This is a genomic window from Curtobacterium sp. Csp2 (assembly GCF_013347165.1).
On record NZ_CP054593.1, the window covers coordinates 98,237 to 155,325 of the forward strand.

Annotated in this window: 56 protein-coding genes, 1 tRNA gene and 2 pseudogenes (1 of these 59 cut by a window edge); 42 read left to right on the forward strand and 17 right to left on the reverse strand. The window is 69.6% G+C overall.

Going from position 1 to position 57,089, the window contains the following annotated elements; all coding sequences use genetic code 11:
* On the reverse strand, window positions 1–807 hold an 807-nt coding region (locus HUN59_RS00455; RefSeq protein WP_174779309.1), incomplete at its 3' end, for an acetamidase/formamidase family protein.
* 151 nt (window positions 808–958) lie between these two features.
* Here HUN59_RS00455 and HUN59_RS00460 point away from each other — a divergent pair.
* The 3 genes and pseudogenes from HUN59_RS00460 (at window position 959) to HUN59_RS19575 (ending at window position 3,566) form a co-directional block, all read left to right on the forward strand.
* On the forward strand, window positions 959–2,152 hold the full coding sequence (locus tag HUN59_RS00460) for a D-alanyl-D-alanine carboxypeptidase family protein (protein WP_174777180.1): 1,194 nt from the start codon (window positions 959–961) through the stop codon (window positions 2,150–2,152).
* Window positions 2,153–2,356: 204 nt separating this feature from the next.
* A pseudogene (locus HUN59_RS20035) lies at window positions 2,357–2,722 on the forward strand (serine hydrolase domain-containing protein); the annotation flags it as partial.
* A gap of 139 nt (window positions 2,723–2,861) precedes the next feature.
* Window positions 2,862–3,566: a hypothetical protein gene (locus tag HUN59_RS19575; RefSeq protein WP_254629952.1), complete on the forward strand. Its 705-nt coding sequence runs from the start codon at window positions 2,862–2,864 to the stop codon at window positions 3,564–3,566.
* A gap of 16 nt (window positions 3,567–3,582) precedes the next feature.
* Here HUN59_RS19575 and HUN59_RS00470 read toward each other — a convergent pair whose 3' ends face one another.
* Window positions 3,583–4,377 (reverse strand): SGNH/GDSL hydrolase family protein, encoded by a 795-nt coding sequence (locus HUN59_RS00470; protein WP_058740883.1) that lies wholly within the window; start codon window positions 4,375–4,377, stop codon window positions 3,583–3,585.
* 23 nt (window positions 4,378–4,400) lie between these two features.
* Here HUN59_RS00470 and HUN59_RS00475 point away from each other — a divergent pair, with 23 nt between their 5' ends.
* The 6 genes and pseudogenes from HUN59_RS00475 to HUN59_RS00500 form a co-directional block, all read left to right on the forward strand.
* Entirely contained in the window at window positions 4,401–5,555 is a 1,155-nt protein-coding gene (locus HUN59_RS00475) for an acyl-CoA dehydrogenase family protein (RefSeq protein ID WP_174777181.1), read from the forward strand.
* 58 nt (window positions 5,556–5,613) lie between these two features.
* Window positions 5,614–6,864 carry a DNA polymerase IV gene (gene dinB / locus HUN59_RS00480; RefSeq protein WP_174777182.1) on the forward strand — a complete coding sequence of 417 codons (1,251 nt, stop codon included), beginning with the start codon at window positions 5,614–5,616 and terminating at the stop codon, window positions 6,862–6,864.
* Window positions 6,865–6,983: 119 nt separating this feature from the next.
* Window positions 6,984–8,783 (forward strand): DEAD/DEAH box helicase, encoded by a 1,800-nt coding sequence (locus tag HUN59_RS00485; protein ID WP_174779310.1) that lies wholly within the window; start codon window positions 6,984–6,986, stop codon window positions 8,781–8,783.
* Between the two features lie 7 nt (window positions 8,784–8,790).
* On the forward strand, window positions 8,791–9,000 hold the full coding sequence (locus HUN59_RS00490) for a hypothetical protein (RefSeq protein ID WP_114851209.1): 210 nt from the start codon (window positions 8,791–8,793) through the stop codon (window positions 8,998–9,000).
* 98 nt (window positions 9,001–9,098) lie between these two features.
* A complete protein-coding gene (locus HUN59_RS00495; protein WP_058740879.1) occupies window positions 9,099–10,427 on the forward strand; it encodes an NAD(P)/FAD-dependent oxidoreductase in 1,329 nt (442 codons plus the stop codon).
* Window positions 10,428–10,548: 121 nt separating this feature from the next.
* Window positions 10,549–10,993: pseudogene (locus HUN59_RS00500) on the forward strand (alcohol dehydrogenase catalytic domain-containing protein); the annotation flags it as partial.
* A gap of 418 nt (window positions 10,994–11,411) precedes the next feature.
* Here the strand turns inward: HUN59_RS00500 and HUN59_RS00505 are convergent.
* Window positions 11,412–11,497, reverse strand: a tRNA-Leu gene (locus HUN59_RS00505).
* A gap of 171 nt (window positions 11,498–11,668) precedes the next feature.
* Here HUN59_RS00505 and HUN59_RS00510 point away from each other — a divergent pair.
* From HUN59_RS00510 to mshC, 3 genes are all read left to right on the forward strand, one after another.
* The gene (locus HUN59_RS00510) at window positions 11,669–12,997 is read left to right on the forward strand and encodes a M20/M25/M40 family metallo-hydrolase (RefSeq protein ID WP_058740876.1); all 1,329 of its coding nucleotides are present in this window, start codon (window positions 11,669–11,671) and stop codon (window positions 12,995–12,997) included.
* A 61-nt stretch (window positions 12,998–13,058) separates the two neighbouring features.
* The gene (locus HUN59_RS00515; protein ID WP_174777183.1) at window positions 13,059–13,889 is read left to right on the forward strand and encodes an undecaprenyl-diphosphate phosphatase; all 831 of its coding nucleotides are present in this window, start codon (window positions 13,059–13,061) and stop codon (window positions 13,887–13,889) included.
* Complete coding sequence (gene mshC, locus HUN59_RS00520) at window positions 13,886–15,130, forward strand: cysteine--1-D-myo-inosityl 2-amino-2-deoxy-alpha-D-glucopyranoside ligase (protein ID WP_174777184.1); 1,245 nt, start codon at window positions 13,886–13,888, stop codon at window positions 15,128–15,130. Before HUN59_RS00515 ends, mshC begins: the two co-directional genes overlap by 4 nt.
* Before the next feature lie 229 nt (window positions 15,131–15,359).
* Here mshC and HUN59_RS00525 read toward each other — a convergent pair whose 3' ends face one another.
* A complete protein-coding gene (locus HUN59_RS00525; protein ID WP_058740873.1) occupies window positions 15,360–16,286 on the reverse strand; it encodes a proteasome assembly chaperone family protein in 927 nt (308 codons plus the stop codon).
* A 145-nt stretch (window positions 16,287–16,431) separates the two neighbouring features.
* Between HUN59_RS00525 and HUN59_RS00530 the strand changes: the two genes are divergently transcribed.
* The 9 genes from HUN59_RS00530 (at window position 16,432) to HUN59_RS00570 (ending at window position 26,855) form a co-directional block, all read left to right on the forward strand.
* Window positions 16,432–17,142 carry an HAD family hydrolase gene (locus tag HUN59_RS00530; protein ID WP_231048874.1) on the forward strand — a complete coding sequence of 237 codons (711 nt, stop codon included), beginning with the start codon at window positions 16,432–16,434 and terminating at the stop codon, window positions 17,140–17,142.
* Window positions 17,139–18,224, forward strand: coding sequence for a tRNA (adenine-N1)-methyltransferase (locus HUN59_RS00535; RefSeq protein ID WP_254629953.1), 1,086 nt, complete (start codon window positions 17,139–17,141; stop codon window positions 18,222–18,224). Before HUN59_RS00530 ends, HUN59_RS00535 begins: the two co-directional genes overlap by 4 nt.
* Before the next feature lie 43 nt (window positions 18,225–18,267).
* Entirely contained in the window at window positions 18,268–19,191 is a 924-nt protein-coding gene (locus HUN59_RS00540; RefSeq protein WP_174777185.1) for an FKBP-type peptidyl-prolyl cis-trans isomerase, read from the forward strand.
* A 102-nt stretch (window positions 19,192–19,293) separates the two neighbouring features.
* Window positions 19,294–20,349 carry a helix-turn-helix transcriptional regulator gene (locus HUN59_RS00545; protein ID WP_174777186.1) on the forward strand — a complete coding sequence of 352 codons (1,056 nt, stop codon included), beginning with the start codon at window positions 19,294–19,296 and terminating at the stop codon, window positions 20,347–20,349.
* Window positions 20,342–21,313, forward strand: a complete 972-nt coding sequence (locus tag HUN59_RS00550) for a helix-turn-helix transcriptional regulator (RefSeq protein ID WP_058740870.1) — start codon at window positions 20,342–20,344, stop codon at window positions 21,311–21,313. Before HUN59_RS00545 ends, HUN59_RS00550 begins: the two co-directional genes overlap by 8 nt.
* 250 nt (window positions 21,314–21,563) lie before the next feature.
* Window positions 21,564–22,316 carry a twin-arginine translocase subunit TatC gene (gene tatC, locus HUN59_RS00555; RefSeq protein WP_114851203.1) on the forward strand — a complete coding sequence of 251 codons (753 nt, stop codon included), beginning with the start codon at window positions 21,564–21,566 and terminating at the stop codon, window positions 22,314–22,316.
* Window positions 22,316–24,757 carry a DEAD/DEAH box helicase gene (locus HUN59_RS00560; RefSeq protein WP_174777187.1) on the forward strand — a complete coding sequence of 814 codons (2,442 nt, stop codon included), beginning with the start codon at window positions 22,316–22,318 and terminating at the stop codon, window positions 24,755–24,757. The genes tatC and HUN59_RS00560 overlap by 1 nt, the downstream gene beginning before the upstream one ends.
* Before the next feature lie 11 nt (window positions 24,758–24,768).
* Window positions 24,769–26,400, forward strand: coding sequence for an apolipoprotein N-acyltransferase (lnt, locus tag HUN59_RS00565; RefSeq protein ID WP_174777188.1), 1,632 nt, complete (start codon window positions 24,769–24,771; stop codon window positions 26,398–26,400).
* Between the two features lie 104 nt (window positions 26,401–26,504).
* Window positions 26,505–26,855 (forward strand): RNA polymerase-binding protein RbpA, encoded by a 351-nt coding sequence (locus tag HUN59_RS00570; RefSeq protein ID WP_058740868.1) that lies wholly within the window; start codon window positions 26,505–26,507, stop codon window positions 26,853–26,855.
* A 136-nt stretch (window positions 26,856–26,991) separates the two neighbouring features.
* Here the strand turns inward: HUN59_RS00570 and HUN59_RS00575 are convergent, their stop codons facing one another.
* Window positions 26,992–28,149, reverse strand: a complete 1,158-nt coding sequence (locus HUN59_RS00575) for an SPFH domain-containing protein (protein WP_141861588.1) — start codon at window positions 28,147–28,149, stop codon at window positions 26,992–26,994.
* The gene (locus tag HUN59_RS00580; protein WP_231048869.1) at window positions 28,146–28,616 is read right to left on the reverse strand and encodes an NfeD family protein; all 471 of its coding nucleotides are present in this window, start codon (window positions 28,614–28,616) and stop codon (window positions 28,146–28,148) included. Before HUN59_RS00580 ends, HUN59_RS00575 begins: the two co-directional genes overlap by 4 nt.
* A gap of 172 nt (window positions 28,617–28,788) precedes the next feature.
* Between HUN59_RS00580 and HUN59_RS00585 the strand changes: the two genes are divergently transcribed.
* From HUN59_RS00585 to HUN59_RS00620, 8 genes are all read left to right on the forward strand, one after another.
* Window positions 28,789–29,550, forward strand: coding sequence for an SDR family oxidoreductase (locus tag HUN59_RS00585; RefSeq protein WP_174777189.1), 762 nt, complete (start codon window positions 28,789–28,791; stop codon window positions 29,548–29,550).
* Between the two features lie 10 nt (window positions 29,551–29,560).
* Window positions 29,561–30,016: an NUDIX hydrolase gene (locus HUN59_RS00590; protein ID WP_174777190.1), complete on the forward strand. Its 456-nt coding sequence runs from the start codon at window positions 29,561–29,563 to the stop codon at window positions 30,014–30,016.
* A gap of 40 nt (window positions 30,017–30,056) precedes the next feature.
* Window positions 30,057–32,441, forward strand: a complete 2,385-nt coding sequence (locus HUN59_RS00595; protein WP_174777191.1) for an ATP-binding cassette domain-containing protein — start codon at window positions 30,057–30,059, stop codon at window positions 32,439–32,441.
* Window positions 32,442–32,555: 114 nt separating this feature from the next.
* On the forward strand, window positions 32,556–32,864 hold the full coding sequence (locus HUN59_RS00600) for a DUF4190 domain-containing protein (protein WP_174777192.1): 309 nt from the start codon (window positions 32,556–32,558) through the stop codon (window positions 32,862–32,864).
* A gap of 128 nt (window positions 32,865–32,992) precedes the next feature.
* Window positions 32,993–33,157, forward strand: a complete 165-nt coding sequence (locus HUN59_RS00605; RefSeq protein ID WP_174777193.1) for a hypothetical protein — start codon at window positions 32,993–32,995, stop codon at window positions 33,155–33,157.
* A 332-nt stretch (window positions 33,158–33,489) separates the two neighbouring features.
* On the forward strand, window positions 33,490–34,596 hold the full coding sequence (locus HUN59_RS00610; RefSeq protein ID WP_174777194.1) for a tyrosine-type recombinase/integrase: 1,107 nt from the start codon (window positions 33,490–33,492) through the stop codon (window positions 34,594–34,596).
* Entirely contained in the window at window positions 34,593–34,925 is a 333-nt protein-coding gene (locus HUN59_RS00615) for a helix-turn-helix domain-containing protein (protein WP_126890077.1), read from the forward strand. Before HUN59_RS00610 ends, HUN59_RS00615 begins: the two co-directional genes overlap by 4 nt.
* A gap of 310 nt (window positions 34,926–35,235) precedes the next feature.
* A complete protein-coding gene (locus HUN59_RS00620; RefSeq protein WP_174777195.1) occupies window positions 35,236–36,429 on the forward strand; it encodes a hypothetical protein in 1,194 nt (397 codons plus the stop codon).
* Between the two features lie 12 nt (window positions 36,430–36,441).
* On the opposite strand, the gene HUN59_RS00625 is transcribed toward HUN59_RS00620, so the two are convergent.
* The 5 genes from HUN59_RS00625 to HUN59_RS00645 all read right to left on the reverse strand — a co-directional run bounded on the left by HUN59_RS00625 (window position 36,442) and on the right by HUN59_RS00645 (window position 41,428).
* The gene (locus tag HUN59_RS00625) at window positions 36,442–38,709 is read right to left on the reverse strand and encodes an ATP-binding protein (protein ID WP_174777196.1); all 2,268 of its coding nucleotides are present in this window, start codon (window positions 38,707–38,709) and stop codon (window positions 36,442–36,444) included.
* 75 nt (window positions 38,710–38,784) lie between these two features.
* On the reverse strand, window positions 38,785–39,066 hold the full coding sequence (locus tag HUN59_RS00630; RefSeq protein WP_174777197.1) for a PHP domain-containing protein: 282 nt from the start codon (window positions 39,064–39,066) through the stop codon (window positions 38,785–38,787).
* Between the two features lie 645 nt (window positions 39,067–39,711).
* The gene (locus HUN59_RS00635) at window positions 39,712–40,293 is read right to left on the reverse strand and encodes a hypothetical protein (protein ID WP_174777198.1); all 582 of its coding nucleotides are present in this window, start codon (window positions 40,291–40,293) and stop codon (window positions 39,712–39,714) included.
* Window positions 40,294–40,617: 324 nt separating this feature from the next.
* Window positions 40,618–41,022, reverse strand: coding sequence for a hypothetical protein (locus HUN59_RS00640; protein ID WP_174777199.1), 405 nt, complete (start codon window positions 41,020–41,022; stop codon window positions 40,618–40,620).
* 49 nt (window positions 41,023–41,071) lie between these two features.
* Window positions 41,072–41,428, reverse strand: a complete 357-nt coding sequence (locus HUN59_RS00645) for an ArsR/SmtB family transcription factor (RefSeq protein ID WP_058724395.1) — start codon at window positions 41,426–41,428, stop codon at window positions 41,072–41,074.
* Between the two features lie 110 nt (window positions 41,429–41,538).
* Here HUN59_RS00645 and HUN59_RS00650 point away from each other — a divergent pair, with 110 nt between their 5' ends.
* The 9 genes from HUN59_RS00650 (at window position 41,539) to HUN59_RS00690 (ending at window position 49,248) form a co-directional block, all read left to right on the forward strand.
* Window positions 41,539–42,927: an FAD-dependent oxidoreductase gene (locus tag HUN59_RS00650; protein WP_174777200.1), complete on the forward strand. Its 1,389-nt coding sequence runs from the start codon at window positions 41,539–41,541 to the stop codon at window positions 42,925–42,927.
* Entirely contained in the window at window positions 42,927–44,330 is a 1,404-nt protein-coding gene (locus HUN59_RS00655) for an arsenic transporter (RefSeq protein ID WP_174777201.1), read from the forward strand. The genes HUN59_RS00650 and HUN59_RS00655 overlap by 1 nt, the downstream gene beginning before the upstream one ends.
* A 29-nt stretch (window positions 44,331–44,359) precedes the next feature.
* A complete protein-coding gene (locus HUN59_RS00660) occupies window positions 44,360–44,776 on the forward strand; it encodes an arsenate reductase ArsC (protein WP_174777202.1) in 417 nt (138 codons plus the stop codon).
* Window positions 44,777–44,797: 21 nt separating this feature from the next.
* Complete coding sequence (locus HUN59_RS00665; RefSeq protein ID WP_174777203.1) at window positions 44,798–46,195, forward strand: FAD-dependent oxidoreductase; 1,398 nt, start codon at window positions 44,798–44,800, stop codon at window positions 46,193–46,195.
* Between the two features lie 11 nt (window positions 46,196–46,206).
* Entirely contained in the window at window positions 46,207–46,602 is a 396-nt protein-coding gene (locus HUN59_RS00670) for an arsenate-mycothiol transferase ArsC (protein WP_174777204.1), read from the forward strand.
* Window positions 46,599–47,120, forward strand: a complete 522-nt coding sequence (locus HUN59_RS00675) for a GNAT family N-acetyltransferase (protein WP_174777205.1) — start codon at window positions 46,599–46,601, stop codon at window positions 47,118–47,120. Before HUN59_RS00670 ends, HUN59_RS00675 begins: the two co-directional genes overlap by 4 nt.
* 371 nt (window positions 47,121–47,491) lie before the next feature.
* Window positions 47,492–47,719, forward strand: coding sequence for a hypothetical protein (locus HUN59_RS00680; RefSeq protein ID WP_174777206.1), 228 nt, complete (start codon window positions 47,492–47,494; stop codon window positions 47,717–47,719).
* A 560-nt stretch (window positions 47,720–48,279) separates the two neighbouring features.
* Window positions 48,280–48,492: a hypothetical protein gene (locus HUN59_RS00685; RefSeq protein ID WP_174777207.1), complete on the forward strand. Its 213-nt coding sequence runs from the start codon at window positions 48,280–48,282 to the stop codon at window positions 48,490–48,492.
* 51 nt (window positions 48,493–48,543) lie between these two features.
* Entirely contained in the window at window positions 48,544–49,248 is a 705-nt protein-coding gene (locus tag HUN59_RS00690; RefSeq protein ID WP_174777208.1) for a hypothetical protein, read from the forward strand.
* A 70-nt stretch (window positions 49,249–49,318) separates the two neighbouring features.
* Here HUN59_RS00690 and HUN59_RS19280 read toward each other — a convergent pair whose 3' ends face one another.
* From HUN59_RS19280 to HUN59_RS00700, 3 genes are all read right to left on the reverse strand, one after another.
* Entirely contained in the window at window positions 49,319–49,642 is a 324-nt protein-coding gene (locus tag HUN59_RS19280; protein WP_217483596.1) for a hypothetical protein, read from the reverse strand.
* Window positions 49,643–49,768: 126 nt separating this feature from the next.
* Window positions 49,769–49,975, reverse strand: a complete 207-nt coding sequence (locus HUN59_RS19285; RefSeq protein ID WP_217483597.1) for an MBL fold metallo-hydrolase — start codon at window positions 49,973–49,975, stop codon at window positions 49,769–49,771.
* 35 nt (window positions 49,976–50,010) lie between these two features.
* Window positions 50,011–50,952: an aromatic alcohol reductase gene (locus HUN59_RS00700; RefSeq protein ID WP_174777209.1), complete on the reverse strand. Its 942-nt coding sequence runs from the start codon at window positions 50,950–50,952 to the stop codon at window positions 50,011–50,013.
* 109 nt (window positions 50,953–51,061) lie between these two features.
* On the opposite strand from HUN59_RS00700, the gene HUN59_RS00705 reads away from it, so the two are divergent.
* Window positions 51,062–51,445, forward strand: coding sequence for a MerR family transcriptional regulator (locus tag HUN59_RS00705; protein WP_174777210.1), 384 nt, complete (start codon window positions 51,062–51,064; stop codon window positions 51,443–51,445).
* 348 nt (window positions 51,446–51,793) lie between these two features.
* Window positions 51,794–52,330: a flavin reductase family protein gene (locus HUN59_RS00710; RefSeq protein ID WP_217483598.1), complete on the forward strand. Its 537-nt coding sequence runs from the start codon at window positions 51,794–51,796 to the stop codon at window positions 52,328–52,330.
* Window positions 52,331–52,474: 144 nt separating this feature from the next.
* On the opposite strand, the gene HUN59_RS00715 is transcribed toward HUN59_RS00710, so the two are convergent.
* The gene (locus tag HUN59_RS00715; protein WP_174777211.1) at window positions 52,475–53,581 is read right to left on the reverse strand and encodes a phosphate ABC transporter substrate-binding protein PstS; all 1,107 of its coding nucleotides are present in this window, start codon (window positions 53,579–53,581) and stop codon (window positions 52,475–52,477) included.
* 266 nt (window positions 53,582–53,847) lie between these two features.
* Here HUN59_RS00715 and HUN59_RS00720 point away from each other — a divergent pair, with 266 nt between their 5' ends.
* Both HUN59_RS00720 and HUN59_RS00725 read left to right on the forward strand, forming a co-directional pair.
* Entirely contained in the window at window positions 53,848–54,156 is a 309-nt protein-coding gene (locus HUN59_RS00720) for a transposase (protein WP_174777212.1), read from the forward strand.
* 367 nt (window positions 54,157–54,523) lie between these two features.
* Window positions 54,524–55,300 carry a GNAT family N-acetyltransferase gene (locus HUN59_RS00725; RefSeq protein WP_174777213.1) on the forward strand — a complete coding sequence of 259 codons (777 nt, stop codon included), beginning with the start codon at window positions 54,524–54,526 and terminating at the stop codon, window positions 55,298–55,300.
* A gap of 340 nt (window positions 55,301–55,640) precedes the next feature.
* On the opposite strand, the gene HUN59_RS00730 is transcribed toward HUN59_RS00725, so the two are convergent.
* Both HUN59_RS00730 and HUN59_RS00735 read right to left on the reverse strand, forming a co-directional pair.
* Complete coding sequence (locus HUN59_RS00730) at window positions 55,641–56,279, reverse strand: NADPH-dependent F420 reductase (protein ID WP_058724531.1); 639 nt, start codon at window positions 56,277–56,279, stop codon at window positions 55,641–55,643.
* Between the two features lie 53 nt (window positions 56,280–56,332).
* Window positions 56,333–57,089 carry the 3' portion of an inositol monophosphatase family protein gene (locus tag HUN59_RS00735; protein ID WP_058729312.1) on the reverse strand. The gene runs 56 nt beyond the window's last position, so the window shows 757 of its 813 coding nt (coding positions 57–813); the start codon falls outside the window, past its right edge — the gene reads right to left on this strand; the stop codon is at window positions 56,333–56,335.

The window sequence follows — 57,089 nt, forward strand, 5'->3', positions numbered from 1 at the left end:
GAGCGCGACCTCGCCGTCCCCCTGCGCGAAGTGCGGGTCGCCGACGTACACCGACGCGCCCGGCACGAGCACGGGCAGGTGCAGCTGGGCTCCGGCCTGCAGCAGGTTGACGTCGACGTTCCCGCCGTGCCGCCCCGGTGGGACCGAGTGGAGCCGTTCGCCCGGGGTCGCGACACCGGTGATGCCGAGGAACGGGGCGAGCGGGAAGCGGGCGTACCGGTCGCGGGACTCGGTGAGCGGGATGCGGCCGAGCAGCCCGTCCGGTCCGGGGACGACGTCCGCGAAGACGCTCACGGTCGTGCCGTCGACCGGGTACTCGCCGTGCAGCGCGCCGCGGCCGTGCCGGTTCGACACGACCCCGTACGGGACCCGGGGCAGCGTCTCGAGCACCGTGACGGTCAGGACGTCCCCGGGCTCTGCGCCCTCGACCGCGATCGGGCCGGTGACCACGTGCGGTCCGTCGTGCTCCGGGTCGCGGCGAGCGGCACGGACCACCACGACCGCGTCGTCGAGGACGTGCTCGCGGGGCACGCCGTGCCGGGCGAAGAACGCCACCGGGTCGTTGCCCTGGTCCGGCAGGAGCCCCTCGTGGCTGAGCGTGTCGATCGTCACCTCGGCACCGGACGGCACCGTCATCACCGTGCGGTCGGCGTCGCTCGGCAGGCGTCCCCACAGCGCCTGCCCCGGGTCGACCGGCAGGTACCGGTCGGAGCGGACCGGACCCGTGCCCGGTTGCAGGACAGGCACGGCGGGGGCGGACGAGGACGGCGGCACGGGCGCGGTGCCCGGGGTGGATCCGTGGAGCATGTCCGTCACGGTAGGGGGCGTCCGGGGCCGCACCGGGCCGTCCCGCCGATGTTTTACACGTTCGTCACACGCGGCACCAGGTCACGCCCCGGTACGCTCCTGTGCCGTGCCAGCAGTCGTCCGTCGCCCCCGCTCCGCCATCAGGAGGCCCGTGACGATCACCGTCGTCGCCGTCCTCGTGCTCGTCGTCGGGTTCCTCGTCGCGGCGGCCGTCGTGCCGTTCGCCCCGGCGAGCGCGCGGACCACGACGTACGCCGCCCCGACCTCGACGCTGCCGGCGCTGTCCTTCCCTGGCTACGGCGCGACCGCGGTCGAGGCCACCGACTTCCCGGAGAGCCTGCGGACGAGCGGGGACCGCCGGGCCCGGTCGATCGCGAGCATCTCGAAGGTCGTGACCACGCTCGTCGTCCTCGACGCGAAGCCGCTCCGACAGGGCCAGGCGGGACCGACGATCACGTTCGACGCGCAGATGCAGGGGCTCTACGCGACCTACGCGGCGCAGAACGGCGAGGTCGCCCCGATGCCCGCGGGGCTGCAGCTGTCGCAGTACCAGACCATGCAGGTCATGCTCATGAAGTCCGCGAACAACTACGCCGGCGCGCTCGCACTCTGGGCGTTCGGCTCGATGGACGCCTACCAGCGCGCCGCGACGACCTGGTTGCACGCGCACGGGCTCGACGACACCACGATCCACGAGCCGACGGGCCTGGACCCGGGCAACACCTCGACCGCGACCGACCTCGTCGACCTCGGGCAGCTCGCACTCGCGGACCCCGTGGTCAAGGAGATCGTCGGCACCGCGCAGGCCACGGTCCCCGGCGCCGGGCAGATCGAGAACTCGAACAAGCTGCTCGGGATGGACGGCGTCGAGGGCATCAAGACCGGAACGCTCGACCAGGCCGGCGCCTGCCTGCTGTTCGCCGCCACCTACGAGCGGGGCGGCCGGACCGTCACGGTCGTCGGGGCGATGCTCGGCGGGGTCGACCACGACTCGCTCGACGTCGACGTCCAGCGGCTCCTGCGCTCGGTCGCCGACAACTTCCAGGTCGTCACCCTGACGCACGCCGGGCAGACGTTCGGGACGTTCTCGACGCCGTGGCGGGACGAGGCCGACGCCGTCTCGGCGAAGGCGGCCGAGGTCCTGGTCTGGGGACGGACCACCGTGACCGCGAAGACCACGCTCGAGCAGCTCACCTTCGGCGCCGCGGGGGAGCGGGTCGGGCGTGTGCGCTTCACGATCTCCGATCACGACCCGGTCACCGTGCCGCTCGTCCTCGAACGCGGGATCGAGGACCCCGGCGTCTGGTGGCGCTGGACGAACCCGTTCCAGGGCACCGCCGCCTGACCCCGAGCACCGCGTAGTGTCGGCGGGGTGACGACGACGTTCCCCCGGTCCACCCCGTCCGCCCTCGGCATCGACGCACGCGGGGTGTCCGCGTTCCTCGACGCCCTCGAGACCACTCCGGGCGTGGAACCCCACTCGTTCCAGTTGCTCCGGCACGGGCAGCTCGCCGCTGAGGGCTGGTGGGCGCCGTACGCGTCCGATCGCGTGCACCTGCTCTACTCGCTGAGCAAGAGCTTCACCGCCGCCGCCGTCGGCACCGCGGTCCGGTCGGGCCTGGTCGACCTCGACGGAACCGTCCTGTCGTACTTTCCCGAGCTCGACGCCGACGTCACCGACGAGCGCAGCCGGCGCATCCGCGTGCGGCACCTGCTCGCGATGGCGTCCGGGCACCGCGAGGAGGCCCTCGAGCGCGCCCGCGCCGCCGACCCGACGAACCTCGTCCGCGGGTTCCTCCTGACGCCCCCGGACGAGGAGCCCGGCAGCGTCTTCGCCTACAACCAGCCCTGCACCTACACGCTCGCGGCGATCGTCCGACGCGTGACCGGCGGTTCCCTGGTCGACTGGCTCCGCCCGCACGTCCTCGACCCCCTCGGGATCGAGGACCTCGCCTGGAAGATCGACGAGACCGGCGCCGAGCTCGGCTTCAGCGGCTGCTACGCCCCGACCTCGGCCGTCGCCGCACTCGGGCAGCTGTACCTGCAGGGGGGGCGTGTGGGAGGGCCAGCGCATCCTCGACGAGGACTGGGTGGCCGCCGCGACGAGCGCCCAGGTCGCGAACCCGGACGAGGAGAACGTCGACTGGCGGCAGGGCTACGGCTTCCAGTTCTGGATGGCCCGGCACGGCTTCCGCGGCGACGGCGCCTACGGCCAGTTCTGCGTCGTCCTGCCCGAGCAGGACGTCGTCCTCGCCCTGACCGGGCAGAGCACCGACATGCAGGCCGTCCTCGACGCGGCCTGGCAGCACCTGCTGCCCGCCGTCGATGCTGTGGACACAGACGCTGCGGACACCGACGTGGCAGCCGACACCGCCCTGGAGGCACGGCTCGCCTCCCTGGGGCTGCCGCCCGTCGAGGGGGTGGAGCTGCACGACGACGCGGACGGGTCCTACGCGGCGACCGGCGTCGCCGACGGGGTGCGTCTCGCGCGTTCGGGCGACGGCTGGCGCGTCACGGTGGAGGTCGACGGCGGCACGCTGACGTGCCCGGTCGGTCAGGGCACGTGGGCGGTCGAGGGTCCGCTCGCCGCGAGCGGGGCCCGCCGGCGCGAGGGGGTCGTCGCGGTCGACGTCCGTTTCGTCGAGAGCCCGCACCGGCTCCGCCTCCGGCTCGACACCGGCACCGGTACGGCGACCTCGTCGTGGGCGACGCAGCCGTTGCACGACGGACCGCTGACGCTCCGGCGCCCGGCCGACTGATCGGCCGTCGCCCGGGCTAGGGCGTGTCGGAGCGGTGCTCGACGACGTCCTGCAGCTCCGGGCGCTTCGGGGAGACCCCGTCGCCGGAGGACGTGTGCCGGATCCGGCGCACCACCCACGGCACGAGGTACTCGCGCGCCCACCCGAGGTCCTCGACGCGGGCCTCGCGCCACGGTCGGGCCTCGAGCGGCTCCGGCACGAACGGCTCCAGCCCGTGGTCGACGCCCAGGGTGTCGAGCACGGCCGCGGCGACGGTGGCGTGGCCCGTGGGGGAGTGGTGCAACCGGTCCGGCGCCCACATCCGCGGGTCCCGGAGCACCCGGAGCGCCCACATGTCGGCGACGAGCGCCCCGTGCTTCAGCGCGATGGCGTGCAGGTTCTCGTTGTAGATCGCCGTCTTGCCGCGGACCATCCCGAGCACCGGGGTCATGCCGACGTCGGGGCCGGTGAACAGCACGACCGTCGCACCGTCGCTCCGGAGCCGCTCGACCATGCCGTCGAACCGCTCGGCGAGCTCGTCGGGGTCCGACCCCGGTCGGATGATGTCGTTGCCGCCGGCCGAGACCGTGACGAGGTCCGGCCGGAGCGCCAGGGCGGGCTCGACCTGCTCGTCGACGATCTGGCCGAGGAGCCGACCGCGGATCGCGATGTTCGCGTACGCGAAGTCGTCGGTGCGGTGCGCGAGGACCTCGGCGACCCGGTCGGCCCAGCCCCGGTTGCCGCCGGGCACGGTCGGGTCGGGGTCCCCGATGCCCTCGGTGAACGAGTCACCGATCGCGACGTACCTGGACCACGGATGACGATCTGACACGTCCCGAACCGTAGTCTCGTGCCATGACGAAGGCCAACCCCGCCTGGAGCCTGCCCGAGGACCTGCTCGCCCGGATCGCGGCGCGGGCGCCCGGGTACGACGCGGACAACGCCTTCTGCGCCGAGGACCTGGCCGAGCTCCGTGCCGCCGGGTGGCTGCGGATCGGGGTGCCCGTCGAGCAGGGCGGCTCCGGGCTCGGCCTCGCCGCGACGGCGCGGTTGCAGCAGGAGCTCGCGCAGGCCGCACCGGCGACCGCGCTCGGGTTGGGGATGCACCAGGTCTGGGTGCAGGCGGCCCGCAGCGTGTCCGCACAGGGTGGGTCGTTCCTCCAGGCCGTCACCGACCACGCGGCGGACGACCAGCTGCTCGCGTTCGGGGTGAGCGAACCCGGCAACGACGCCGTCCTGTTCGACTCGTCGACGACGGCGGAGCCGGACGGCTACGGGGGCTACCGCTTCACCGGGACGAAGGTGTCAACGTCGCTCGCACCGGCGTGGGACGTGCTGAGCGTGTTCGGGAAGGACACCAGCGGGCCGGAGCCGCGGCTGGTGCACGGGTTCGTGCTCCGCTCCGACGGCGACGTCGAGCACCTGGACGACTGGGACACGCTCGGGATGCGCGCGACGCAGAGCCGGACCACCCGGCTGCTCGGCGTGCACGTGCCCGCGGAGCGCATCGTGCGGTCGCTGCCGGTCGGCCCGACGAACGACCCGCTCGTGTTCGGGATCTTCGCCGCTTTCGAGCTGCTCGTGGCGTCGGTGTACGTCGGGATCGCGTCCCGCGCGGTGGACCTGGCGGTCACGGCGGTGTCCGGTCGCGCGGGGCGGGACGGGGTCCCGCGGTCGCAGGACCCGGACGTCCGTCGGACGATCGCGGACCTGCGCGGCGCCGTCGACGCCGTGGCGCTGCAGGTCGGGTCGCTCGCCCGGTCGGTGGACGAGGGCGAGGACCTGGGCGCGCGGTGGTTCCCCCTGCTCGTCGGGACCAAGGCGCGGACGGTCGACGCGGCGCAGCACGTCGTCGACGAGGCGATGCGCGTCGTCGGCGGGCGGGCGTACGCGGCGGACTCGGAGCTGGCGCGGCTCGCCCGGGACGTGCGTGCCGGGCAGTACCACCCGTCCACGCGGGACTCCGCAGCGCGGACGATCGCGGCGGCGGAGCTCGGCCCGCTCGCGTAGCGCCGCGGGAGCGCGGCGGCCGGTCGTCGGTGTCGGTGGGGCGTGGCATCATCGGCGCGTGAGCAAGCAGGACGGACGCAACCGGCTCGTCTCGGACCGTCCCGTGGACGACCTGACGGCGACGGTGCTGCACGTCGACATGGACGCCTTCTTCGCGTCCGTCGAACTGCTCGACCGTCCCGACCTGCGCGGCCTGCCCGTGATCGTCGGCCACGACTCCGACCGGTCCGTCGTCACCGCGGCCACGTACGAGGCCCGGAGGTACGGCGTGAACTCCGCGATGCCGATGGCCGTCGCCAAGCGCCGCTGCCCGAACGCGATCATCGTCGAGCCGCACTTCGAGAAGTACACGGCGAAGTCCGCCGCCGTGATGCGCGTGTTCGAGAGCTTCACGCCACGCGTCGAGAAGCTCGGCATCGACGAGGCGTTCCTCGACGTCGCCGGAGCGCTCCGGCTCTCCGGCACCCCGTGGGAGATCGGTCGGGCGATCCGCGCCGCGGTCCTCGCCGAGACCGCGCTGCACTGCTCGGTGGGCGCAGCCTCGACCAAGTTCGTCGCGAAGCTCGCGTCCAGCCGGGCGAAGCCGGACGGGCTCCTCGTCGTCCCGGCCGAGCACACCGTCGCGTTCCTGCACCCGCAGCCCGTCTCCGCGCTGTGGGGCGTCGGCGGCACCACGCAGGAGAAGCTCGAGCGGCGCGGCATCCGCACGGTCGGCGACCTCGCGCACACCCCGCTGCCCTCCCTCGTCGCGGCACTCGGACCCGCCGGCGGCCAGCGCCTGCACGACCTGTCGTGGGGGCGTGACCCGCGGGTCGTCGACACCGGCGTCAGCGAGAAGTCGATCGGGCACGAGACCACGTTCGGCCACGACCTCACCGAACGCGACGACGTCGCCCGCGAGCTCCTGCGCCTGGCCGACAAGGTGGCCGTCCGGCTCCGGCGCGCCGACGTGCAGGCCCGCACCGTGGCGCTCAAGGTCCGGTACACCGACTTCAGCACGCTGACCCGGTCGCGCACCCTCGCCGAACCCACCGACGTCGCCAAGCGGCTGCACCACGAGGCCGTCGAGCTCTACGACGTGCTGCACCGGCCGGGCAACCGGATCCGGCTCATCGGCGTCCGCGGCGAGAACCTCGTGCCCGCCGCCGCGAGCAACGCGCTGTGGGACGACGACGCGCCGTGGCGGGACACCGAGACCACCGTGGACGCCGTCGCTGCACGCTTCGGCGCGGGCGTGCTCCGGCCCGCCTCGCTCGTCCGCGGCACGCCCGAGCAGCGGCCCCCGCACGCCCGGCAGGACCCCGCGTGACGGTAGACTCGCGTGAAGTGAGCGCAGCGGAGTACGACGACCAGCAGCAGCCCGCGACACTGTGGGGCGACACCCCCGAGACCGTCGCGGACGGCGCCGTCCGTCCGCACGAAGACGCCGTGGCCCAGGCCGAGAACGCCGGCAACGCGGCCGCCGAGCACCTGTCGCCGGCGTTCCCCGAGCGGGCCGCGTGGGGCACGGCGTCGAAGCTCCGCGCCTGGCAGGTCGAGGCCCTCACGAAGTACTTCGAGAAGGAGCCGCGCGACTTCCTCGCAGCCGCGACCCCGGGCGCCGGCAAGACCACGTTCGCGCTCCGGCTCGCGACCGAGCTCCTCGCCCGCGGCACGATCGACCGGATCGTCGTCGTCGCGCCGACCGAGCACCTCAAGCGGCAGTGGGCCGACTCCGCCGACCGCGTGGGCATCCGGCTCGACCCGATGTTCAAGAACGGCGACGGCATGTTCGGCCGGCACTACCAGGGCGTCGCGATCACGTACGCCCAGGTCGGCATGAACCCCGAGGTCCACCAGCGCATCACCGCAGGCGGGAAGACACTGGTCATCCTCGACGAGGTGCACCACGGCGGCGACGCACTGACTTGGGGTGACGGCATCCGCGAGGCGTTCACGAAGGCCACGCGCCGACTGTCGCTCTCCGGGACGCCGTTCCGCTCGGACACCGCCCCGATCCCGTTCGTGCAGTACGCCCCCGACGAGCAGGGCATCCGCACCTCGGTCTCCGACTACAACTACGGCTACGGCCGCGCGCTCAAGGACGGCGTCGTCCGACCGGTGCTCTTCATGGCCTACGCCGGCCAGATGCGCTGGAAGACCCGGATGGGCGACGAGATGTCGGCCTCGCTCGGCGAGCAGGTGACGAAGGACATCACGGCGCAGGCGTGGCGCACGGCGCTCTCCCCGGAGGGCGAGTGGATGCCGGCCGTGCTGTCCGCCGCCGACAAGCGTCTGACCGAGGTCCGCCGAGGTGTCCCGGACGCCGGCGGGCTCGTCATCGCCACCGACACCACGACGGCTCGTGCCTACGCCCGCATCCTGCAGCGCATCACGGGGGAACGACCGACGGTCGTGCTCTCGGACGAGGCCGCCGGGTCCAGCCGCATCCAGGCCTTCTCCGAGGACACCTCGCGCTGGATGGTCGCCGTCCGCATGGTGTCCGAGGGCGTCGACGTCCCCCGGCTCTGCGTCGGCGTCTACGCCACGAGCGCGAGCACCCCGCTGTTCTTCGCGCAGGTGATCGGCCGCTTCGTGCGCGCCCGTCGCCGTGGGGAGACCGCGAGCGTCTTCCTGCCGAGCGTGCCGAACCTGATGGCCCTGGCCGCCACCCTCGAGCTCGAACGCGACCACGCGCTCGACCGTCCGAAGGACGCCGACGACGGGATGTACAACCCCGAGGACGCGATGGTCGCCGAGGCCAACAAGGAGGACCGCGCGTCGGAGAGCCTGCTCGAGGTGCAGCCCTTCCAGGCGCTCGACTCGCAGGCCTCGTTCGACCGTGTCCTCTACGACGGCGGCGAGTTCGGCACCGGTGGCGAGGTCGGTTCGCTCGAGGAACTCGACTTCATCGGCATCCCCGGGCTGCTCGAGCCCGACCAGGTGCGTGACCTGCTCCGCGCCCGCCAGGCGACCCAGGCCAAGCGGTCGCGCGGTCGTGCGGTGAAGGACGGCCTGCCGAAGCAGCAGCCCGCGGCGGACCGCCCGATGTACCAGACGCTCAAGGAACAACGGACCGAGCTCGCCCGGCTGGTGTCGATCTGGTCCCGGCACGCGAACGAACCGCACGGCGCGATCCACGCCGAGCTCCGACGCATCAGCGGTGGCCCGGCCGTCGCGCAGGCGAGCGTCGAGCAGATCCAGAAGCGCATCGACGTCCTGCGCTCCCGCATCGGCAACCGACGCTGAGCCGCTCGTGATCGAGCAGGTCGACGACCGCACCTGGTACGTCCGACGCACCCCCGAGTCCTCACCCGAGGCGATCATCGACCGCTTCGGCGGCGGCTACCGACTCCGCCGGTTCTCGCTCACCGAGTCCCGCCGCACCCCGCACGGTGTGTACACCGGGCCGGAGCTCGCCGAGACCGCGTGGTGGCGACTGCAGGACCGTCCACGCGGACGGTGACCGGTGCACCGACGGACCGCGGACACCCGCCGTGCCGTCGCCGGACCGCGCGGCGCGGCTTGGTGACGCGACCAGGCTTCTTCCGGTAGACCGGACGCATGGCAGACTCCATCCCCCACGTCCTCGTCCTCGGCGGCGGCTCCGCCGGCTACACCACGGTCAAGCAGCTGCAGAAGCACGCGGCGACCGTGCCGATGCGCATCACGCTGGTGGACCAGAACACGTACTACACGTACCTGCCGTTCCTGCCGGAGGTCGCCGGCGGCCACATCGCGCCGAAGGACGTCACGTTCGAGCTGCGCCGCGCGCTCAAGAAGACCCGCGTCATCCAGGGCAAGGTCACCGGCATCTCGTCGAAGGACAAGACCGTGTCGATCGCCACGGCCGGTGGCGACGACCGCACCCTCGGCTACGACCAGCTCGTCGTCGCGCTCGGCTCCGTCACCCGTACGTTCCCGACGCCGGGGCTCGAGGAGTACGGCGTCGGCTTCAAGACCGTCGAAGAGGCCGCCTACGTCCGCGCGAAGCTCCTCGACAACATCGCGAAGGCCGCTGCCACGCGTGACGAGGACGAGCGTCGCCGTCTGCTCACGAGCATCTTCGTCGGCGGTGGCTACACCGGGGTCGAGGCCATCGGCGAGCTCTTCGACGTGTCGCAGGCCGCCATCAAGACCTACCCGTCGCTCGCCGGCGAGCAGCCCCGCTGGGTGCTCATCGACGCGCTCGACCGCGTGGCGCCCGAGGTCGGCCCGGAGCTGTCGAAGTGGACCCTCGAGTCGCTCCGCGCCCGCGGCATCGACGTCCGCCTGAAGACCACCATGCCGAGCTGCGAGGGCGGCGTCGTCAAGCTCTCCGACGGCGACGAGTTCGCGACCGGACTGCTCGTCTGGACCGCCGGCGTCAAGCCGAACCCGCTCCTCGACGCCTCGGACCTGCCCCGCGGCCCGAAGGGGCACCTCGCCGCGAACGCGAAGCTCCAGGTCGAAGCCGAGGACACGCACGAGGTCGTCCCGGGCGTCTGGGGCCTCGGTGACGTCGCCCAGGTCCCCGACCTGACCGCCGAGAAGCAGCCGGCGTACTACCCGCCGAACGCGCAGAACGCCGTCCGCCAGGCCGTCGTCGCCGCCGACAACGTGGTCGCCACGATCACCGGCAAGCCGCTCGAGGAGTACCGCCACCCGTCGATCGGCACCGTCGCCTCGTACGGCGTCGGCAAGGGCGCCGCGAACATCAAGGGCGTCAAGATGACGAACCTGCTCGCCTGGCTCGCCCACCGCTCGTACCACGTCTACGCGATGCCGACCCTGAACCGGAAGGCGCGCATCGTCATCGGTTGGGTCACCGGTGCGGTGTCCGGTCGCGACGCGACCTCGCTGATCAAGGAGACGGACCCCCGCCGCAACTTCGTCGAGGCGTCCAAGTCCTAGGGACGTCACCACCCAAAGGACGGGAGGCGCGGTGCCAGCTGGCACCGCGCCTCCGGTCCGTTGTGGGTCGCCTCCCACCCGACCAGGCCGAGCGTGGCGCGCACGAGCGAGAGGAGCGCGCATGCGCGCCATGACGTACCGCGGGCCGTACCGGGTCCGCGTCGAGGAGAAGCCCGACCCGCGGATCGAGCACCCGGACGACGCGATCGTGCGGGTCGAACGCGCCGCGATCTGCGGGTCCGACCTGCACCTGTACCACGGGATGATGCCGGACAGCCGCGTCGGCCACACCTTCGGGCACGAGTTCATCGGGGTCGTCGAGCAGGTGGGACCGTCGGTGCGGAGCCTCGACGTGGGCGACCGGGTGTTGGTGCCGTTCCACATCTCGTGCGGCAGCTGCTGGTTCTGTGCCAGGGGACTGTTCACGAACTGCCACAACGTGAACCCGAACGCCACCGCGGTCGGCGGTGGTCTTCGGCTACTCGCACACCACGGGCGGCTACGACGGTGGGCAGGCCGAGCGCGTGCGCGTGCCGTTCGCCGAGGTCGGGCCGCAGGTGCAGCCGCTGGCCGGTCCGGCCGGCGTCGTGAAGCGGTACGCCTACCGACGCTTCAGCGAGGGTCGGCTGGCGCACTGGATGCTGTTCGTCGTCGGTGACCGCATCGACGTCGCGACGCACCGGGTGACGGACGCGCTCCGCGGGAGGCCGGACCGGCTCCTGCACGAGACCGGGGTGCGCTCGGAGCGGGTGACGCACCCCGTGCGGGCGCGACTCGGGTCGTCCCGCCGGGACTGGCGGCACCAGCTGCTCGACCCGGTCGTCGCGAACTGGGGGTGGCTCGCGGCGATCGGTGGCGTGGTGGTGGTGGTGCGGCGGCTGCGGCGGCGCTGAACCCTGGCGGAGCCGGGGCGGCCCATGCAGCGCCGCCCGCGCAACGCAGAAGGCCCCCTGACCGAAGTCAGGGGGCCTTGCGCTGTTCCTGTGTCCGAGGGGGGACTTGAACCCCCACGCCCTAATACGGGCACTAGCACCTCAAGCTAGCGCGTCTACCAATTCCGCCACCCGGACAGGTGTTTCCAGTTGTGTGCCAGAGCCGATCCGGGCTGTTCCCCCGGCCGTTCTGACAGGAGAAGACACTAGCACGGCCCTGAACGCCCGATGAACACGGACGCGCATCCCGGGCGCGTCCTCGGTCGCGCCACCGACCGACGCGCCGACGCGGCCCGGTAGCGTGAGGGCATGAGCGACCAGCAGGCGAGCGCCGACCCGACCGAGCAGGACCTCGAGGCGACGGCCGCGATCGCGCGGGACCTCATCCGCATCGACACGACGAACTGGGGCGAGGGGAAGTCCCGCGGCGAGACCGAGGCAGCGCACTACGTCGAGGCGAAGCTCCGCGACCTCGGTCTGGAACCGCAGCTCTTCGAGTCGGAGCCCGACCGCGTGAGCGTCGTCGCCCGGGTCCCCGGCCGCGACCGCAGCAAGCCCGCCCTCGTCGTGCACGGACACCTCGACGTCGTCCCCGCCGACCCCGCGAACTGGACGGTGGACCCGTTCGGCGGCGAGGTCCGGGACGGCATGCTCTGGGGCCGCGGTGCCGTCGACATGAAGAACATGGACGCCATGATGCTCACGTCGCTCGCGGACGTCGTCGAGCGGCAGGGAGCGCCCGAGCGGGACCTGGTGATCGCGTACTTCGCCGACGAGGAGGCCGGGGGCGTGCTCGGCTCCCACCACGTCGTCGAGCACCACCCCGAGGTCTTCGCCGGGGCGTCGGCGGCCATCAGCGAGGTCGGCGGGTACTCGATCACGCTCGGCGACCGACGCGCCTACCTGCTGCAGACCGGCGAGAAGGCGCTGATGTGGATCAAGCTGGTCACCCGCGGCACCGCGGCGCACGGGTCCCACGTCATCCGCGACAACGCCGTCACGAAGCTCGCGGCGGCGGTCGCCCGCATCGGCAGCGAGGAGTGGCCGGTCCGGCTGTCGGCGACCACCGACGCGATGGTCGCCGAGGTCGCCCGGTTCCTCGGCGTCGACCCGACGGTCACCGGCCCCGACGAGGTCGCCCTCGCGACCGGGTCGGCCTCGCGGTTCATCCACGCGGCGCTGCACACGACGTCGAACCCGACGGTCCTGACGGCCGGGTACAAGCACAACGTCATCCCGGACACCGCCGAGGCGCTCGTCGACATCCGCTGCCTGCCCGGCGACGAGGAGTCCGTGCTCGCGCGCGTCCGGGAGCTCGCGGGCGACGACGTCGAGGTCGTGACGTCCTTCCGCGACATCGGGCTCGAGCAGGACTTCGGCGGCCCGCTCGTCGACGCGGTCCGGGACGTCCTCGGCCGCCACGACCCGGGTGCCCCGGTGCTGCCCTACCTGCTCTCGGGTGGGACCGACAACAAGGCACTCTCGACGCTCGGCATCGCCGGCTACGGCTTCGTCCCGCTGCAGCTGCCGGCCGACGTCGACTTCCCGGCGATGTTCCACGGCGTCGACGAGCGGGTCCCGCTCGACGCCCTGGCATTCGGGCGGCGCGTCCTCGGCGACCTGCTCGCCACGTACTGATACATTGCCGGGTCGCCCCCGCGGCACCGTCCTGCCTGCTGACCCCTGAAAGGCCCGCACGATGCACATCCTCGAGGCGATCTTCCTCGGTTTCGTGCAGGGACTCACCGAGTTCCTGCCCGTCTCGTCGAGCGCGCACCTGCGCATCGTGGGCCTGTTCCTGCCCGACGCGAAGGACCCCGGCGCGGCCTTCACGGCGGTGACGCAGCTCGGCACCGAGACCGCGGTGCTCATCTACTTCTGGAAGGACATCACGCGGATCGTCGGGCGGTGGTTCCGCTCGGTCCTCCGGCGGGACGTCCCGAAGGGCGACCCCGACGTCCGCCTCGGTTGGCTGGTGATCCTCGGCACGATCCCGATCGGGGTCGCGGGGCTGCTGCTCAAGGACTCGATCGAGACCACCTTCCGGTCCCTGTGGATCGTCGCGGTCGTCCTCATCGTGTTCGGCATCGTGCTCGGCGTGCTCGACGTCGTCGGTCGCAAGGTGCGCCGCATCGAGCACATGACGTTCCGGAGCGGCCTGCTCATCGGTCTCGCGCAGGTGCTCGCCCTGGTGCCGGGTGTCTCGCGCTCCGGTGCGACCGTCTCGATGGGCCTCGCGCTCGGCTACACCCGTCCGGCCGCGGCGCGGTTCGCGTTCCTGCTCGCGATCCCGGCGGTGTTCCTGTCCGGCTTCTACGAGGCCGCGACGAGCCTCGGGGACACCGGCGCACCCTTCGGACTCGTCGACACGCTCGTCGCCACGGTGGTCGCCTTCCTCGTCGGCTTCGTCGTGATCGCCGCGTTCATGAACTACATCTCGAAGCGGAGCTTCCTGCCCTTCGTGGTCTACCGGATCGCACTCGGTATCGTGCTCATCGTGTTGCTGTCGCTCGGAGTGGTCCAGCCGTGAGGGCCTGGGAGGCCCCGTCCGTCCCCGACGTCCCCGGGGAGGGCCCTCGTCCCGTCGTGCACGACACGGCGTCCGGGCACCCGGTGGACCCGACGCGCGGCGAGGACCGCGCCGCGCTCTACGTCTGCGGCATCACGCCGTACGACGCGACGCACCTCGGCCATGCCGCGACCTACCTGGCGTTCGACACACTCGGCCGGGCATGGCGGGACGCCGGGCTCCTGGTCGAGTACGCGCAGAACACGACCGACGTCGACGACCCGCTGCTCGAGCGAGCCGCCCGTGACGGCGTGGACTGGCGCGAGCTCGCCGCCTCGCAGATCGATCTGTTCCGTCGCGACATGGAGGCGCTCCGCGTCCTGCCGCCGGACGAGTACGTCGCCGTCACGGACGAGGTCGAGCGCGTCGCCGAGGCCGTCGCCTTCCTGCAGGAGACCGGCTACGCCTACGCGGTCCCGACGGCGGAGTCCGAGGGCGACGACCTCTACTTCGACGTGAACCGCCCCACCGAGGCGTGGACGCTCGGGGACGAGAGCCGACTGGACCGCGAGACGATGGCGCGCCTGTCGGCCGAGCGCGGCGGCGACCCCGACCGTGCCGGCAAGCGCGACCCGCTCGACCCACTGCTCTGGCGCGCCGCGCGCACGGGGGAGCCGTCGTGGGACACCGTCGTCGGTCCGGGACGTCCGGGCTGGCACATCGAGTGCAGCGTCATCGCGGGCGACCGCCTCGGCCTGCCGATCAGCGTGCAGGGCGGCGGCAGCGACCTCGTCTTCCCACACCACGAGATGAGCGCCGGTCACGCGGCGGCTCTCGCGCACCAACCCCTCGCGAACGCGTTCGTGCACACCGGGATGATCGCCTACCAGGGCGAGAAGATCTCGAAGTCGCTCGGCAACCTCGTCACCGTCCGCGGCCTGCTCGACGACGGCGCCGACCCCCGCGCGATCCGCCTCGCACTGCTCTCGCACAGGTACTCAGACGACTGGGAGTGGTTCGACGGCGAGCTCTCGAGCGCCACGGCACGACTCGCGACCTGGGACGCCTGGGCCGCCGGCGAGCCGGCCGGACACGCGGACGACGCCGCCGACGTCGCCGCGCGCATCCGTGCACGGGTCGCCGACGACCTCGACACGCCCGGAGCGGTCGCCGCGGTGGACACCGCGATCGCGGGCGGCACGGCCGTCACGCCGGAGCTCGTCGACCTCGTCGACGCCCTGCTCGGCATCCGCCTCGGCTGACAGGTCGGCCCGCGCCGGTCGAGCGTGCACGACACGCCGCGCGTGTGCCGCTGGGCGGGCACGTCTCGTCGGCGGACGGCGCCGAACGGGCCAGATCTGGCGCGCTCGGCGCGCCGAGCGGGAGGGCGGCCTGCACACGACGCGGCTGGCGGTTGGCGGACGCGACCGCAGACGGACGGGAGGCGCGGTGCCAGCCGGCACCGCGCCTCCCGTCCGCTCGTGGGTGCGTCTACTGCTGGGGCGGCCGCCAGGGACCCTCGCCACCCGCGGTGCCGCCGTCCTTGCCGTCCTTGCGCTCCCGCCGCCGGAGGTACTGCTCGAACTCCTGCGCGATGGCGTCCCCGGACGCCTCGGGGGAGTCGACGGTGTCCCGGGCCTGCTCGAGCTGCCCGATGTAGCTCGCCATGTCCTCGTCGTCGGCGGCGAGGGCGTCGATGCCCTCCTCCCACTCCGTGGCCTCGTCGAGCAGGGTGCCGCGCGGCACGGTGACGTCGGTGAGCTCCTCCATCTTGTCGAGCAGCGACAGGGTGGCCTTCGGCGAGGGGGAGTTGTGCACGTAGTGCGGGACCGAGGCCCAGAGCGACAGGGTCGTCAGGCCCGAGGTGTCCATCGCGTCGGACAGCACGCCGAGGATGCCCGTCGGGCCCTCGTACGTGGAGCGGTCGACATCGAAGGCCGAGCGCACCCCGGCGTCCTCGCTCGAGACGAACACCGAGATCGGTCGGGTGTGCGGCACGTCGGCGAGCATCGCCCCGACGAACACCACGGCGTCGATCGAGTACACGTCCGCGAGGTCGATCACCTCGGCGCAGAAGCCGCGCCACGTCCGCGAGGGCTCGGGGCCGACGAGCACGAAGACCTCCCGCTCGGACTCGGCACCCGTGGCGCCGACGACCGGTCGACCGTCCTGGCCGGGGCCGTACAGCACGATCCGGGGCCAGGTGATGCCGCGGGAGCCGTCCTCCGAGGTCCCGACCTCGGGTCGGTTGAACTGGTAGTCGACGTACCGTTCGCCGTCGATCTCGCGCAGTTCGTCGAGCCCCAGGGCGTCCACGATGCGGCGAGCGAGTCCGCTGGCCGCCTCGCCGGCGTCGTTCCAGCCCTCGAACGCGACGACGAGCAGTCGGCCGTCGCTGAAGGGGGAGTGCTGTGGCACGGAGGGGCCTCCTGGTGGTGGAGCGGGGCACGCGCGGCACGCGCGCGGCCGGACACGGGACGAGTACCCCAGGATAGGCCCGGCGCTCGTCGGGGCGCGGGGGCGTCCGCGTGCAGCGGAACCCCGACCGCTAGACTCGTCGCCCGTGACCGCCCAGCACCCCGACCGAGTCCTGCCCGCAGCCGTGCTGTGGGACATGGACGGCACGCTCATCGACACGGAGCCGATCTGGCAGCAGTCCCAGGTGGAGCTGACCGCCCGGTACGGCGCCGAGTGGACCCACGAGGACGGCCTCTCGCTCGTCGGGTCCGGCCTCGAGCGCTCGGGGGAGATCCTCCGCGACAAGGGCGTCGACATGGAGGTCGAGGAGATCGTCCAGTGGATGACCGACTACGTGACCGAGCGGCTCGACGGCGAAGAGCTCCCGTGGCGCCCGGGTGCGCGTGAGCTCGTCGAGGAGCTGCACGACCGCGGGGTCCCGACCGCCCTCGTGACGATGTCCCGCCGCAAGATGGCCCTGGTCGCGGCGGAGGCCCTCGGCGCCCGTGGCTTCCGTGTCGTCGTCGCCGGTGACGACGTCGACCGCCCCAAGCCCTTCCCGGACGCGTACCTGGCCGCCGCCGACGCCCTCGGCGTCGAGGCCACGGCCTGCGTCGCGGTCGAGGACTCAGCCACCGGCGTCGCAGCGGCGGTCGCGTCCGGCGCCGTCACGGTCGCCGTCGAACACATCGTGCCGCTCTCCGAGATCGGCGGGGGCGACGTGCACCTGACGACTCTCGACGGGGTCGACGTCGACCGCCTGGTCGAGCTGACCGGCCCGGCCCTGGCCGCCCGCACCGAGGCGGTGGCCCGATGACGACCGAACAGCACGACGACCAGCACGACGAGCTCGCCGCCCTGCCGCACACCGCCGGGGGCGCCCCGCACACCCCGCCGCGGGGTCCGTTCCGCGCCGGGGACCGCGTGCAGCTCACCGGACCGAAGGGCAAGCTCACGACGCTGTCCCTGGAGGCCGCGGGGGAGTACCACACCCACCGCGGTGTCCTCCGGCACGACGACGTCATCGGCCAGCCGGACGGCTCCGTGATCCGGGCGAGCACCGGCGACGAGTACCTCGCGCTCCGCCCGCTCCTCAACGACTACGTCATGTCGATGCCCCGCGGCGCTGCGATCGTCTACCCGAAGGACGCGGCCCAGATCGTGGCCTTCGCCGACGTGTTCCCGGGTGCCCGCGTGGTCGAGGCCGGCGTGGGGTCCGGTGCGCTGTCGCTCTTCCTGCTCCGCGCGATCGGCCCCACGGGCCGTCTGCAGTCCTTCGAGCGTCGTGAGGAGTTCGCGGCGATCGCCCGCGGCAACGTCGGGACCTTCCTCGGCGCCGTCCCGGACAACTGGTCCGTCACGGTCGGCGACCTGGTCGAGGAGCTCCCGGACGCGACCGAGCCGCAGAGCGTCGACCGGGTCGTGCTCGACATGCTCGCCCCGTGGGAGTGCGTGGACGCCGCGGCGGACGCGCTCGTCCCCGGCGGGCTCATCGTCTGCTACGTCGCCACGGTCACGCAGCTGTCCCGCACCGCCGAGGCCCTCCGCGACACCGGGCGCTTCACGGACCCGCAGTCGAGCGAGACCCTCGTGCGCACCTGGCACGTCGAGGGCCTGGCCGTCCGACCGGACCACCGGATGGTCGGACACACCGGCTTCCTGGTCACGGCACGCCGCCTGGCCGACGGCGTCGTGCTCCCCAACCTGAAGCGTCGCGCAGGCAAGGCGGAGTTCTCGGACGAGGACGTCGAGGCCTGGACGCCCGGCGCCGTGGGGGAGCGGTCGGCCAGCGACAAGAAGCTCCGCAAGGTCGCGCGGCAGGCGGCAGCGCAGGCCCGCAAGGTCGCCGCCGCCGAAGCCGGTGCAGCACAGCCCGGTCCGGCCGAGGGCGACCGGTAGAGTACCGACCGTGCCCGTCCTGCATCGAACGGAAAGAGGGTCCGTGCGCACCATCCCCGCACTCCTGGTCACCATCGGCCTCGCCGCCGCCCTCACCGGCTGCTCGGCCAGCGGTGCCGGCACGACGCCGCCCCGCTGCGCCGCCCCCGGGGCCGCGTCGCAGGCGGTCACCGCGAGCGGTGCGTTCGGCAAGGAGCCGAAGGTGAACGTCCCGGCCGGGCTCACCACGAAGGGCACGCAGGTCTCGGTGCTCCGCTCCGGTGACGGCCGTGCGGTCGAGCAGGGCACGCCCGTCCTCGTCGAGTACACGCTCGTCGACGGTGCCACCGGCAAGGTCGTCGAGACGAGCGGCTACTCCGGCCAGAGCGCGCTGCTCACCGCGGGTGCGGACAAGTTCGGGGCCCTCGGCGCCGCGCTCGAGTGCTCGAACGTCGGCGACCGCCTGGCCGTCGCGCTCCCGAAGAGCGCCCTGACCGCCGGGGTGAGCACCTCCACCGAGTCCTCGAAGACCGAGGACGCCGTCGTCGCCGTGGTGGACGTCCGCCGCGCCTACGACGCCCGCGCGACCGGGACCCCGCAGCTCGCGGGCGACAGGATGCCCGCGGTCGTCCTCGCACCGTCCGGCGCCCCCGGCATCACGATCCCGTCGTGGAGCGCGCCGACCAGCGACGAGTACCACCTGCTCCGCAAGGGCAGCGGCGCCGAGCTCACCGACAAGGACACCGCGGTCTTCAAGTACACGGCCGTGACCTGGGGCGACTCGACCGCCGACTCGAACGTGACCGGCTCGAACTGGACCGACGGCTCGGGCGCGCAGACGCTGCCGCTCGCCGAGGGCCAGGTCATCGACGGCGTGCGCAAGGCCGTGATCGGCCGTCACGTCGGCGACCAGGTCCTGGCGATCGTGCACCAGGGCGGTTCGGCGACGGCGTACGTCATCGACGTCCTCGGCGTCATGCCGTCCTGATCGGGTCCCTCCCGGACCGGCTCCCGCGCACCGCGTCGAGCCGTCCACCGACCGACGCGCGGGTGCACTCCGGTGCACCCGCGCTGTCGTAGGATCGGGCTCGTGCCAGCGACCCGAGCTCCCCGTGTGCCCGCCGAGGAGCGGCTCTTCAGCCTCGTGCTGGCGCTGCTCTCGACGGAGTCCGGGCTGACGAAGGCCGAGATCCTCGCGAACGTGCAGGGCTACCGGCAGCGCTTCACCCCCGGCGGCGACAACGCCTCGCTCGAGCGGCAGTTCGAACGCGACAAGGACGACGTCCGCGAGCTCGGCATCCCGCTCGAGACGATCGAGACCCCCGGGGCGGCCGGCAACAACCAGACCCTCCGCTACCGGATCCCGAAGGGCGAGTACGACCTGCCGCTCGACGTCCGGTTCACGCCGGACGAGTCGGCGCTGCTGTCGCTCGCCGCGATGGCCTGGCGCGAGGGCGCGCTGTCCGCCGACTCCCGCCGGGCCCTCCTCAAGGTCCGTTCGGCCGGCACGGACGACTCCGCCGCCGACGACACCGGCGCCGACGACGTCGAGGACCCCCGCGGCATGGCCGCCTACGCCCCGCGCCTCCGGACCCGCGACGCGGCGTTCGAACCCCTGCGGTCCGCGCTCGACCGAGCAGCGGCCGTGCGCTTCGACTACATCACGCCGGGCGAGCACGAGCCCCGGCAGCGTGACGTCGCACCGCTCGCGCTCGTCCAGCACGGCGGCCGGTGGATGCTCTGCGCGCACGAGTTCTCGACGGGCGGGACGAAGAACTACCTGCTCTCCCGGATCGTCGGTCCGGTGACCACCCACCACCCCGGACAGCACCCCGCGCCTGCCGGTGCGGGCGAGCGCGCCCTCGCCGAGCTCGACCGGATCTGGGCCGAGCGGACCGCGCGCATCGCCGTGCAGCCCGGCTCGGACGCCGAGCGGCGGCTGCAGCGCCGTCGGGGGACCGAGGTCGACGGCGGCGGCGTGCTCGTCGTGCACCACGTCGACCCGCAGATCCTGGCCGAGGAACTCGCCGCGTTCGGTCCCGAGGTCCGCGTGCTCGAGCCCGCCGCACTGCGCGAGCGGGTGGCGGCCCGGCTCCGCGGCCTGGTCGCCGACCACACGGACCCCGAGGAGACCGCACGTGGCTGACCAGCAACCGCTCCAGGCGCAGGACAAGCTCGCGTTCCTGCTCGTGCTCGTCCCGTACCTGATCGACCACGAGCGCGTCTCGGTCGCCGACGCCGCACGGCACTTCGGGGTCACCGAGCAGCGCATCCGCCGGGCCGTCGAGCTCATCGCGGTGTCCGGGGTCCCCGGCGAGACCATGCAGTACCAGCACGGCGACCTGTTCGACATCGCGTGGGACGACTTCGAGCAGAACGACATGATCGTGCTGACGAACCTCGTCGCGATCGACGACGCGCCCCGGCTCTCCGCGCGCGAGGCCTCGGCGCTGATCGCCGGGCTCCAGTACCTGTCCGCCCTGCCCGAGGCCGCCGACCGCCAGGCCATCCACGACCTCATGGCCAAGTTGTCGCGCGGCGCCGGGGGAGCGGCGTCGAACGTCGCCGTCGGCCAGGACCTGCACGACGCCACGCTCGCGACGATCCGGCGCGCGATGGCTGACGGCCGCGGGCTCGTGTTCGACTACGCCGGCCCGCGCACGCGCGGCAGCACCCGCCGCGTCGACCCGCTCCGGGTGGAGTCGATCGACACCGACTGGTACCTCCGCGCCTGGGACCTGGACCGCGACGCGCTCCGGACGTTCCGCCTCGACCGGATGTCCGCCGTGGCCGTCGACGACCGCGCTGCCGAGCGGTCCACCGCAGACGTGGTCATCCCGGACACGCTCTTCCAGCAGTCCGGCCAGGACGTCATCGTCACGGTCGAGCTCGACTGCTCGGCGCTGCCGCTCGTCGCGGACTTCCTCGCCGACACGGCCGACGCCGAGGACGCCGACGGCCGCGTCCGCATCCGTCTCGCCGCGTCGAACGGCTTCGACGGCGTGGTGCGGCTGGTCGCCGGGCTGCCGGGCCGCGCAGTCGTCCTCGACCCCCCGGCGGCGCGCGCGGCCGTCCGGTCGTTCGCCGAGGCGGCCCTGGCCGCCGAGTAGCGGGCGCCTGCCGGGCCGCGCGCGCGTCGCGTCGTGCGCGTCGTGTCGGGCGTGACGCGACCCCGTGACGGACGGGAGGCACGGGGTCGGCCCGCACCGTGCCTCCCGTCCGCCTCGACGCGGCCTGTGCGTCGCGCCCGCGCGACCGACTTGTCGGTGCCGGTCCCGTAGGATCGACCGCATGGCTTCGACGACCGCGAGCGGGCGAGCGGAGCGGCCCGGTCGTCCGAAGAAGGACACCGAGGGCCGCATGTCGCTCGGGCAGCACCTCATCGAGCTGCGGAACCGGCTGTTCAAGGCCGTCGTCGCGGTCGCGGTCTGCGCGATCGGTGGCTGGTTCCTCACGCCGTTCGTGCTCGACGCGCTGCGCGCGCCGGTCACCCAGCTGGCCGAGGTCGGCGGCCACACCGCCGAACTGAACTTCCCGATGATCACCGGGGCCTTCGACCTGAAACTGCAGATCGCGATCACGATCGGCATCGTCATCTCGAGCCCGGTCTGGCTGTACCAGGTGTGGGCGTTCATCGTCCCCGCGCTCGTGCGCCGCGAGAAGCAGTACGTGTTCGGGTTCCTCGGCACCGCCATCCCGTTGTTCTTCGCCGGGTGCTGGTTCGGGTGGTACATCCTGCCGCACGTCGTCGGGATCCTCGGCAGCTTCGTCTCCGCGCAGGACACGTCGATCGTCGACGCCAAGGCCTACTACGACTTCGTCATCAAGCTCATCGTCGCCGTCGGCATCGCGTTCGTCCTGCCGGTGTTCCTCGTGCTGCTGAACTTCGTCGGCGTGCTGTCGGCCGCCTCGATCATCAAGGCCTGGCGCGTCGCGATCCTGTGCATCCTGGTGTTCTGCGCGATCGTCACGCCGTCCGCCGACGTCATCTCGATGTTCCTGCTCGCCGTGCCGATGGTCGTGCTCTACATCGCGGCCTGCGCGGTGACGTGGATCCACGACCGTCGGGCGGCCAAGCGCCAGGCGAAGCTCGACGCGGAGTACGGAGCCTGATGACCACGGAACTCAGCCCCGCCGAGCGGTACCGGGCGGCGAAGGTCCGGAACCGTTCGCGCAACCTCGAGCTGTTCCGCACCGACCTGCGCTTCGACCTCGACCCGTTCCAGACGGCCGCGTGCGACGCCCTCGACCAGGGCCGCAGCGTCCTGGTCGCCGCGCCGACCGGTGCGGGCAAGACGATCGTCGCCGAGTTCGCGATCTGGCTCGCGATGCGCCAGCCCACGCCGAAGGTGTTCTACACGACGCCGATGAAGGCGCTGAGCAACCAGAAGTACGCCGAGCTCGTGCAGGCCTACGGCGAGTCCGAGGTCGGGCTGCTCACCGGCGACACGAACGTCAACCCTCGCGCCCGGGTCGTCGTGATGACGACCGAGGTCCTGCGGAACATGATCTACGCGGGCTCCGACCTGCTCGACGACCTGGCGTGGGTCGTCCTCGACGAGGTGCACTACCTGGCCGACCGGTTCCGCGGCGCGGTCTGGGAAGAGGTCATCCTGCACCTCCCGACCGAGGTCCGACTGGTCTCGCTGAGCGCGACGGTCTCCAACGCCGAGGAGTTCGGCGACTGGCTGCAGACCGTCCGCGGGGACACCGACGTCATCGTGTCCGAGGACCGTCCGGTGCCGCTCGAGCAGCACGTGCTCGTCGGCTCGAAGATGGTCGACCTGTTCGACTCCAGCGGTGCCGCGGCGACGAACCGCGTCAACCCGGAGCTCCTCCGGCTCGTCGGCGGCGCGTCCCGCAGCGAGCGGCACGGCGGCGGACACCGCGGGCGCCGTGGACGCGGCGGGTACCAGGAGCACCGCGGACCGCGCACCGAGAAGATGTTCCGCGAGCAGATCGCCCGCGTCCTCGACGAGCGCATGCTGCTCCCGGCGATCTTCTTCGTGTTCAGCCGGAACGGCTGCGACCAGGGCGTCCGCCAGGTGCTCCGCTCCGGGGTGTCGTTCACCACCGCGCAGGAGCGGCGCGAGATCCGCGAGACCGCCGAGTACCACTGCCGGACGCTCCTCGACGAGGACCTCGCCGTCCTCGGGTACTGGGAGTGGCTCGAGGGGCTCGAGCGCGGCGTGGCGGCCCACCACGCCGGACTCCTGCCCGCGTTCAAGGAGGTCGTCGAGGACCTCTTCCGCCGCAAGCTGCTCAAGGTCGTGTTCGCGACCGAGACGCTCGCGCTCGGGGTGAACATGCCGGCGCGGACCGTGGTGCTCGAGAAGCTCGAGAAGTTCAACGGTGAAGCCCGTGTGCCGATCACCCCGGGGGAGTACACGCAGCTCACCGGTCGCGCGGGCCGACGGGGCATCGACGTCGAGGGGCACTCGGTCATCCAGTGGTCCGACGGGCTCGACCCGCAGGCCGTGGCGTCCCTCGCGAGCCGGCGCACGTACCCGCTCAACTCGTCGTTCAAGCCGACCTACAACATGGCGGTCAACCTGATCGACCAGTTCGGGCGGCAGCGCACGCGCGAGGTCCTCGAGACCTCGTTCGCACAGTTCCAGGCGGACCGCTCGGTCGTCGACCTCGCCCGCAAGGTGCGGTCGCAGCAGGAGTCGCTCGACGGGTACCAGCAGGCCATGGAGTGCCACCTCGGTGACTTCACCGAGTACGCGGCGCTCCGCCGGCAGCTCTCCGACCTCGAACGGACGAACGTGCCCGGCGGCCGCGAGGCATCGCACGGCGCCAAGCGCGACCGGCAGGCGGCGATCACCGAGGTCCGTCGGCAGATGCAGCGGCACCCCTGCCACGCCTGCCCGGACCGCGAGGCGCACGCCCGCTGGGCCGAGCGCTGGTACAAGCTCAAGCGCGCCAACGACAAGCTCGTGCAGCAGATCCGCTCCCGCACGGGCGCCGTCGCGACGACCTTCGACCGGGTGACGGACGTGCTCCTGCAGCTCGGCTACCTGGTGCCGACCGGTGACGGCGAGGCGACCGTCGCACCCGGCGGCCGACGCCTGCAGCGGATCTACGGCGAGCGGGACCTGCTCGTCGCCGAGTGCCTCGAGGCGGGGGTCTGGAAGGACCTCACGCCGGCGCAGCTCGCCGCGATGGCCGCCACGATCGTCTACCAGCCGCGGCGCGAGGACGCTCCCGGCACCGAGCACGCCCTGCCCCGCGGCGCGTTCCGTCCGGCGCTCGACGAGACCCTCACGATCTGGGCGCGGCTCGACGACGTCGAGCGGGACGCACGGCTCGCCGGGTCGCAGCCGCCCACGCCCGCGATGGCAGTGGGCATGTTCCGCTGGGCGTCGGGGTCCGCGCTCGACGACGTGCTCCGCACGCTCGACCTGCCCGCCGGGGACTTCGTGCGCTGGTCGAAGCAGGTCATCGACCTGCTCGACCAGGTGAGGAACGCGGGCGACGACGACCTGTCAACGACCGCGCGGCGCGCGACGGACGCGGTGCGCCGCGGCATCGTCGCCTACGCGACGGTCTGACAGGAGGCACCATGGCGGTCCTCGGCAGCGCGGTGCGCCCGCACGGTGGTGGCGTCCGGCGTCGTCCCGGAGACGACCGGCCGTCGTCGAGCGCGCCCGTGCGGGACGCGTTCGCGGCCCTGCCGCTCCGCACGGCGCTGCCGCTCGCGGTGATCGGCGGCCTGCTCTTCGCGCTCTCGTTCCCGTCCCCCGGGTGGTGGTTCCTCGCCTACCCGGCGATGGCCTGCATGCTCCTCGCCGCGATGGGACAGCGCGCCCGCCGCGCCGCGTGGCTCGGGTACGTCGCCGGTGCCGCGTTCTGGCTCCCGGCGATCTCGTGGGCCGGTCGCTACCTCGGCCCGGTGCCGTGGCTCGCGCTCGCCCTGTTCGAGGCGGCGTACTTCGCCCTCGGCGCCGTCGCGATCGCGCTCGCCTACCGGTGGGTGGGCCGGGTGTCCCGGTCGGTCGCCTGGCGGGTGTGGGTGCTGCCGGCGGTCGTCGCGGGCCTCTGGACGGGGCGCGAGTGGTTCTCCGGCAGCTGGCCGTACGAGGGCTTCGCCTGGGGGCGCGTCGGCCTGTCCCAGTCGCAGGGACCGTTCACGCACCTCGCCGCGTACGTCGGCGTGCTCGGCGTGACCTTCGTCGTCGTGTACTGCGTCGCCGTGGTGCTCTCGCTCGTCCTCGTCGTGCCCGAGGGTCCTGGTGCGGTGCTCCGTGCACCGATCCGGGTCGCGACCGCGGGACTCCTGGTCGCCGCGGTCCTCGCCGTGCCCGCGTGGCCGACCCCGACCGACGGCACCATCCGCATCGAGGCCGTGCAGGGCAACGGACCCGCCGGGTACTTCGACGGTGCACAGCCGGGCGAGGTCCTGAACGCCCAGGTGGCCGCGACCGAGGTCGGCGCGAAGGGCGTCGACCTCGTGGTGTGGCCCGAGGCCTCCGCGGAGTACGACCCCCGGGTCCAGCCGGTGATCGCCGACGCCCTGGACACCGTCGTCGAATCCGTCGGCGCCCCGATCGTCGCCGGGGCGATCACGCAGACGGCCTCGGGCGTGCTGCACAACACGTCCTTCGTGTGGACCGCCGACGGGTGGCAGTCCTCGTACGACAAGAAGCGTCCCGTCCCGTTCGGCGAGTACGTCCCGGACCGCTGGTTCTTCTCGAAGCTCGCACCGTCCCTCATCGGGCTCCTCCAGCGCGACTACACGCCCGGCACCAAGCCGAACGTCCTCGACGTCGCGGGCATCAAGGCCGGCATCGCGATCTGCTTCGACATCGTCGACGACGGGCTCACGACCGACATGGCCCGCGGGGGAGCGCAGGTGATCCTCGCCCAGACGAACAACGCCGACTTCGACGGCACCGACGAGAACCTGCAGCAGCTCGAGATCGCGCGGCTCCGGGCGGTCGAGACCGGTCGCTCGCTCGTCAACATCTCCACGGTCGGGGCGTCACAGGTCATCGACCCGACCGGTCGGACGATCGACCGGGTGCCGGCGTACACGGCGACGTCGATGATCACCGACGTGCCGCTCGGCACGGGGACGACCCCGGCGACCGTCGCGTCCGGGTCGGTCACGCTCGTCGTCGCGCTCGGGTCGCTCCTCGCGCTCCTCGCCTGCGCGCCGTGGGGTCGACGGCGCTCCACCGCTGCCCGAGGCTGAACACCGCCACCTCCCTCTGGGAACGGTCTGTGAATGCGCCTCACCGGGATGGATGCCGCGTGGGACAGTGTTGGGGACTGCAGACGAGCGAGAGGAGCACAACCATGGCTGATCGGAGTCTCCGCGGCATGCGGCTCGGAAGTCAGAGTCTCCAGAGCGAGGAGGGCGTCGAGCTCTCCGACCGGAAGCGTGCGGTCTACCAGACGACCTCGGGGGAGACCTTCGACGTCGTCTTCTCGGCCGATGCCGAGGTCCCCCAGACGTGGTCCGAGCCCCGGACCGGTCGCGAGGGTCGCCTGCTCGGCGACGACGGCATCCCGGTCGAGGTCGCTGCAGAGGACGTCAAGGCACCGAGGACCCACTGGGACATGCTGCTCGAGCGGCGGTCCCGCGAAGAGCTCGAGGAGCTGCTCGAGGAACGGCTGGCGGTGCTGCGCGCCCGACGCGGCGCATGAGCCGCGCCACCTAGGACCGCGCGCCTGGGTCCGTTCCCGCGCGGCTGTCCCGGCCGCCGACACGACGACGCCCGTCCCGGATCTTCCGGGACGGGCGTCGTCGCGTGCGGCCGTGCGTGTGCCAGCCCGGGTGTGGCTATGCCTGCGGCCGCTCGTCCCCGAGGACGTCCTTCGTCGCGTCGTCCGCGGCCGCGAGGTGCGCGTCGACACTCCGGTCGGACTCCGCGAGCCGCTCGTCGAGCGCCGCGTCCGGGACGATGTCGGCGGCCGTCGCGTCCGGTCGGGGGTTCGACGCGGCGGCACCGTCGACCGTGGCGGTGTCGGCGAGGCTCTTGTTCGCGAGCTCCGAGATCTTCGCCAGGAAGTCCGTGCCACCGCCGGCACCCGCGACCGGGCCGGAGCCGGAGCGGCTCGCCGTGAAGCCCTTCGCGATGCCGGAGAGCGCCTCGGTGAACTCGCTCGGGATCATCCAGAGCTTGTTCGAGGTGCCCTCGGCGATCTTCGGCAGCGTCTGCAGGTACTGGTACGACAGCAGCTTCTCGTCCGGGTCGCCCGTGTGGATGGCGTCGAACACGGTCGCGATAGCCTGCGCCTCGCCCTCGGCGCGCAGGACCTGGGCCTTCGCGTCACCCTCGGCCTGCAGGATGGCGGCCTGCCGCTGGCCCTCGGCCTCGAGGATCTGGGACTGCTTCGTGCCCTCGGCCTGCAGGATCGCCGCACGACGGTTCCGCTCGGCACGCAGCTGCTGCTCCATGGCGTCCTGGATCGACACGGGCGGCTCGATCGCCTTGAGCTCGACACGGCCGACACGGATGCCCCACTTGCCGGTGGCCTCGTCGAGGACGACCCGGAGCTGGCCGTTGATGTTGTCGCGGCTGGTCAGGGCCTCTTCGAGGTTCAGGCCACCGACCACGTTGCGGAGAGTGGTGGTCGTGAGCTGCTCGACGGCCCCGAGGTAGTTCGCGATCTCGTACGTCGCCGCGCGGGCGTCCGTCACCTGGAAGTACACGACGGTGTCGATCGAGACCACGAGGTTGTCCTCGGTGATCACGGGCTGTGGCGGGAACGAGACGACCTGCTCGCGCATGTCGATGAGCGGGCGGAGCCGGTCGATGAAGGGCACCAGGATGTTGAGTCCCGGGTTGAGGGTCTTGTGGTACTTCCCGAGTCGTTCGACGATGCCGGCGGTGGCCTGGGGCACGATCCGGATCGCGCGGGACAGGACGACGATCACGAAGATCACGACGACGAGGACGAGGACGAGCAGAGCGATCGTCCCGGCTGAGATGGTCACGAGGTGGCCCTTTCTCCGAGGCGGACGACCGCGGTCGACCCCTCGATCGACTCGACGACCACGGGGGCGCCGAGCGGTGGTGTGCGGTCGGGGGAGTCGGCAGCGAGCCGGGCGCTCCACGTCTCGCCGTTCGCGAGCCGGACCTGGCCGGGCGTCGACGACGTGAACGCGACGGCGACCGTGCCGGGCAGGCCGATCAATCCCTCGATGTTGGTGCGGTGTGGATCGGCACTCCGGCCCAGGGCCGCGAGGAGCCGCGGGCGGACGAGCGAGAGCAGCAGCAGCGCGACGCCCGCGGCGACGATGGCCGCGAGCCACCACGGTGCGCCGAGCAGCGCCGCGATCAACCCCCCGGCCGCCCCCGCCGCGAGCATCAGGAAGATGAAGTCGAGGGTGAAGATCTCGACCACCCCGAGCAGCAGTGTCAGTCCGATCCAGACGATGGTCTGGATCCAGTCGGTGTTCACGCGGACTCCCTCCCTCGTCGCGCACGCCGGCGTGCAGCGTCGCGACTGCCGGTACTTCCCTCCAACCTACCGTCCGCCCCTGACCCGGGGACGAGCGCGGGCGGCGCGGCCCGGACCGGTTGGTAGGCTCGTCGGCGGCCGACCGGCCGGAAGACGCGACCAGGAGAACACTGTGACGAATCCCCTCGCCCCCGGATCCCTCGCCGACAAGCGCGCCCTCGTCACCGGGTCCTCGCGTGGCATCGGCGCCGACACCGTCGGCTACCTGGCGGAGGCCGGCGCGAAGGTCGTCGTGAACTACCGCAACAAGGCACGCCGTGCCGAGCAGATCGCCGAGAAGGTCGTCGCCGCGGGTGGTTCGGCCCTCGCCGTCGCCGCGGACCTGACCGACCACGACTCCGTGCAGGCGATGGTCGACACGGTCGTGTCGGAGTGGGGCGGCATCGACCTCCTCGTCCTGAACGCCTCCGGCGGCATGGAGGCCGACCTGGGCGAGGACTACGCGCTCCGCCTGAACCGCGACGCGCAGGTCGACATGCTGCAGACCGCGGTGCCGCACATGCCGGCCGGCTCGCGCGTCGTCTTCGTCACGAGCCACCAGGCCCACTTCGTCGAGACCGCCGAGACGATGGACGAGTACGTCCCCGTCGCGAAGAGCAAGCGGGCGGGCGAGCTCGCCCTCCGCGAGCTGATCCCGCAGCTCGACGCCGCAGGCATCGAGTTCGTCGTCGTCTCCGGCGACATGATCGAGGGCACCATCACCGCGACGCTCCTCAACCGCCTGAACCCGGGCGCGATCGAGGGTCGTCGGCAGGAGGTCGGGAAGCTCTACAGCGTCTCCGAGTTCGCGGCCGAGATCGCCCTCGCCGCCGTCGAGCCGATCCCCGCCGACCACACCAAGCTCGTCGGCGACGTCAGCGGCTTCACGCAGTAACGTCGTCCGGGTGACCGCCAAGCCCGGCCTGCGCCGCACCTCCCGGATCATCCTGCTCGACCCGGACGACCGCGTGTTCCTCATGGACACGCGGTCGCCGTCGTCCGACGGCGCGCACCGCTGGATCACGCCGGGCGGCGGGGTGGACCCGGGGGAGTCGCACCGGGACGCCGCGGTGCGCGAGCTGCACGAGGAGACCGGCATCGTCGTCGACGACCCGGGTGAGCCCGTGTGGACCTGGGACTTCACCGTCGAGTGGGACCTCGCCGACCACGACCGCGGCCACAGCGAGTTCTACGTCGTGCGCACGCCGGGCTTCGAGCTGTCCGACGCCGGCTGGACCGAGGACGAGCAGGTCGACATCCTCGCCTCCCGCTGGTGGACGGCCGACGAGCTGGACGCCACCGACGAGCCCTTCGAACCCGCCGAGCTCCCGGAGCTCGTCCGTCTCCACAGCCGCCGCTGAGGGGCTGTCCCGGCGCCCGCCGTGCCGCTACCGTCGTCCCATGGGCGACACCACCCGACACCCGGCCGACCAGCACGACCGGATCCGCGTCCGCGGCGCGCGCGAGAACAACCTGCGCGACGTCGACGTCGACCTGCCGAAACGCCGACTGACGGTCTTCACCGGGGTGTCCGGGTCCGGCAAGAGCTCCCTCGTGTTCGCCACGCTCGCCGCCGAGTCGCAGCGGATGGTCAACGAGACGTACAGCGCCTTCGTACAGGGCTTCATGCCGTCGCTCGCCCGCCCCGACGTCGACCTCCTCGACGGGCTGACGACCGCGATCGTCGTCGACCAGGAGCGCATCGGCGCCGACCCTCGGTCCACCGTCGGCACGGTCACCGACGCCAACGCGATGCTCCGGCTCCTCTTCAGCCGCCTCGGCGAACCGCACGTCGGGGGTCCGAACGCGTTCTCGTTCAACCTCGCGACCGTCACCGCCGGCGGGGCGATCACCGTGCAGAAGGGCAAGGACGCCAAGGCTGAGCACGTCTCGTTCTCCCGGCTCGGCGGCATGTGCGCCGAGTGCGAGGGACGGGGGAGCGTCTCGGACATCGACCTGGCACAGCTCTTCGACGACACCAAGGCCCTGTCCGACGGCGCGATCACGATCCCGGGATGGGGCGGGGACGGATGGATGGTCCGGATGTACGCGGAGTCCGGGTTCGTCGACGGCGACAAGCCGATCCGCGAGTTCACCGAACAGGAGCGGGCGGACTTCCTGTACCACGAGCCGACGAAGCGGAAGATCGCCGGCATCAACATGACCTACGAGGGCCTGGTCCTCCGGGTGCGCCAATCGTTCCTGCAGAAGGACCGCGAGGCGATGCAGCCGCACGTCCGCGCCTTCGTCGACCGGGCGGTGACCTTCACGACCTGTCCCGCTTGCGACGGCACCCGCCTGAACGACACCGCCCGGTCGTCGCACATCGCCGGCCGGAACATCGCCGAGGTGTGCGCGATGCAGGTGTCCGACCTGGCCGCCTGGCTCCGCACCCTCGACGCGCCGTCCGTGCAGCCGCTCCTCGACGGCCTGCGGCACGCGGTCGACGCCTTCGTCGAGATCGGACTCGGTTACCTGTCGCTCGACCGGCCGACCGGCACGCTGTCCGGGGGAGAGGGCCAGCGGGTGAAGATGGTGAAGCACCTCGGCTCGAGCCTGAGCGACGTCACGTACGTGTTCGACGAGCCGAGCACCGGCCTGCACCCGCACGACATCGAGCGGATGGACCACCTGCTGCTGCGGCTCCGCGACAAGGGCAACACCGTGCTGGTCGTCGAGCACAAGCCCGAGGTCATCGCGATCGCGGACCACGTCGTCGACCTCGGCCCGGGCGCCGGCTCGGACGGCGGACGGGTGTGCTTCACCGGCACGGTCGACCAGCTCCGGGGGAGCGACACCGTGACCGGACGGCACCTCGGCGACCGCGTCGCGCTCAAGGACGCCGTCCGTCGACCCACCGGCGCGATCCCGATCCGCGGCGCCGACCGGCACAACCTGCAGGACGTCGACGTCGACGTGCCGACCGGTGTGCTCACGGTGGTCACCGGCGTGGCCGGCTCCGGCAAGAGCACGCTCGTCCACGGGTCGCTGGCGACGCTGGACGGGGTCGTCGCCATCGACCAGAGCGCCATCCGCGGTTCCCGCCGCAGCAACCCGGCGACGTACACCGGGCTGCTCGAACCGGTGCGCAAGGCGTTCGCGAAGGCGAACGGGGTGAAGCCGGCCCTGTTCAGCGCGAACTCCGAGGGCGCCTGTCCGGCCTGCAACGGCGCCGGTGTGGTCTACGTCGACCTCGGCATGATGGCCGGGGTCTCGACGCCGTGCGCGGAGTGCGGCGGTCGGCGGTTCGACCAGTCCGTGCTCGGCTACCGACTCGGTGGCCGGGACATCAGCGAGGTCCTGGCGATGTCCGTCGCCGAGGCCGAACGGTTCTTCGCCGAGGGGGAGTCGCGCGTCCCCGCCGCCCACACCGTCACACGACGGCTCGTCGACGTCGGGCTCGGGTACCTCACCATCGGGCAGCCGCTCACGACGCTGTCCGGTGGCGAACGCCAGCGGTTGAAGCTCGCGACGCACCTCGGGGACCCGGGCGGGGTGATCGTCCTCGACGAGCCGACGACCGGCCTCCACCTGGCGGACGTCGCGCAGCTGCTCGGGCTGCTCGACCGGCTCGTCGACACGGGTCGCACGGTCGTCGTCATCGAGCACCACCAGGCCGTCATGGCGCACGCCGACTGGATCATCGACCTCGGACCGGGCGCCGGGCACGACGGCGGCCGGGTGGTCTTCGCAGGGACCCCGGCCGACCTGGTGGCCGCCCGTTCGACGCTCACCGGAGAGCACCTCGCCGCGTACGTGCGTCCCGCCGGCGTCGACGAGCACTGACACAACCGGCAGCGAACGCCCGGGCAACCTGAACCGAACGCGCACGGAACGCATACCGTGTGCGGTGACGGCCGGGTGCGCCCGCATCACCGGCCCCTGATCCAAGGAGCTCCCATGTCCACGAACGGTTACCCGCCGGCCCCGAACGCCCCCGGTGGAGCCCCGGTCCGCAGCGGCGGCAACGGCCTCGCCATCGGCTCGCTGGTCCTCGGCATCGTCGGCGTCGTCTTCGGTCTGCTCGTCGCCATCGTCGGCCTGATCGCCGGCATCGTCGGTCTGGTGCTGGGGATCATCGCCCGACGTCGCGGCCAGGCCCGCGGGATGACCCTCGCCGGCATCGTGCTGTCGGCCGTCGCGATCGTGCTCGCCATCATCGGGTTCATCCTGACGGCGGTCGTGGCGACACAGATGCTCAACAACTGACGACGACACCGGACGGGAGGCACGTGGCGGCGTCGCCACGTGCCTCCCGTCCGGTCCGTGGCCGGGCTGCGCACTGCGCGAACGCACCCGCGGGACCCCGCCAGGTCGCGACGAGTAGCGTCCGCCGCATGACGTACAGCCAGCCGGACCCGGCAGAAGAGACCACGCAGGCAGAGGCACCCGAGCAGCCCGACACGGACCGCTCGGACCTCGAGGAGCACGGCGAGGAGCAGGCCGCGCTCGAGATCGACAGCCAGGACGTGCCCACGGGCGACGAGACGCCCGAGCACTGACGACGACGCAGGACACGCCGCCCACGGTGATCGTGGGCGGCGTGTTCTGTGTCCTCGAGTCGATCGGACTACGCTGCGATCAAGCGCCGATAATGCATATTATGTCAACTCAACCCGGTATTATCCAACCAGACGCAAGATCCTGGCCTCGAGCCACTCCGACCACTGGCCCGAGCCACCTTTGCTCGTCTACGGGCATATTTGGGGCGCTCGGTCCCTGCGGGCGGGCCACGCGACTCGCCGCGCGAAGTCTAGACGCGCCGATCCGAACCCACTGCTTGCGCGGATCCTTCAGCTGATGCATGATTCTCGCGTCTCGTGAAAGGATCGGAATGACTGTTGACGACCGGGGCCTGTTCGTCGTAGACCCTCACCGACTCCCCCTTCTCCGCCCTGATGCGCAGACGTTCGAGGAGATGCTGCATGGTTTCCGAAATCAGCAGCTTGCCCGGAGCCTCGCCCTCAAGACGGTTGAGCAGCGCGAACGGTTGGTGCGGATCTTCGTCGATCACGCTGGCACGTACCCGTGGGACTGGACGCTGCAGTCAGTCGATGAGTTCTTCGCCGATCGTCGATCGGTTCACCACAACCTCCACACCACAATCCGCAGCTACCAAAACGCGCTGAAGCTCTTCTGCGACTACGTTTGCGACCCTGGCTATGGGTGGGTCGAACGCTGCCTTGAGCTCTTCGGGACTCATCCCGTACGAGTGATCAACGACTGGAACACGGCGCGCCATGTGCAGGACGTCGAGCACGGTGGAGGTAGGCGCGCGTTCACTCGAGGCGAGCTCCAATCCTTCTTCGACGTGGCGGATGACGACGCCGACCGAATCGCGCGTCTTGGGCGCAAGGGGTGGATGACGGCGTTCCGTGACGCCACCGTGCTGAAGACTGCCTATATGTTCGGACTCCGCATCAACGAGGTCCGCCACCTGCAGACCGTCGATTTTACCAGGAACCCCTACGCGCCGGAGTTCGGCAAATACGGGCACCTCAACGTGCGCTTTGGCAAAGCCATGAAGGGCAGCGGTTACAAGCAACGAAACGTGCTCGCGGTCCTGCCTTGGGGGTCTGAGATTCTCTCCGAATGGGTAGAGCGAAGTGCTCGGTTCCGCGGCGAGTCGCTCGACCTCTTCCCCACTGAGCGATCAACGCTTGTCTCGGAGGCGACGCTGCAGTCCAAGTTCCGCCGGGTCCGCGCCGAGATTGGACTTGGCGAGGAAGTCACGTTCCACTCCCTGCGACGCTCGTACATCACACATTTGATCGAAGACGGTTTCGATGCGCTGTTCGTGCAGCAGCAGGTCGGACACGAATACGCTTCGACCACGGCGATCTACACCGGCGTCTCGAGCGACTACCGAACGTCCACGTTGCGGGCTGTGCTGGACGGCATGATGGGAGATGCCCTTCAAACGACGACGGGAAGCTCATGAGACGCGACACCGATTACACCTGGCACCTTGCCGAGCTGATGGCACGCAACGGCATGCACAACTCCACGGACCTCGCGCCCCATCTCGTTGAACGGGGCATCAACCTGTCCGCAGCCCAGATCTGGCGCCTGGTTAAGCAGCGCCCCGAGCGCATCTCCCTGCCTGTCCTCGCCGCAATCTGCGACGTGTTCAAGTGCACGCCCGCGGACCTGATAACCGTCACCGCGGTGGATGCGGCGCTGACGAAGGCCGTCAACGCGGCGCCGCGGTACGACGCACCCGACGCGAAGGCCCGACCGCGGCGGGCGCGGGTGACCCGAGATGACTGAACCCCCTGCTCCTCGTCGAGGTCGTGGAAGACCTCGAGCGGCGTGCGCCGTCGACTGCCCTCGATGCCACGAGATGGTGCCGCGGGTGAAGTACTCGTTTCCCGAAGGGCGGATCTGTGGCCGCTGCTTCGACGAGGCGATACATAAGTCCGGACGCTGCGCCAGGTGCGGCATCGCCCGGCTTCTCCCCGGGCGAGACAGTCGAGGCGCAGCAATCTGCGGTGACTGCGCAGGGATTCGCATGTCGTTCCGATGTGGCACGTGCGGCGAGGAAGGGGCCCTGAAGCGAGCCGGGCAGTGCGAGAGGTGCGTGAACCGAGTCGATCTGAGCGAATACCTCCGGCTCGACCGTCCCGCGGCAGACTCGGCCCTAGACCGTCTTCGCGACCGGCTTTTGAGTGCGGACCGGCAGGCAAGTATATACCAATGGCTTCGGTTGAAGCGGCCCCGGGATTTGTTGCACGCGCTCGGATCGGGAGAATTGCCCCTAACGCACGAATCGTTCGATGCGCTCCCTCAAGACGCTGCCGTCCGGCACATGCGCGCTCTTCTGGTCGACGTGGACGCACTCCCCCGGCGTGACGAACCCCTTGCGCAGTTCGAGATGTGGATCACGTCGAAGATCGCGTCCATTGACGACAAGACATCACGGGATGCCGTGGACCGGTTCGCTCGATGGCACCACTTGAAACGGCTGCGCGCAGGGACGGAACGATGGGATAGCCAGCGAAGCGTGCATCACGCGAAGCAGGAGATCACGGTCGCAGTCGACTTCGTCGGGTGGATTTCTAGCCGGGGCATGCCCCTGGCTCAGTGCAGTCAGGCCGATGTCGACGAGTGGCTCGTTACCGGGGCCACGACACGCTACACCGTTCGCCAGTTCCTGCTGTTCACCTCACGCGCTCAAGACACGGTCCCTCTCGATGTCCCCCGCCGGCCTGCTCGGAGCACGCGCCGGATTAGTCAGGAAGAGCGCCTTGCCGCCATCGGCTCGTTCCTGCAAGATGAAACGGTCACCCCGGCCGATCGCGTGGCGATGTTACTTCTGCTCGTCTTCGCGCAACCCGTCGCGCGGATCGTCGAGTTCCCTCTGACAGTCATCCGAGAACTGGACGACTCGAGACTAGTTCTCGAGGTCGTCTCCGATCAGGTCCCCATCCCCGAACCGTTTGCAAGCCTTGTCCGCGATCACCTCGCGGCGCGATCACGAGATCGGACGGGGAACGTGGCTCGGAATCCGTTCCTGTTTCCCGGAACCCGTGCCGGCTCGCATGTGACGCAGAACCACCTCCGCACTCTCATCGCCGGCCTTGGCGTGAATGTTCTCGCGGCAAAGAACGGCGCTCTGGACGAGCTCGTCGCGGCGATGCCTGCTCCTATGGTCGCCGATGCGCTGGGGTTCAGTTACACCGCCCTTGGGCAGCACGAGCGCTACCGTGGCTCACAGTACGAACGGTACGTCTCCGCGCGACAGGGCCTAGAGGCGCGGCGCCCGCGTCGGTGAACGGCGCCGAATTCACGCGTTGATCGAGGCGCGGAGTTTCCGGGCGCGCCTGTCAAACGGCACCTTGCCTCCCTCGAGATGATGCAGCGCAAGCGTATTGACGTCGTGCCGTTCCAGCGATCCGCGAGCTTCGACCTCACCTCGCGTGGCCGTCGCTTTCATGGTCACCAGTTGCTCCGCGTCCGCGCTGACCACGAGTCCTGCGCTTCGGGTGGCGAACAAGTACTGGCGGGTGCCTCGGAGATCGCGGAGCCGATCGACAAGGTAGTCCTCGATCCATGGCGCGTGAAGGGCATCCTCGGGTTGGTCAACAAGAACGGGCGTGTCGCCGTCAGCAAGGAGGATGACCAAGACCGCGGTGCATTTTTGGCCGTGGGAGAGGTGTTCGATTGGAACGTAGTCGTCGCCTTCGGGCTTCTTGAATTTAACGTCTAGCTTGTCGGGGAGATCGACGATCTGCATTGCCAGGAGCTCCGACCATAGCGCCTTGTCGGCGATATTAGTCTGCAGTCGGGCGATGTCGGTCGCGTTAACGCCGTCTGGGAGCGGCCCCAGCAGTGAATGGTCGCCGGACCAGATCGCCCGAGCGAGCGAATACGGGTGGATCTTCTCGGAGATGGTGTCGAGGACTGGCCCCTGGAGATGCGACCCGACCTTGATCTCTTCCAAGCGGGCGCGGTACTCGGTGCGATCGGATCCGTTCGGCACATCCAGCTTGACGATCCCGGCGGTTTCCTTGTTCAGTACCTTGACGCGGCGGCGGCGCAGGTCACGTCGGTCATCACGGGCACCCTTCAGCTGCGTGAGGAGTCCTTCTCGCTCGACCAAGAGTCGGGTCAGTTCCGGTGCCGCGGAGTCGCTGAGGTCGTTGGCTGCGCTGTTCGCCAGCGTGAGCGCCGCCTGCACGGCCTGCAGCTCGGCCAAGAGGCTCGCCATGGTGCTTTGACCGGACTGTGCGAGCCGCTCCTGGAGCGTGTTCTCGAATGCGGCATAAGACCCGTCCAGTTCTTGCCGGACGGCGATGAGTTCGTCTAGCAGCGCCCTCCGCGCGGAGGCAGTATCCCTCCTGGCGCGTGTGATCGTAGTTTTGAATGCGGCTTGTTTCTGAGTCAACCTTCGGAAGGCTGCTTCGTGACCGTCGATTCGTGCGGCGGGTACCACCGGTGGGTCCGGGAGTTGGAGACTCCAGCCGTCGATCTCCGTGCGAAACGCAGACAGGTCAGAGCGCTCACTGGACCACTCTCGCTGCTCGTTGACAAGATCTTGATCGAAGAAACCGGAGAGTTCACTCTCGCGTGTAGTCAGGGTCGGGGCTGTCGACGACTTTTTGCCGAGGTCTTCGTACCGCTTCCGTGACTCGACGAGGTCCGTCGCGTTGGCGGCGAGGGCGGCCTCGGCAGCTTCGATTCGGCTGTCGATCTCGACGAGATCGATGTGCGCATCAACGAGTCCGACACGCCCCACGGGTTGGCGGGAGTACTCAAGGATCTCGCCCTGAGAGAAGGCGGCGATCGGCAGGATGAGAGCCGGGCCGCGTTCGATGGCAACCCACTCATCCCCCAGCCGTTGTGCGACTTCTGGCGCGGACGGCGTGGCGGTGAGCCGTCTACTGAACCGGTACGTCTCACCTCCCACAGACGCGGTCACATGCACCGTCGTTCCGACACCGAGAGCGAGCGAGAGGCGGAGGTCGACTTCTTCGCGGATGGCGGCAAACGCCGCGGCGTCCACCTGCTGGTCGACGGCGAAGCGGATGCTCTCAAGTACAAGGGACTTCCCGGCGCCCGTACCTCCGAGCAGACAGTTCAGGTCTGGGCTCAGGTCGATGATCGTACCGCCGAGAAAGCCGGCGGTGATCTCCACCCGCTCGATGGTCGGTTGCGCCTCCGACGCGGTTGGGTCGACCGTACGGATTCGCAGTCCCGGGTCTTCGAGTGCGTAGCGGACGCCGAGGAGATCCGGGCGGGCCGCTTTGTACCAGGTGCGACGGTGCCCGATTCCCGAGAGCGCGTGGTGGCCCAGTTCGGCGCTGAAAGTGTCAGAGTGCCGCACCATTGCTGGCGTACGGCTGTCGCCGAGTTTGGCCACGACCGTCGCCACCGTCTCGGCGCGAACGTATTCGAACCCGGCGATGTGGGGGTGCGCGAGGAGCTCATTCACATAGGTCTGTACCTGCTGGCGTAGCAGGCCGCGCTCTTTGTCAATGTGGGCCGCGATCGCGAGACCGTTCGCGGCCTCAATCTGCGTTGCGCAGTCCCCCATCCCGTACGCCGCGGTCACGTTAGTTGCGCCGAAGTCGCCGCGGCTGATGCCGAGCTTGAGGAGAACGTCCTCAATCTGCTGAGCGGGGGTGCCCTATTCCCAGATCCCGAGCAGGTGTCCCTCGCGAGTGCTGAGCTCAACCCCGGGGAGGACAACGAGAGGTGTGTCGCGCGCGGCATCGGACATGCGATCACACCACGCGGCGGTGTTGTGGTCTGTCACGGCGATCGCTGCGAGTCCCTGGTCGAGCGCCGCCTGAACGACATCTTCCGGAGTGCCGTAGTGCGCGTCGTCGGCGTCTTGCGAGCCAGGGGTGTGGACGTGAAGGTCGACAGCCCAGAATTGGGCCCAGCTCTCGTCGACGTGCTCCGTCACGATGTTCTCCCCCAGTTCGGTGCGCTTGAGTGCTCAAACCGCTTCTTAATCCCCCTAAACGAGGACTTCCTAAGTAGAGCACGAACCTGGCGGGAACGACAAGTCCGAAACTACTGTCGGTGCTTCAACCGGATGGCTACTCGCCCGAGGAAATGGTCCTCCCTGATGACATGAACCATCTGCAAGGCGGAAGATGACACGACGATCAGATCGACGCCATGAGGTTCCCGCCTACCTACCTGCGCCGACGTTTGTGCCAATACTGGAGCACTCAGCGATTTCACCCTCGGCCTGAGCTTCGACGTCGATGCACATCTCGAATCCCTGCGGATTTCGAAAGATGTTGTGCACGGCGCAGGATCAGCTCGTTGCCCGCTTCGGACCTGGTTTCTTCGAGTCTTCTACTCGACCGGTCCCGAGAGATCAATAACTCAGGCGCACTCGCTCACTCGGCTGGCCAGCTAGATAATGAGTCAGGTCGCCCGCAAAGTGTCTTATCCACCTGGCAAAGGACCTGTCCTCAAATTCGGAAGTGAACATATTAGTTGACGGCCCCGCCGGTGTTCCTCAATGCAACTGACTACGCGGCGGCGTGACCGCTACGCACCTTGGTGCTCGCATAGAGTGATACACCCCTACTCTGCATCAAGAGAGCCCAGCGCTCAGGTCGTCTCGCCGAACTGCGCGTTGTCGATGCTCAATACTGACTCCGTCAGTGAACAGGTTGATGAGGACCAGTAGATAAGCCTCGTACCATGCATCTGCGATCTGTTCAGCGCGGCGGATGCGCTGGAGATCCTGCTCGGCGAAGCTGATGAGCTCGGGATGTTCGTCTTCGTCGACCGGTTCGTAGGTGGCAGCATCCAACCATCGACGTTCGTCTGCTTGCCAGATCAGGCCAACCCAGTCGTCTTCTTCGCCGGACAGGGGCTCAAAGTCGAACTGCCAGTTGTCAGCCCATGCCTTTCCAGTCGAGCAAGCGGCGTAGCCGTCGGGTTGCGGCGTCTCGTCCGGAATTGGTTCGTGGGGGTACCGCATGATCGTGTTTCCGTATGCCGCGTAAAACAGGACCTCACCGGTCAGCAGGGCGTCGACAACCGATTGATGTTTACCTCTGCTGGCGAGGTCGCCGCGGAACATCCTTTGCGCCGTGTCCGCTTGCTTCTGCCAGTGGTCCCATGCCTCCTCGGGCCCGGCAGTGTCTCGCCGGGTGGCTCGATCGTCCACGTGGTTCGGTTCCCGAGGACCCATGTCAGAGTGGCCCGTTGAGTCGCATCGGGTTGGAACCGCAACATCTCTGGCCCGTTCTCCTCGCCGGCGACGGTCAGGCGGGGAGCGTTGAAGTGACGGCGGACTGCAGAGTGGTCGACCTGATGCGATGGCCATTGATAGCGGATCTCTAGCACTACCGTGGCCACGCGAACCTCCTCACGCGACGTAGTACTGATCGCTGACTCAGCGTGCCGTCTCTGTGCACGGGCGCGGTAGTAGTGATCGCCGCCAGGATCCCACGCCTTAGCGCTTTGCTGGACGCGGGTTTCGATCGTTCGATCAGAATTGGATGTAGCCGTTCCAAGCTGCCTTTGCCTTTGCTTCGTCCTCACCGAAGATGTCAGGGTCAACTGGGAAGTGCTCGTTCCGGAAGTGGTCCAGCTCCAGCTGCGCACGATCTCGGAGTGTCGCTCGGTCCTCATCAGGATGTCCCAGAGCAAGCATGGCGGTGCGCCGCTCGATGACGGCATCCCACAGTTGTCGTCGGCTGACTTCCGCGATCAGTTGCGAAGCAACGAGCATCGAGTTGAACTCAAGCGACCCAGCGAATCGGTCCATCAAGGTGACGAGGTCCCTGTCCTTCACCTCGGTGAACACCTTCGGCTGCTTGCGTTGCTCCTCCATCATCCAACGGATCCGTGCACGGGCGTCCGCGATTGGGTTGGATTCTTGCTCGTCGGTCATGTCTTCATCCTCACCGTGCGGAGGCTTCGTCGCGAGGCGAGTTTGGTGATCAGCGGGTGGGTGAGGTGAGCAGTGCCGCGACCGACTCGAGGGCACCGGGGACGAGGGAGAAGTAGGCCCAAGTGCCGCGCTTCTCCCGGTGCAGGATGCCGGCGTCGACGAGCACCTTGAGGTGGTGCGAGACGGTCGGCTGGGACAGCCCGAGCGGTTCCTGCAGGTCGCAGACGCATGCTTCCGCACCCTCGTGCGCGGCCACCATCGAGATCAGTCGGAGCCGCGCCGGGTCCGCGATCGCCTTCAACGACTTCGCCAGGACCTCCGCGGACTCCTGCGTCATCGCTTCGGTGGTGACGGGCGAGCAGCATGCGGTGACGTCCTGGATGGGGAGCAGCTCGATCGTCGTCATCACCCCATCATCCCACGTCCTTCGATGCACGTCTATATTTGCGCTCATCGATATCGACGTGCTTCGATGTCGCTGCTCGCCTTCCGATCGATCTGTAGAGGACCGACCCGATGACTCACCTTGTTGCCGTTGGTGGCAGTGACGCCGGCATTGCCGCGGCGCTGCGCGCCCGTGAGCTCGACCCGTCGACCGATGTGACCGTGGTCCTCGCCGACGAGTTCCCGAACTTCTCCATCTGTGGCATCCCCTACTGGGTCTCCGGCGACGTCGCCACGGAAGCGTCCCTCGCGCACCGCACCCGCGCCGACCTCGAAGCCGCCGGGATTACTGTCCGCTCCTCGACGTGGGCTTCCGCCGTCGACATCGACCGCCGGCTGCTGAGTGTCACCGGCCCGGCCGGCGATGAGCAGATCGGGTACGACGAGCTGCTGATCGGGACCGGTGCGGAGCCGGTCCGCCCGGCCGGGATCCCGTTCGGTGAGCCCGGGATTCACTTGCTGCACTCGATGACCGACGCCGAGCAGGTGGTCGCCGCCTTGGAGCTCCTGCCGGCCGGAAGCCGCGTCGCCGTCGTCGGCGCCGGCTACATCGGCCTCGAGATGACCGAGGGGCTCGTCGCCCGCGGCTTCGAGACGACGCTGATTCAGCGCGGACCGGAAGTGCTCTCCACCCTCGACCCGGAACTCGGGTCCCTAGTCACCGAGGAGGTCCGCCGGCACGGCGCGACGGTGCTGACCGGTGCGACCGTCACCGGAATCACCCCGGCGGGCGGCGGGCAGTGGAGCGTCGCGACCAGCTCCACGTCTGGTGACGCCGCCGAAACGTTCGCGCTCGTGGTGGTCTGTGTCGGGGTACGGCCATTGACGGATCTCGCGGCCGCGGCCGGTGCGCGACTCGGCCAGGCTGGCGCGATCGTCGTCGACGAGCAGATGCGCACCGGGGTGCCGCACGTGTGGGCGGCAGGTGACTGCGTCGTGACACACCACCGGCTCCTCGGCACGACCTGGCTGCCGCTCGGGACGACCGCGCACAAGCAGGGCCGCGTCGCGGGCGAGAACATGCTCGGCGGATCCCGGAAGTTCGCCGGTTCGGTGGGGACGCAGGTGGTGAAGGTGTTCGACCTCGTCGCCGCGCGTACCGGCCTCCGCCACCACGAAACCGCCCCGCTGGACGTGTCGCCGCTGACGCGTGTGACGGTCGCGGATGACCACAAGCGGTACTACCCGGGTGCGGTGCCGTTGACGATCAGCGTCACTGGCGACCACACGTCCGGCAAGCTCCTCGGCGCGCAGATCGTCGGGGAACGGTCCGCGGAGATCAGCAAGCGCATCGACACCTTCGCCACCGCCCTCCACGCCGGCTTCACCGTCCACGACGTGATCGATCTCGACCTCTCCTACACGCCGCCGCTCGGGTCCCCGTGGGATGCGGTGCAGGTCGCCGCGCAGGGCTGGGAACGCGCCGCCGCGGCAGCGAACCAGGCCGGGGTGAGCGGCTGATGGTGCTGGCGGTCGTCGCTGCGGCGATCTTTGTCGCGACGCTCGTGGTGGTGATCTGGCAGCCCAAGGGCTTCCCGATCGGCTACACCGCCCTCATCGGCGCGGTCTTCGCCCTCGCGACCACGGTGGTGGTGCTCGGTGATGTGCCGACGGTGGTCGGGATCGTGTGGAACGCAACGCTGACGTTCGTCGCAGTGGTGCTGATCTCGTTGATCCTCGACGAGGCAGGGTTCTTCGAGTGGGCCGCCCTCCACGTAGCCAGGTGGGGTCGCGGGAACGGTCGGCTGCTGTTCGTGCTGATCGTCGGACTCGGCGCGGTCATCGCGGCCGTGTTCGCCAACGACGGGGCCGCGCTGATTCTCACCCCGATCGTCGTCGGGATGCTCCGCGCCTTGAACATGCCGGCGAAGGCGGCGCTGGGGTTCATCCTCGCCACCGGGTTCATCGCCGACACCGGCAGCCTGCCGCTGGTGGTGTCGAACCTGGTCAACATCGTCTCCGCCGACTACTTCGGCCTCGGATTCGCCGAGTACGCCGCCGTCATGGTGCCCGTCGGCATCGTGTCCGTGCTGGCGTCCCTCGGGATGCTGCTGGCGTACTTCGGCCGGTCGATCCCGAAGCGGTACGACGTTCTCGCCCTCACCCCGCCCGCCGCCGCGGTGAAGGACCGAGCGACGTTCCGCGCCGGATGGGTGGTCCTCGCCGTGCTGCTGGTCGGCTACTTCGCCGCCGACCCGCTCGGGGTGCCCCTCGCCGCGGTCGCTGGTGTCGGCGCGGTCGTGATCGTTCTCGTCGCTGCCCGGCAACCCGCATTCCTCTTCGTCCGTCAGGCTGCGTCCCCGGTCCTCGTCACGACCGGTGGCACCGCCACCGTCACCGGCGGCAGTGGTGGCACCGTTGGCGGGTCGGGGCGGGTGATTCCGGTGTGGAAGACGATCCGGGAGGCGCCGTGGCAGATCGTGCTGTTCTCGATCGGCATGTACCTCGTCGTGTACGGGCTGCAGAACCAGGGCCTCACCGACTACCTCGCCCGCCTGTTCGACGTGTTCGGGGACCACGGGGTCCTCGTCACCGCGCTCGGGGTCGGGTTCGTGATCGCGATCCTCGCGTCGCTGATGAACAACATGCCGACCGTCCTCATCGCCGCCCTCGCGATCGGCGGAGCCGGAGCGACCGGCCTGACCCACGAAGTGATGATCTACGCCAACGTCATCGGCTCCGACCTCGGCCCGAAGATCACACCGATCGGGTCGTTGGCAACGCTGCTGTGGTTGCACGTGCTCGACCGGAAGGGCATCCACATCGGCTGGGGGCAGTACTTCCGCACCGGCATCGTCCTGACCGTCCCCGTCCTCGCCGTCACCCTGACAGCCCTCGCCGGCTGGCTCACCCTCATCCGATGACCACGACCACCCCTACCGAAAGCACCGCCATGACCGCGACCCCAACGATCCTGTTCGTCTGCGTCCACAACGCCGGGCGTTCCCAGATGGCTGCCGGCTACGCCCAGGCCCTCGGCGGCGACCACGTGCAGGTCCTCTCCGCGGGCAGTGAGCCGAAGGACCAGATCAACCCCGTCGCGATCGAAGCAATGGCGGAGGACGGCATCGACATCGCCGCGAATCGGCCGAAGATCCTCACCACCGACGCCGTCCGCGACTCCGACGCCGTCATCACCATGGGCTGCGGCGACGCGTGCCCGATCTTCCCCGGCAAGCGGTACGAGGACTGGGACCTCACCGACCCCGCCGGGAAGGGCATCGACGACGTCCGCCCGATCCGCGACGAGATCAAGACCCGCGTGCAAGCGCTCCTGGCCGAGCTGCTGCCCACCGAAGCATCCGCCTAACCACCGGAAGGACCACCCCCCATGACGCTCACCCTCACCGTCCCACCCCGGGCCGACGCGGACCGCTTGACCGGGCTGCCCGTCGCCGTCATCGGCGCCGGCCCCGTCGGGCTCGCAGCCGCCGCGCACCTGCTCGAGCAGGGCCTGCCCGCCGTCGTCTACGAAGCCGGCGACCAGGTCGGCACGTCCGTCCGGGCGTGGGGGCACACCAGGCTGTTCTCCCCGTGGCGGTACGTCATCAATGAGGCGGCCCGCCGCCTCCTCGAACCCACCGGCTGGACCGTGCCCCGCCGGTCGTCGCTGCCGACTGGGCACGACCTCGTCGCCCAGTACCTCGAACCCCTCGCCCAGACGCCGGAGCTGGCACCGGCGATCCGGTACGGGGTCCACGTGGAGGCGGTGTCCCGGCAAGGCATGGACCGCACCCGTTCCGCCGGCCGCGCCGACACCCCGTTCCTCCTCCGCCTCCACACCGCGGACGGCGTCGAGGACGTCACCGCCCGCGCCGTCGTCGACACCTCCGGCACGTACACGTCCCCGAACCCGCTCACCGCCGCCGGCCTCGCCCCCGCAGCGAACCTCGGCGACCGCATCGTGCACGCCCTCCCCGACGTGCTCGGCGCGGACCGGGCACGATTCGCCGGGAAGCGGGTCCTCGTCGTCGGCGCCGGCCACTCGGCAGCGAATACGCTCATCAAGCTCGCCGCCCTCGCCAAGGACGAAGCCGGCACGACGCTGCTGTGGGCGATCCGAAACGCCGGTACCGCCCGCCTCGGCGCGGACGCTGCCGACGGGCTCGCCGCACGCGGGCAGCTCGGCTCGAACGTGCACGGCCTCGTCGAGTCCGGGCACATCGAGCAGCTTGCCTCGTTCGAGATCGACGACGTCCGCCCGAACGGCGACCAGGTCACCGTCACCGGCCGCCGTGCCGGGGATCCGTTCACCGTCACGGTCGACGTTGTGGTGAACGCCACCGGGTTCCGGCCCGACCTCGACATGCTCCGCGAGATCCGCTTGGGCCTCGACGACATTGTCGAAGCACCCCGCGCGCTCGCGCCACTGATCGACCCGAACCTGCACTCCTGCGGGTCCGTCCCCCCGCACGGTGTCGTGGAGCTGGCGCACCCGGAACCGAACTTCTTCATCGCCGGGATGAAGTCCTACGGCCGCGCCCCCACGTTCCTGCTCCTCACCGGCTACGAGCAGGTCCGCTCCATCGCCGCGGAACTCGCCGGCGACCACCAGGCCGCCCGCGACGTGCAGCTCGTCCTCCCCGAGACCGGCGTCTGCACAACCGACATCGGCGGCTCATCCTCCTGCGACGTCCCCACGACGACCGCAGTGTCCGAGGGGTCGTCGTGCTGCGCCGCACCCGCCCCGGCCGCTCTGCCCGCCAGCAGCTCCTGCTGCACGAACTGAACCGGCCCGACATGACCGACAAGCCCACCGTGCTGTTCATCTGCCAGCACAACGCCGGCCGCTCCCAACTCGGCGCAGCCCTCCTCGAACTCGCAACCCCAGACCGCTACACCGCCACCTCCGCCGGCATCGCTCCCGCCGACGAGGTGAACCCGTCGATCGCCGCGACCGTCGCGGAACTCGGCCTCGACATCAGCAACCGAACCCCGCGGAAGGTCACCCCAGAACTGCTGGATCAGGCCGACGTCGTCGTGCTGATGAAGCCCGGCCTCGACCTGCCCGCGACACCTCGCGGGAAGGTGTTGCAGTGGTCGTTCCCGGACCCGGACTCCTGGTCCCCCGACGACGTCCGCCCCATGCGCAACGCCGTCGCCGCCCGCATCCAGGACGAGCTCCTGCACCCATGACCGACAACACCCCGGTCACCGTTCGGCCGATGACCGCCGCCGACTGGCCCAGTGTCGAGACGATCTACCGAGAGGGCATCGCAACCGGAAACGCAACGTTCGAGGCGGAACCGCCAAGCTGGGAAGCATTCGACGCCGGCAAGCTGCCCGAGCACCGGTTCGTCGCCGTCGCCGGCGACGAGGTCCTCGGCTGGGTGGCGGTCTCCCCGACCTCCACCCGGCCGGTGTATCGGGGCGTCGTCGAGCACTCGGTGTACGTCGCCGCCACAGCGCGCGGCCGCGGCGTCGGACACCTGCTCCTCGACGCGCTCATTGCGTCGACGGAGGCCGCTGGGATCTGGACCATCCAGTCCGGGATCTTCCCCGAGAACACCGCCTCCCGAGCCCTCCACGGCCGCCACGGGTTCCGCGAACTCGGCACCCGAGAACGCATCGGCCTCATGACGTTCGGGCCGTGGGCCGGACAGTGGCGCGACAACGTCCTCGTCGAACGCCGAAGCCCGCACGTCGGCTCCTGAGCGGGATCGGCACGCCCCGATCCGCATGCTTGCAAGTATGTTCCAAAACCCGCTATGCTGTGGCGTGCGTAGTCAGTGCGCGCAAAAAGCCAGTCCATTGGACTGGCTTTCGTCATGTCTGGCCCGAACCGTAGGCTGGAACCGCTCGAGACGACTCTGCCCTCAGCGCAGCACCCGAGCACCACGAACAGGCCGGTCCCGTCAGGGCCGGCCTTCTCCATGCCCTCAACGCGGGAGCACGCAGCAAGCCGCTCGCTCCACGCATAGGGGTACTACGCGCCCCCATCGGGCGCTTGCGTCGATTTCCGGCGCTCTAGACCCCCGCCCACGACGGGCGGGCTGGCCATACGGCCAAACCCGAAGGAGGCAACATGCTCATCACCGACACCACGGTGGACATGCTGACAGCCTTCGGCGGCTCCATCCTGACCGGCGTCATCACGGTCGCCCTCGCCGTGCTCGGCTTCCTCCTGCGCAAGCAGGTCGTGGAGCTGGTCAAGCACATCGTGGACGTCGTCGACGACCGCACGCTGGCCAAGGACCCCGAGCGGGCACGCATCGTCGCGGAACTGCGACGAGCCCGCCGCGGGAAGAAGTAGCCGCCGAAAAAACGCCAATCCTCATTCGGGAAGGGGAGCTCTGCCCGCAAACGTCTCGATTGGGGTGCCCTCAATGAGAATCAGGCGGTTGGCTGACGTCTCGATAGGTAATGGTCTACCGAACGTCGCTACTTTCAGCGAAGCACGCCGGAGCTCACCCTCGGACTTCCCCGACACGGTCGAACACAGGTACGATGAAGGTGGCCAAGCAGACTGACACGGGATGCTGAAGCCAGTCGCCCTCACGGGCACGTCCGCCACGGACACCGGTGAACGCCGTGCGTTTGCCATCCGGGTTTAGGAGCGCCATGACGCCCCCGGAGTTGTACGCCGATTACGGACCCTGCCGTGCAGGAGCCGGACCCCCTCGGTACCGCTGCGAGCTCACGAGCTGAGAGCGGAAGGCCAGGACCTCCGTCGGAGGCTGAGTAAGGAACCTGCGTTTCATGCTCGGCCTCCGACATCACCGGTCGTCCTCGCCGGCACTACCAGTTGAGTTCGTAACGCTGACCTGATCGGCGCCGACACGCAGGGGTCAGCGTCCGGTTGTGGAGGCGAGCATGAACTTCTGGTCGATGCTCACGGCAATCGCGCCCTATATCCCCGCGGCGATCGCGTCGGTCGCGATCCTGCTGTCGCGACAGACGGTGATGATCGGGATCTTCGGACTCATGGCGGTGCTCTTCGCGTCCGACCGGGCCGCCCGGGCAGAGGCCGCTCAGCGCGTCGTGGATCGGCTGTCGGCGACCAGGCGGAACGGCAAGGGTGGCTGATCGTGTCGGGGGGCCTCGCTACCCTGCGAACACAAGAGATGGGGCGAGAACATGCCTGATGCTTACGACTACCCGGTCGCGCTGTCACGGCTGGGCGACGGTGACTCCCGTGACGCGCAGAACGCAAGAGCCCTGTCCTGGATCGCAGCGCAAGGCCAAGCACCTCTGATCGTCGTCACACCGCGACGAGACGTCCCTGCCGGCTGGCTGAAGCGCGCGGTGAACGCCCCTGGAACAACGCACCTCACGTGGCGCGGCCTCTCCATCGGTTCCCTGTCCGGGCGCCGGGTCGTCCATGCGTGGCCAGACCGGCAGCACTTGAACGACCTGTGGGACGCCGACGCCGCTGCACTGGTCGTCATCGAATGGGGTGAGTCGTCCACCGCCGACTGGATTGTGGAAGCATCTCCTGATCTCCTCCTGCCGAACGGAACGACGGCAGCGGCCTCAAAGCCCAGTGTCGAGCCCGTGAGTCTTCCCGACGATGTGGATGCCATCCTGCAGAGCGTCGCGAGCTGGTCGGCCGGCTACTCGAGCGGCCTGAAGTGGAATGAAGAGGACAAGCTCAAGGCCGACATGATGAACCGGCCCGCGCGATGGCAAGGCGTCACGGTCGATCAGCTGCGCGCGAGGTGCCGCGAGCTGGGCATGAAGCCGAACGATATCGACACGATCGCTGACTTCCTGCAACGCAGGAAGGAAGGGCGCCGCTTCAACGTGCGAACCTCTTTCCGCAACTTCCACTGGGGAGACTGATTCTCCTGAGCAAGGACCAGGCTCGGGCGGGTCGAGTCGGGTGCGCTCGGATCGTTCAATAGCCGCTCGGCTATCGAACGTTTCGTTCGAGCCGAACCGGTATCCCCTCTTCGAGGATCTCGAGCGGCGACGGGGTTAGCGGGTCGATGAACTGCGTGAGGAACTGCTTGCCCACGTCGGTGAGGAGGGCATCGTGGATCTGGATCGCACGCTCCGGGTGGGTGGCACGGATGAAGTCGATGATGCGGTCGAGGTGCGCGAAGGGCCCGGACATCGGCACCAGCAGCGTCCGCACCGGCTGCTGCGGGACGAAGTAGGAGTCTCCCGGGTGGTAGACGTTGTCGTCGATGACGTAGCCGACATTGCTGGACTCAGGCAGGTCGGGATGAATCATCTCGTGGCGGCCGCCGACGACGACGACGACGACGATGAACTCCGCAAGCGATCCGTGATCGCCCGGTGCGACAACGCGGACACGACCGTCGGCGGCCGGCAGCTGTGTGGCGACGGCTGCTGGCGCTCAGACGAGCAGTTCCGGCTGGCTGTCGAGGGCGGCGGCGATGAGGTCGATGTCGGCATGGTCGGGGTGTTCGTGGGTGACGAGCACACCGTCAGCGTCACGGATCAGCTCCGCAGCCGACGCCGTGAACGTGCCTGGGTCGACCAGGAGGGTCGCGCCGTCCTTTTCGAGGACGACAATGGGGTGGGTGTACTTCCGGAGGATCATCGGATGCTCACTGTTCACTGTTCTGTCTCTTGAGCTCAGGAGGCGAGGTTGCTGCCGATCCAGTCCGGCAGGTTCGTCGTGGGGATGCCTCGGCGGGCGTTGAACGTGTCGGCCTTGTCCCACGCGACGCCGCGGCCTTGGGAGAACACGGCACGGTACTTGCGGGTCATGTTGTCCGGGTCCGCGCGGAGTTCGTCCATGAGCTGCGGCTCGGACCACACCTGCAGAGTGAACGGCCGGCCGAGGACGCTCTGCAGGGTGTCGGCGAGGCGGCCGTAAGTGATGGTGTCCCCAGCGACGTAGACGATCTCGTTCCGGATGCGGGGCTCGGTGAACAGGATCTCCGCGGTGAGCGCGCCGATGTCTTCCGGGGTGGTGACGGTGACAGCGGTGTCCACAGTCCCGAGGGCGTTCACGGTGTCGTTCGGGAGGTCGACCATCCCGGAGTCGGCGTCGAAGAGGTAGTTCATGAACATGCCGGTGGAGATGATCACCCACTCCGTGTCCTGCTGGGAGCGGAGCAGGTCGCGGACGTCGAGCTGGGAGTCGAAGATGTCCTGGGGGCTGCCACGGCCGATGACGTCGAAGTCGACTCCGAACTGCCACGGGAAGTACCGCGGCAGCTCCGCGGCAAGCGCGGCCTGTGCGACCTTCATCGGGGTGTCGAGGCCCGCGGTGATGCCGGTGCAGCCGATCACGGTGTCGTAGTCGCGGAAGATCGCTGCGAGGTCCTCGATGGTGCTCTGCACCAGGTCGCCGCGGACGATGCCGATGCCGAGCTGGCGGATCTCGGCGACGTCGCGCTGCTTCGCCGGCGAGGTCGAGTCGATCGTCGTGCCCCGCAGGAGCACGTCGACCGAGGACCCTGCGACGTCTGCCGCGCGGCGGACGACGTTGCGGAGGACGGGCATCCCGAGTTCACCCGCTCCGATGACGAGGATCTTCCGTGACGTGCCGTCCCAGTTGCGCGCTGACATGTGCGTCCTTTCCCTCGACTCCCGCCGTTCGGGGCCGAGCACGCAGAAGAGGCTAAACTTTGACATCACTGTCAAGGTCAAGCCTGACGAGCGGAAGGGGCACCACACGATGAAGATCAGCGATGCAGCGGAAGCGGTCGGCGCTCCGGCACGGATGCTGCGGTACTACGAGCAGCAGGGCCTCATCGAAGCGTCCCGGTCATCGAACGGGTACCGCGACTACACGGACGAGCAGGTCGAGCACGCCCGCCACGTCCGCGCACTCGTGGAGGCTGGCCTGTCGACCCGGATGATCAAGATCGTCCTCGACATCGAAGCACCCGAGCCCGGACCACGAGAATCCCCTGCCGGCCGTGCTGCAGCGGAAGAACTCGCCCGGGAACTGCGGGTCGTGGAAAACCGCATCGTGTGCCTGCAGAAGAGCCGCGAGGCCGTCACCGACTACCTGCTGCGCTCCGAGCACGCTGACCTCCTCGACATGGCCCACGTCTGACCCGGTGCCCCCCCCGGGGGGGGGGGCTCGACTCCGGGCGCCGATAGGGCATCGACCCCACTGGCCCGCCGGCTCTCTCCACGGCATCGGATGATCGTCAGCGCGCACGGCACCGAACGCCGCGTGCAGCTACCGCGGGGCGAGGACTGCAGTTGGTTCCCGATTTGACCTTGACAATGATGTCAATGTTTACGCTGACGGGCGTGCCTGACGAAGCGGCTTCGCAACGGCCGCAGTCGCCACCGAGCAGACACTTCTTAGCCGGCCTGCACAGTCTGAGCCCCGTGTCGCGCGACCGACTCGCGCCGGCCACGGCAAGCACGTACACGAGAAGGAAAATCGCCTGAGATGAGCACCATGAAAGACCTGACCGCCCGCGAGTTCGGCTACGGGCACCCTATGCCGCTCTTCATGATCGGCACTTACGACGAGGCCGGCCGGGTGAACTTCATGAACTCCCACTGGGGTGCGCTGAACCACGGCGGCTACATCAACCTCAACATCAACACCAACAAGAAGACCCATCGAAACATCGAAGCGATGGGCGCGTTCACGGTGACGCTTGCCACGGAAAAACTGATGCCGTACGCCGACTTCTTTGGCACCTACTCGGGCTTCCAGGTGCCGGAGAAGTTCGCCAAGACGGGCCTGACGGTCCAGAAGGCCAAGCACGTCAACGCGCCGATCATCGATGGCAGCACGATGGTCATCGAATGCGAGTTGGTCGAGGTGCTCTACGAGAAGCACATCCACACGGTGATCGGACGCGTCGCCAACGTCTCCGTCGATGAAGCGATACTCGGCGCGGACGGTCGAGTCGATGCCGGGAAGTTGGGCATGATCTTCTTCGATTCGTTCAGCCGGGGATACTTCACGCCTTCCTGATCCCACCGAATCGGTATCACACTGATCGAGAATCTGCTAGCCGCACGCTCGTAGACCGGAGTGCGCTCGACGGCATCGTCGGGAGGATAAGGAAGGAGCACGGCCCGTTGGCGGGCCGTGCTCCTTCCTGCACGTCGGTTGCTGCTACTTGATGGAGGCGACGGCCTTCGCGGCCTTCTCCGACAGGTCGGAGGAGAGGGCGGCAGACTTGGCCTCCTTCGCGGCGGCCTCCTGCGCGTCCTGCGTGACGACGTAGTCGAGGTAGCCCTTCACGAGCGCACCCTTGTCGGCGTCCTTGTACTCCTGGCAGGCGATCGCGTAGGAGACCAGGACCAGCGGCCACGCACCCTCGGCGGTGTCCTTGCGGTCGATGTCGATCGCCACGTCGTTGGCTTCACGACCGGTCTCGAGCTCCGAGTCAGAAACGACCTTGGCAGCACCCTCGGCCGAGATCTCGGTGGCCTTGTCGCCGACCATGAGCTTCGCCTTGTCGAGGTCACCGGCGCCGGAGTCGTCGATGTAGGTGATCGCGTTCGAGGCGGTGGCCATGGTCGAGGCGATGCCCGAGGTGCCCTTCGCACTGTCGCCGACGGAGTACGGGAAGGTCTGACTGGGCTCCTCGGTCCAGACGTCCGGCGCGTTCACGTTGAGGTACTGACTGAAGTTGTACGTGGTGCCCGAGTCGTCGTTGCGATGCACGACGGTGATGTTCGTGTCCGGCAGGTCGACGCCCTTGTTCAGGTCGGCGATCTCGGAGGCGTTCCACTTGGTGATCTTGCCCGAGAAGATGCCCGCGATGGCCTTCGCGTCGAGCGTCAGGTCGGAGACGCCCTCGACCTTGTAGGCGATGGCGATCGGGGAGATGTACACCGGAATGTCGATGGCCTTGTCCGTGCACAGGTCGAACGAGCCCGAGAGCTCCTCGTCCTTCAGCGCGGCGTCGGAGCCGGCGAAGTCCGCGGCACCCGAGATGAAGTTCTTGCGGCCGGCACCGGAGCCGTCCGGCGAGTAGTTGACCGTCACGCCGGAGGCGACGTTCTGGAAGTTCGCAGCCCACACACCCTGAGCGGTCTGCTGGGTGCTCGCACCGGAGCCGGTCAGCGTGCCCGAGAGCTTCGAGTAGTCGGTACCGGAGCTCGAGGTCGGCGCAGCGGTGTCGCCGCTGCCGCTCTCGTTCGCCGCGCAGGAGGACAGCACGACGGCGCCGGCGATCGCGATCGCTGCGATCGAACCGATTCGCTTGATATTCACAGGGGTCCCTTCGGGGGCATAAGTAGGAAAGTCGCCCGGCAGACGCCAGCACCGGCGAACCCTGCCGCGCGACGAAACAAAATTAAGTGGGCCTCATGGCTCGAATGTGAACGAGCGGGAAACTACAGGATCACACGCTGCCGTGCTCTCAGACCCGTATGAACGGAAGCAACCCGTGAAGGGCACCATGACGCTTGGGGGACTGATGTCGGTTCGGTTGACTCCTGACCTGTGGGGACGTGGTCCTCGCTGGAAGGATGTCGATCATGGCGAAGCCCTATCCGGAGGAGTTCCGACGCGACGTGATCGCGGTCGCTCGTCGCGGTGAGATCCCGTTGACGCAGGTCGCGAAGGACTTCGGCATCTCCGAGGGGACTGTGACGAACTGGCTACGCCGAGCGGACATCGACGACGGGATCCAGTCCGGGCCCACGACGACCGAGAACGTCGAGCTGCGAGAGCTGCGGAAACGGAACCGGCTGCTGGAGCAGGAGAACGGAACGAGATCCTCCGCCGTGCCGCTGCGTATCTGTCCCAAGCGCACTTCCCAAAATGATGTACCCGCTGGTCCGTGAACTGGCCGCCGACCGGATCCCGGTCGCGATGACCTGCCGGGTGCTGGGCTTTCGGTCGGCAGGACGACGTCGTCGGCTACGAAGACGGGCTCGCACTCCGGGACCACATCCGCGAGGGAGCTTCCTCGTCCTCGACGGTGCCGGACACAACGTGCACCTCGAGCAACCCGGCATCACCAACGCCCTGGTCCGCGACTGGCTCGCACAGATCGACCGCTAGCCGATCGATAACCGGAACCACTGCGGCGACACGGTTGCGACACAGCCAGTGGAATCACTGGTGCTCCCAACCCCACCGGTATGTCAGCGTCGACCATGACGGGACACCCCACTCGTCGATCACCACCCACCCGGCCCATGGAGCACCATGATCACCCCATTGTCGATCCAGTCCCCCGCCCAGGCCGACGTCTTCGAGCGCATCAAAGCGATGCGACTCGTCGCCGAGCATGCGGAAGGTGGCTGGTTCGTTGGTGACGAAGAACTCGGCGCGGTCTTCACCGGAGCCGGGACGATCACCGCGAACGGCTTGGTCACCGCCCGCGCAGACGTGCGCGTCGACGACCTGAAACAGCTCCGGCGGCGACTGAGCCCGGACCAGGCGCTCCAAAGCATCCAAGTCGGGACGGACGCCTCGGCTGAGCAGACCGAATGGGCTGCAGCGCTCGGGTTCACGCGCGCCGGAGGGATCCCCACGATGACTATGGATCTCCGCGAAGCCGCGGAGTTCCTCGAGCACCCATTCCGCGTCCGGCGCGCGGAGCGGAGCGATAGCGTCGCGATGGCTCAGTGCATCGCCGACGGCTTCGAGCTCGACACCCTCGCCGAGAGCGCCCCGTTCGCGAACGCCGCACTCCTGGCCCGTCCCGAGGTGACCGGCATCGTCGTCGAGTCAGCCAGCGGCGAGATCATTTCGGCAGGCATGTCCACCCAGACCACGCCCGATGTCGTCGGCCTGTACACGATCGCGACCCGCCCCGAACACCGACGACAGGGCCACGGCGCAGCCGTGACACGAGCGCTGATGGCCGCCGCTCGGGAGCAAGGTGCGTCCGTTGCGTACCTTCAGGCGAGCCCCCAGGGAGCGCCGGTCTACTCCCGCATCGGGTTCACCCACGACTCCACACGGACCTACATGTTCTGACAACCGGCGCACGAATCGACCGGCGCCGTATCGGTACCTGCGTCGACCGCAGCACCAGCAGTCGTGTCCGATAGCCGAGCCTTGAGGTTCAGGTGGCCGTTGCAACACCAGCGTGATTCGCGGTGTTGCAAATGGAGTCCAGGCTGGAGCAGCGTGGCCGGGAGGCGGGCTTTCTGGGTGTTCCGTTTCGGCTTGAGTGGATTGAGAGCCTCCATCAGCCGTGGGGTGGGACAGCTCCTCGGTGCTCTTCTCCGAAGTGAGGACAACCGGGCAACCCTTCGATGAGCCCGAGACTGCCGCAGGTTCCCATGTCAAGCAGCCAATCGGGCATCGGAACGGTTCAGCGGGCGACGGTGAGTGCGAAGGGTACGAACCCGAGTGCGCCGAGGAGGCTGGGCACCATGAGTGCCATGGCTTCGGTACCGCGGGCGGTGCTGATCCCACCGAGGTCGAGAATCCAGTCGTCATCCCACCCGAGGTCCTGCAGGACGGTCCGGACGAGCCGCTTCGCGTCGACGTCATCGCCGGAGACGAACGCGGTAGGTGGGGCCGTGAGGTTCCCTGGAGCGGTCATGACCGAGAACAGCATCGTGTTCAGGGTCTTGACGACCTTTGTGTCGGGCAGGGCATCCTGCAGGAGCTCGCCGAGGCTGACGTCGGGGTAGAGGAGCCCGCCGGGGAGACCGTCGGTGCTGCGGACTGTGGCGTTGGAGACGTCGAGGAGCACCTTGCCGGCGAGAGCGTCACGGTGGCCCACGAGCCGTTCCAGGGTCGTGTCACCCGGGGTTGCGTTGACGATGAGGTCGCTGGTCTCGATCGCCGTCGCGACGTCCGAGGCGAGGACGTCGTGCTGGGCGGTGCCGGGGTTACGGACACCGAGCGTGACCTCGTGGCCGGCGGCCGCGAGTCCGGTTGCGAGGGTGCTGCCAACCCGGCCTGAGCCGAGGACGGCGATGGTGATGCTGCTGGTGGTGGTCATGCGGACTCCTGGAAGTGGAAGTGGAAGTGGAAGTGGTTCGGTGGGTAGGGGTGTCAGCGGAGGACTGCGGCGATGCTCGGCGCGAGGCCAGGGGTGGTGGCGATGAAGTCGGGGCTGGTGAGCGTCCACGGGATGCCGGTGGTGTCGATGACGGCGCCGTGGGCTTCCTGCACGAGCAGGGCGCCGGCGAGAAGGCCGGAGCGGACCTGGCCGTACTGCCAGAACGCGTCGGTGTGCCCGGCGGCGACCTGGACGAGCTGCAGGGTCGCCGGGACCGTGGCTGAGACGAGCAGCGCCGCGTCGAGCATCCGATCAATGGATCCGCTCATTAGACGGCGCACCTCGGGGGCTTCGCCGGGCTTGGCCTGCCCGGTGCCGACGAGCGCCGCGGCGAGGTCGGACTTGGCCGACACTGTGATCGGAGACCCGTTCAGGAAGGCGCCCCCGCCACGGACGGCGGTGAACGTCTGGCCGAGTGCGGGCAGGAACACTGCGGTGATGACGGGGACGTCGTCGCGGACGAGGGTCGCGGTGACGCCCCAGTTCGCTCCGCCGTGGATGTGGTTCACGTTGCCCTCGGCAGCGTCCGCGACCCACCACTCGCCGGCACCGAGGCCGCCGTGACCTTCCTCGTCGTCGTCCCACCGTGCCTCCGGGCGGAGCTGCTCGAGCGCTGGGCGGAGCACTGCGGTGGACGCGTCGTCGTTGTCGCCGATCGCTGCCAGGAGTGCGTCGCGGTCCTCGACGCGGTTCGCCGTCGAGAACCGGTCGAGCAGGACGGTACCGGCCTCGGTGACGGCGGCGACAAGG

Bases quoted from the DNA above. Each gene is read 5' to 3' on its own strand.
- HUN59_RS00475 (WP_174777181.1), top strand. From the start codon at position 4,401: ATGACGAAGGCCAACCCCGCCTGGAGCCTGCCCGAGGACCTGCTCGCC.
- HUN59_RS00495 (WP_058740879.1), top strand. From the start codon at position 9,099: ATGGCAGACTCCATCCCCCACGTCCTCGTCCTCGGCGGCGGCTCCGCC.
- HUN59_RS00510 (WP_058740876.1), top strand. From the start codon at position 11,669: ATGAGCGACCAGCAGGCGAGCGCCGACCCGACCGAGCAGGACCTCGAG.
- HUN59_RS00515 (WP_174777183.1), top strand. From the start codon at position 13,059: ATGCACATCCTCGAGGCGATCTTCCTCGGTTTCGTGCAGGGACTCACC.
- HUN59_RS00535 (WP_254629953.1), top strand. From the start codon at position 17,139: ATGACGACCGAACAGCACGACGACCAGCACGACGAGCTCGCCGCCCTG.
- tatC (WP_114851203.1), top strand. From the start codon at position 21,564: ATGTCGCTCGGGCAGCACCTCATCGAGCTGCGGAACCGGCTGTTCAAG.
- HUN59_RS00560 (WP_174777187.1), top strand. From the start codon at position 22,316: ATGACCACGGAACTCAGCCCCGCCGAGCGGTACCGGGCGGCGAAGGTC.
- lnt (WP_174777188.1), top strand. From the start codon at position 24,769: ATGGCGGTCCTCGGCAGCGCGGTGCGCCCGCACGGTGGTGGCGTCCGG.
- HUN59_RS00570 (WP_058740868.1), top strand. From the start codon at position 26,505: ATGGCTGATCGGAGTCTCCGCGGCATGCGGCTCGGAAGTCAGAGTCTC.
- HUN59_RS00595 (WP_174777191.1), top strand. From the start codon at position 30,057: ATGGGCGACACCACCCGACACCCGGCCGACCAGCACGACCGGATCCGC.
- HUN59_RS00600 (WP_174777192.1), top strand. From the start codon at position 32,556: ATGTCCACGAACGGTTACCCGCCGGCCCCGAACGCCCCCGGTGGAGCC.
- HUN59_RS00605 (WP_174777193.1), top strand. From the start codon at position 32,993: ATGACGTACAGCCAGCCGGACCCGGCAGAAGAGACCACGCAGGCAGAG.
- HUN59_RS00610 (WP_174777194.1), top strand. From the start codon at position 33,490: ATGACTGTTGACGACCGGGGCCTGTTCGTCGTAGACCCTCACCGACTC.
- HUN59_RS00615 (WP_126890077.1), top strand. From the start codon at position 34,593: ATGAGACGCGACACCGATTACACCTGGCACCTTGCCGAGCTGATGGCA.
- HUN59_RS00640 (WP_174777199.1), bottom strand. From the start codon at position 41,022: ATGACCGACGAGCAAGAATCCAACCCAATCGCGGACGCCCGTGCACGG.
- HUN59_RS00645 (WP_058724395.1), bottom strand. From the start codon at position 41,428: ATGACGACGATCGAGCTGCTCCCCATCCAGGACGTCACCGCATGCTGC.
- HUN59_RS00650 (WP_174777200.1), top strand. From the start codon at position 41,539: ATGACTCACCTTGTTGCCGTTGGTGGCAGTGACGCCGGCATTGCCGCG.
- HUN59_RS00655 (WP_174777201.1), top strand. From the start codon at position 42,927: ATGGTGCTGGCGGTCGTCGCTGCGGCGATCTTTGTCGCGACGCTCGTG.
- HUN59_RS00660 (WP_174777202.1), top strand. From the start codon at position 44,360: ATGACCGCGACCCCAACGATCCTGTTCGTCTGCGTCCACAACGCCGGG.
- HUN59_RS00665 (WP_174777203.1), top strand. From the start codon at position 44,798: ATGACGCTCACCCTCACCGTCCCACCCCGGGCCGACGCGGACCGCTTG.
- HUN59_RS00670 (WP_174777204.1), top strand. From the start codon at position 46,207: ATGACCGACAAGCCCACCGTGCTGTTCATCTGCCAGCACAACGCCGGC.
- HUN59_RS00675 (WP_174777205.1), top strand. From the start codon at position 46,599: ATGACCGACAACACCCCGGTCACCGTTCGGCCGATGACCGCCGCCGAC.
- HUN59_RS00680 (WP_174777206.1), top strand. From the start codon at position 47,492: ATGCTCATCACCGACACCACGGTGGACATGCTGACAGCCTTCGGCGGC.
- HUN59_RS00685 (WP_174777207.1), top strand. From the start codon at position 48,280: ATGAACTTCTGGTCGATGCTCACGGCAATCGCGCCCTATATCCCCGCG.
- HUN59_RS00690 (WP_174777208.1), top strand. From the start codon at position 48,544: ATGCCTGATGCTTACGACTACCCGGTCGCGCTGTCACGGCTGGGCGAC.
- HUN59_RS19280 (WP_217483596.1), bottom strand. From the start codon at position 49,642: ATGATTCATCCCGACCTGCCTGAGTCCAGCAATGTCGGCTACGTCATC.
- HUN59_RS19285 (WP_217483597.1), bottom strand. From the start codon at position 49,975: ATGATCCTCCGGAAGTACACCCACCCCATTGTCGTCCTCGAAAAGGAC.
- HUN59_RS00700 (WP_174777209.1), bottom strand. From the start codon at position 50,952: ATGTCAGCGCGCAACTGGGACGGCACGTCACGGAAGATCCTCGTCATC.
- HUN59_RS00705 (WP_174777210.1), top strand. From the start codon at position 51,062: ATGAAGATCAGCGATGCAGCGGAAGCGGTCGGCGCTCCGGCACGGATG.
- HUN59_RS00710 (WP_217483598.1), top strand. From the start codon at position 51,794: ATGAGCACCATGAAAGACCTGACCGCCCGCGAGTTCGGCTACGGGCAC.
- HUN59_RS00720 (WP_174777212.1), top strand. From the start codon at position 53,848: ATGGCGAAGCCCTATCCGGAGGAGTTCCGACGCGACGTGATCGCGGTC.
- HUN59_RS00725 (WP_174777213.1), top strand. From the start codon at position 54,524: ATGATCACCCCATTGTCGATCCAGTCCCCCGCCCAGGCCGACGTCTTC.
- HUN59_RS00730 (WP_058724531.1), bottom strand. From the start codon at position 56,279: ATGACCACCACCAGCAGCATCACCATCGCCGTCCTCGGCTCAGGCCGG.